We start from the raw sequence: 57297 nt of genomic DNA, 5'->3' as shown, positions 1-57297 counted from the left end.
CGCCGGTGACCAGCCTGTCGGGCGGTGAGAAGCGCCGCGTCGCGCTGACCCGGCTGCTGATCCAGAAGCCGTCGATCCTGCTGCTCGACGAACCGACCAACCATCTCGACGCCGAGAGCGTCAAATGGCTCGAGAACCATCTCAAGGAATATGCCGGCGCGGTGCTGATGATCACCCACGATCGCTATTTCCTGGATAACGTCGTCGAATGGATCCTGGAGATCGATCGCGGCAAGTATTTCCCCTACGAGGGCAATTACTCGACCTATCTGGAGAAGAAATCCAAGCGCCTCGAACAGGAGGAGCGCGAGGATTCGGGCCGCCAGACGGCGATCCGCAACGAGCTCGAATGGATCCGGCAGGGCGCCAAGGCGCGCCAGACCAAGTCCAAGGCGCGTATCGCCAATTTCGATCGCCTGGTCGAACAGCAGCAGAACCGCACGCCGGGCAAGGCGCAGATCGTCATCCAGGTGCCCGAGCGGCTGGGCGGCAAGGTGATCGAGGTCGAGAACGTCTCCAAGGCTTACGGCGACAAATTGCTGTTCGAAAATCTCAGCTTCACGCTGCCGGCGGGCGGCATCGTTGGCGTGATCGGCCCCAACGGCGCCGGCAAGTCGACCTTGTTCAAGCTGATCATCGGCGGCGAGACGCCGGACAGTGGCACGATCGACAAGGGCAGCACCGTGCGGCTCGGCTATGTCGACCAGAGCCGCGATCACCTCGATCCGAAGAAGAACGTCTGGGAGGAAATCTCCGAGGGCCATGATTACATGAAGATCAATGGCCACGACCAGTCGACCCGCGCCTATGTCGGCGCGTTCAACTTCAAGGGTTCGGACCAGCAGAAGAATGTCGGCAAGCTCTCGGGCGGCGAGCGCAACCGCGTCAACATCGCCAAGATGCTCAAGCGCGGCGGCAACGTGCTGCTGCTCGACGAACCGACCAACGATCTCGACGTCGAGACGCTGGGCGCGCTGGAGGAAGCGATCGAGAATTTCGCCGGTTGCGCGGTGGTGATCAGCCACGATCGCTTCTTCCTCGATCGCCTTGCCACGCACATCCTGGCGTTCGAGGGCAACAGCCATGTCGAATGGTTCGAGGGAAACTTCGAGGCGTATGAGGAAGACAAGCGCCGTCGCATGGGCGACGCGGCGGATCGGCCTACCGCGTTGGCATACAAGAAGCTGACGCGCTGATCTTCGGAACCGGCGGGCAAAGCGCCCGCCGGTTCCGCCTGATTACAAGCGCGACGTTTCCACGCTCAGGCCGGGGATCGTCGCGGCGGTGATCGGCTCGCCCAGGGCTATCTCGCGCACCTTGGCGTAGCCGTTGTCGGCCTTCTCCCAATACTGATGGATCACTGCGGCCTCGGGATCGACGACCCAATATTCTGGTATCCCGTGCCGCGCATAGAGATGCAATTTTCGCCCGAGGTCCATTTTCAGCGTCGAAACCGAAATCTCGATTGCCAGCACGACCTCGGTGCCAGCCATTCATTTGCCGTCGGCAGGCACGCCGACGACAATGTCCGGTTCAGGCAGGCTATCGTCCGCGAGTTCGGTGGAAGGGCTCGCGTACAACACCAGATCGAGGCCGGCCGCGCGCAGCGCGACGCTAACCGCTGCCGTCATCTCTGCCTGAACACGCGCATGCGTGCGGTGAATCGAATTCACGACCCAGATCTCCCCCTCGATCAATTCGCTGCGTGCGTAGCGATCGAACGAACCGGCTTCGGCAAGCGTGAGGAAATCCTTCACAGTCAGCTTGGCGAGATGCGATTGCGAGAGTTGCTCGTGAATCGTCATGAGCGAAAGTTACCACGTTTTGCGCGTGGCGCCAGCGTCCGCTAGGCCCCCAGCCGCTTGGTGAAGCCCTTCAACTTCGCGTCGTTGGCGGCATGCACTTCGACATGATCGACGCGGGCGGTCGCGGGACCCTCACGCATCGCCTCGATCATCTTTTCGACCGCGTCGTCGTCGCCCGACACCACGACTTCGACGGCCTTGCCACTGTTGCGGACATAGCCGGTGACGCCGAACACGCGGGCGCGGCCGACCGCCCAGTTACGATATCCGACGCCCTGGACCTTGCCGGTAACGATCATGCGGTGCGCTGACATACTCTTGAACTCTTCTTCTGACGGACCGGCGACCCCCGCACGATCCAACGTCCAGCTAGCACCGTGACACCGTGGACAGCAGAGTGAGATGCTGAACTCGTCGTAATCCGAAGGGCTTCCGGCGTGGCATGGTCTGAAAGCGCGACGAGCCGATAGGGCTATTCTCGCGCCGCGGCGGACCTGGCGCGTTCGGCGGCGAATTCGGAGGTCGCGCTCCAGGCGGGCCATGTCCCTGCCTTGGCCAGTTGCGTGCCCATCGCGTGGAACAGCGCGACATCCTGGGCGGCGCCGGTCAGATCCCAGCCCGCATCCCAGGCATCGCAGGTCTTGTGATAGCAGGCCATATAGGCATCGAGCCAGGCCTGCCCGGCGGCACGGCCGCCGACCTTCATGTCGGCAGCACCGCCCAGCGCCATCAGTTGCAGCGCGGGCACGCCGCGGCGCACGACCGAGAAATGATCGGCGCGGTAGAACAGGCCGCGCTCGCTGAACGTTTCGGGCGTGATCGTGCGGCCCTGCGCGGTCGCTGCCTGGGTCAGCAGCGTATCGAGCGTCGAATTGCCCGCGCCGACCAGGATCACGTCCTTCGCCGGGCCGGCGGTCTGCAGGATGTCGAGCGTCAGGTTGGCGGCGTTGGTCGCCAGCGGATAGATTGGGTGCGTGGCATAATATTCCGATCCGAGCAGCCCGCGCTCCTCGGCCGTCCAGGCGGCAAATACCAGGGTGCGATCGGTGCGCGGCGCGGCCTTGAACAGGCGCGCGAGTTCGAGCACGCCGGCCACGCCCAGGGCGTCGTCATTGGCACCGGGGCGGATCGTCTTGCCGCCGGCCTCGGCCGGTCCCTGGCCGTATGCGTCCCAGTGCGCCGCGAACATCACGCTCTCGTTCGGGCGTGTCTTGCCGGTGAGCTTGGCGATCACGTTGGCGCTCTCGATCCGATCGACCTTGACCGGCAGCGACGCGGCGAAGCGCAGCGGCAGCTCGACCGGGCGGAACGCGGCGGTGCGCGCCTTTTTGCGCAGCGCGTTCAAATCCTGACCGGCCGACGCGAACAGCCGGTCGGCGACGTCGTGCGCGATCCAGCCCTGCAGCGGAATACGCTTGTCGTCGGCGGCACGGACGATGTCGTAATTCTCGCCGGCATTGGCCGAGACGGTCGACCAGCCATAGCCGGCGCCCCCGGTGTCGTGCACGATCAAAGCCGCCACCGCGCCGCGCCGTGCCGCCTCGTCGAACTTGTAGGTCCAGCGGCCATAATAGGTCATGCGGCGATCGCCGAACCGGCCCTTGGCATCTTCGCCCGCGACCGCCTCGAAATCGGGATCGTTGACCAGGAACACGGCGACCTTGCCCTTGAGGTCGACGCCCTTGAAATCGTCCCACCCGGCCTCCGGCGCGGTCACGCCGTAGCCGACGAAGACCAGTGGCGCGCCGGCGATATCGATCCGCGGCGCAGCGCCGACGGTGGTGAGGTTGAGGTCGCCCGGCCGTATCAGCGCAGTCCGCTTGCCGTCGGCAGCGATCAGTTCGGTCGTGCCGTCGCCCAATTGCGTGTGGATCAACGGCACCTTCTGGATCCACGACCCTGCCGTGCCGCCCGGCTCCAGCCCCAGCGCCTTGAAGCGCGCGATCAGATAGGCGATCGTCTTGGTCTCGCCGGGTGTGCCGGGGCCGCGGCCTTCGAAATCGTCGGAGGCGAGCGTCTTGGTAATCCCGGACAGGCGCGCCGGATCGACCGTGGCGGGGGCCTTGGCCGCACCGATCAAGGTCAGCGCTGCCAGGGATAGGGCGAGGGTGCGTTTCATCTTGCTTCGTTCCATTTGCGATCGGCGTTCTCCTGCGAAAGCAGGAGTCCAGGGTTACAGGCGTTGCGCCATGGGCCCTGGGCCCCTGCTTTCGCAGGGGAACTGCCCGTTTCGAGACTGATTCAGCGGACCCGCTTCACATAGGTTCTGCCCTCGCGCACTTCGGCGCGGAACTCGGGCAAGGTGGCGATCAGGTCGGCGAGCTTGGAAAAGCCGTAGCTGCGGACGTCGAAGCTCGACCGGTTGCCGGCGATGCGGCCGACTTCGGACACGCTGGCAAAGCCGTCCGCATCGCGCTTCGCTGCCTTCCAGGCGTCCCCCAGCAGCTTGACCAGTTCCTCGCCGACTGGCGCCGCGGTAACCATGATCGGCGGCGGCAGCGTCAGCCCGGGCGCCGCGGCGGTGCCGGCCGGTTTGACCGGCTTGGGCGCGACCGGCCGGGGCGGCGGCAATTCCTCCTGCACGGCAAGGCCCGTCACATCGATGAACCGGGTACAGGCCTGGCGGAACCCCTCGGGCGTGCGCGACGAGCCGAAGCCGTAGACCGGCAGCCCTTCCTGCCGGATGCGCATCACCAGCGGCATGAAATCGCTGTCCGACGACATGATCCCGAAGCCGGTGACGCGGCCGCGATACAGCAGGTCCATCGCGTCGACCGTCATCTTCATGTCGGTGGCGTTCTTGCCCTTGGTGATGTCGAACTGCTGCTGCGGTTCGATGCCGTGCTTGAGCGTGAGCGCCGCCCAGGTCTTCAGCCCCGGCTTGCTCCAGTTGCCGTACGCGCGGCGCACGTTGACCGCGCCGAGATCGGCCAGCACGGTCAGTACCGGATCGAGCGACGAGGGCTGGGCATTGTCGGCGTCGATCAGCAGCGCGACGTTTCGGGTGGGATCGTCGCTCATGCCGGTCTCCGTTGATTGCGTGATGCGGGCCTAACAGCCGGGGCAGGGGAGTGTCACCCCCGAATGGCAGGCGGATAGCTGATCGCCATGACCTCATATTCGCGCTCGCCGCCAGGCAGCTCGACGCGTCGTACATCGCCGATCCCGGCGCCGCGCAGCGCACGGGCGAGCGGCGCGTTCCAGCCGATCCGGCCGGCGCCGGCCTCGGTTTCGTCGTCGCCGACGATAGTCAGCGTGCGCTGCACGTCGTCCTCGTCCGCGATCGTCACGGTCGCACCGAAATAGACGTGGGTGCGATCGGGCTGCTGCGCGGGATCGACCACCTTGGCCGCTTTCATCCGCCGCGCGAGAAAGCCGGCACGGCGATCGATCTCGCGCAGTCGCTTGCGGCCGTAGATATAGTCGCCATTCTCAGAACGATCGCCATTGCCCGCCGCCCAGGAGATGACATCGACCAGCTTGGGGCGCTCTTCGCCCAGCAGCTGGCGGTATTCCGCGCTGAGCGCCGCATAGCCGGCGGGGGTGATATAATTGGGGCGGTCCATGCCGATGTTCATGCCTGCGCAGCGGCGCCGAGCGCAAGCCCGGCGCCAGCATTGTTAATCTGTAACAATAACACGGTGCAGGGCGCGTTAACTAACGCTATGCTGCGCGTCTGTGGATTATTGGAGTACAAGAATGCGGCATCCGGGTTTCTGTCTGGCGGCGATGGCGGCGCTGGCACTGACCGCCGCCGCGGAGCCCGTGCCCGTCGCGCGCGATTTCGGGCCCAATCTCGAGCGGTTCGATTATCCCTGGCCGGTCCAGTCGATGACCGTCGATATCGTTGGTGCGCCGGCGCGGATGGCGTTCATGGACATTGCCGCCGAGCGCCCCAACGGTCGCACCGTGGTGCTGCTGCACGGCAAGAACTTCTGCGGCGCCACCTGGGAAAGCAGCGCGCGCGCGCTGGCCGCGGCCGGCTTTCGCGTGATCATCCCGGACCAGCTCGGTTTCTGCAAATCGTCCAAGCCCAAGGCCGCGCAATACAGCCTGGAACTGATGGCGGCGCTGACCAACAAGCTGCTGATCACGCGCGGCGTGCAGCGCGCCTCGGTCGTCGGGCATTCGATGGGCGGCATGCTGGCGATGCGCTATGCGATCATGTTTCCCGCCGCCGTCGACCGGCTCGTGCTGGTCAATCCGATCGGGCTGAAGGATCGCAGCGAAGAGGGCGTCGGCTATACCGATGTCGATACGCTGTGGGCGGGCGAGAAGCGCACGAGCTACGCCTCGATCAAGGCCTATCAACAGGCCAATTACTATCACGACAGCTGGAAGCCGGCCTATGACCGCTGGGTGTGGATGCTGGCCGGCATGTATTACGGCAGCGGGCGCGATGCGGTGGCGCTGGCCCAGGCGAAGACCAGCGAGATGATCCGCACCCAGCCGGTGGCGCACGAACTGGAACGGATCACGCCGCCCGCAACGATGATCATCGGTACGCTCGATCGCACCGCGTTCGGCCGCCAGCAGGCGCCGCCGTCGCTGCAGAAATTCCTCACCGCCATACCGTTCAACGCGCCGGGCGCAGTGCGGCGGATGAAAAATGCCGTGCTCGTCAGGCTCGACGGGCTGGGCCATGCGCCGCAGATCGAGGCGCCGGCGCGGTTCGAGGCGGCGCTGCTCGACGCGCTCAGGCCGCAGCGCCGCTAGCCTCGACCGCAGAGATCAGCCGTATCGGTTCCTCGGCCGCAGCCGATGGCGCCGCGGCAGACGCATGGCGCAGGCGCCCGTCGATAGAGGCGCCGTTCTCGATCGCGATCGTCTCGTATTCGACATCGCCGCGGATCCTGGCCGCGCGCTCGACGCTGAGCTGCCGCACCGTCACATTGCCCTCGATCTGCCCGCCGAGGCGCGCGCTCTGCGCGGCGACCGTGCCGATGATATGGCTGCCGGCGCCCTGCACCAGCGCGCCGCAGGTCACGTCGCCCTCGATGCGGCCGTCGATATGCAGATCGGCGGTGGCAGTGACCGTGCCGCTGATCGTGACGTCAGGCCCGATCACCGAGAACATGCCCCGCTTGCCGCCGGGGCCGGGCGTATCGGCGCGCGTGTTCGGCTTGCCGGTACTGCGATCACGATTGAACATGGCGCGAAATCCTGTGCGGTCGGGCGACGAGCCACGAGCATAGCCAGCATAAGTTGCAGATTTATCGCGGCCAATCAGGCGCTGCGCGCGATGACCGGATTGTCGTTGGCGGCCGGCCTGAGCAATGGGCCGGCGAGCAGCGCCGTTGCCGCGATCGTCATGCCGCCGCCCAGTATGGTCAGCGCATCGATACCGCTGGCGTGGCCAAGCAGGGCGAGCGTCGATCCGGCCTGGACCAGCAGCGCGATCCGCCAGTGCGCCCGATCGCGTCGAACCAGCGCCAGCGCGAGGCTGAGAATGTCGGCGAGGAAGAAGGCGCGTTCGTGCATCAACGGAAGCAAGCCGGCGGCGAGCATCGTGCACAATAAGGCGGCGGCGATCATGTCATGGTCGCCGATCGGTCGCGCGGCGAAATGCGCGATGACCGTCGCGATCGTGCCGATCGCGATGGCGATGGCCAGGCCGAGCAGGGGATAGCCGAGCGGCAGCGTCTGCACGATGGTCCAGATATTGGGCGCATCGATCGCCAGCAGATGGCCCGTGATCGCCTCGTGCAGCAGCGGCCGGAGCCCGATTGTCCAGCCGACACTGCCCGTGCCGAGCAGCGCCGCCGCCGCGGCAAGCGGCGCGATCGGCCAGCGCAGCAGCGGGACGCGGCGGTTGATCAGCAGCGCGACGAACAAGGGCGCGGTCAGGCCGGCCTGCGGGTTCAGCCCGATCGCCAGCCCGGCCCAGCCGAGCATCGCATCGTGGCGGCGATCGAGCGCGGCGACCAGCGCGAGCAGCAGGATCGCTGCCCATAGCGTATCATGCGCGCCGATCACCCCGTTCAGCGCGACGCTGGGCAACAGCAGGATCAGGGCGGCGGCGCGATCGGGATCGGGCACGCCGAGGCGGCGCAGCATCTGCCAGAGCGCCAGCGCGAGCGCGGCGACGCCGGCCAAAGCGGCGGTCGCCGTCGCCGCGCCGGGCGCGGTGGGCAGCCAGGCACACAGCATCACCGGTGCCGCCGCGGCGATCGTCACGGCGGGATGCGGCAGACATGCGCGGGGCGGAAGGCGGAACATCGACATGCCGCGCGACGTTGCGCCGGGCCGGGTTTAAACGCGGTTAAGCACGTCCGTCACCCGGCCCCGCGCAATCGAGGATGGACGTTTGGCCAGCGATGTGGTCGATTTCCGCACCAGACCGCAAAACGGCAGAGCAGGAGCAGGACGATGGGCGACACGCGCAGCACGACCGACAAGATGAAGGACACGATCAACGAGACGATCGTCGATCCGGCAAAGAAGGCCGGCGATGCGCTGCGCCGATCGAGCGCCAGGGCGGCCGAGGGCGGATCCACCGTCAGCATGAAGCTGATCGACCAGGCCGAGCGCAACGCGTGCGAAGCCTTCGCCGCGCTACGCGCCGCTGCGGGGGCGAAGGATCTGGCCGAGGTGATGAAGGTGCAGGGCGATTATCTGCGCGAGCAAAGCGATCGCAACATCGCACAGGTCAAGGAGATCGCCGAACTGATCGTCCAGGTCGGCAAGGATTCGGTGGCGCCGCTGACGGGTAAGGAGTGAGGCGGGCAGGGGGCGGGCGCTGAACCGCCACCTTTGTTACCGCACACCTGATTGCGGGTGCGCCATCGGTGCTGGCGCGCGCAACGATGTCAGGCGTGGCCGGCGAAGGGGTAGATCATCGCCTTCAGCCCGCTGCGCTCGAACGGGTGCCAGTCGCCGTCCGCCTGTGCCAGCCGGTCGGCGATCGCGTACAGCACCGTGGGATTGACGCCGAGCCCGCAATGACTGCCATGCACCTCGATATTGTCGGTCTCGGGCCCGGCCGGTTCGAGGCAGTTCCGCCACGCGACGAGGCCGTCCTGCCGGCTGAAGATCGAGGTCGAGGGGACCGGCGGCGGTGCGGCGCTTTCGCGCAACTGCGCCTGTACCGCATCGCTCTCGATCCGGTCGCCGGTCAGCGCCTGATAGGCACGCCAGACATTGGTCGCGCGCGGCGAGCCGGAGAAGGGCGCGCCGAGCGTGATCACCTGCCGCACCAGGCCCGGCGCGCGGCGCGACACCTGCCGCGCCATAATGCCGCCGAGGCTCCAGCCGACGATGCTGACGCGCTGGCCGGTCTGGTCGTGCACCGCCTGCAGCCGCGCGAGCAGCTTCTCGCCTTCGTCGCCGATCGCCTTCGGGCCCAGGTTGCGGCCCAGTTCCCACGCATGGGCGGCGTAGCCCAGCCGGTTGAGATACTGGCGCAGGATGGCCATCGCCAGATCCGTGGTGCCCAGGCCGGGCAGCACGAGCACCGGATGGCCATCGCCGCGCGGCGCCTTCGCCAGCATCGGCGCGACCAGGCCGAGCGCGGAAAGCTCGGCGAGCGCGCGCGGCAATTCGGTCAGCGCCAGGAACACCGAGGGCGGCCGGGCGGTCGTATCGGTATCCGATCGGAATGGCAGGGAAGGCTGTTTCATCGTCCGGTCTGAATGCGCGGCAGACCCAGATGGTTCATTCCGGCGCCGGCGCGGCGGCCCGGTGGATGTCGTGCGCGAGGATCGCGACGTCGTGCGTGCGACCGGCGCGATCGCGCACCTGATCCTTGAGCAGGCCTTCGGCGCGGAAGCCCAGGCTTTCGAACAGCATCACCGATCCGATCTGATCCGGCGTCATCTGCGCGGTGAGCTTCTCGACGCCGCGCTCCGCCGCCACCGCGAAGATCGCCTCGAGCAGATCGCGGCCGAGCCCGACATTGCGCCGGGCGGGGGACACGAGCAGGCGAACCTCGCCGACATGCGCGCTCCAGCTCAACGGATCGCGCACCAGCGCGGCCGACCCCAGCACCGTATCGCCGTCCTCGGCGATCAGGCTGTCGATCCAGCCTTCCTCGATCGCCGCCTGCCATGCATCGACGACGCGCGGGTGTCTCAAATCGCGGCCGAGAAACAGCAGATCGTGTTCGGGCAGGGTTTCGGCGAAGGCCAGCATCTTGTCGCGGTCGGCGAGCGCGAAGCGGCGGATGCGGTAGCTCATGTCGATCGGTCCCCGGGCGCATTGCCGCTGGCGGAGAAGCTGGCATGCGCGCGGACGATTGTCACCTGTTGGTTGGTAACGGCGCATCTCTGGCGACAATTGCGCGGGGATGTTGCCGGGGAAGGCGCGGTGGTTACGGCCTGGGTGCGGTCACGGGCACTGGTCCGGCTGGGGTCGCCACCAGCAGCGCGTCGCCGCCCAGTACGCGGTACAGCGTCGCCAGATTGGTCGCGGCGGTAAGCTGCGTCGCAACCAGCGAGCGCCGCGCGGAATAGAGCGAGCGCTGCGCGTCCAGGCTTTGCAGGAACGTGTCGATTCCGCCGCGATAGCGCGCGTCGGACAGGCGGTAATTGTCGGTCGCCGCCGCCGCCAGCGCCAGCGCGGCACGGTTCTGATCGGCGATCGTGCCGCGGCGCGCGAGCGCATCGGAGACTTCCTGGAACGCGGTCTGGATCGCCCGCTCGTAGGTCGCGAGCGCGGCATCTCGCTGCGCCTCGGTGAGGCGGACATTGGCGCGGCCGGCGCCGGCATTGAAGATCGGATAGCTGACCGACGGGCCGGCGGAATAGTTGAAGGCGCCGCCGGAGAACAGCCCGCCCAGCGCGTTGCTGGCGAGGCCGAGCACCGCCGTCAGCGAGATGCGCGGGAACAGGGCGGCACGCGCGGCGCCGATCTCGGCGTTGGTGGCGCGAAGCTCGTATTCCGCCTGCAGCACATCGGGGCGGCGCAGCAGGATCGCGGAATCGAGCCCGGCGGGCAGCTCCGCTAGCGTCTTGCCGGCCTCCTCGATGGTCTGCGGCAGCAAGGTCGTATCGACCGGCGCACCGACCAGCAGTTGCAGCGCGTTGACGTCCTGCGCGAGCGCGGTGCGTTGTTCGGCGAGATCGGATTGTGCCTGGGCCAGCACGAGCTTGGACTGCGCGACATCGGTGCGTGGGGCGACGCCGCCGGCGCGGCGCAGATCCGTCAAGGTGACGCTGCGTTCCGCGCTGGCCGCCGTATCCTGAGCGATCTTGAGCAGGCTGCGATCGGCGGCATAGTTGAGCCAGGCGGTGGCGATGTCGCCGACCAGCGTCAGCCGCGTCGCGCGGGCGGCGGCTTCGGTCGCGAAATAGCGGTTCTGCGCCGCCGTGCTGAGCGAGCGGACACGCCCGAACAGATCGATCTCGAACGCGGTGAAGCCGAGATCGGTGCTGAAGCTGTTGCGCGCGCCGCCGGCGTTGGACTGACCGCTGGCATTGGTGCTGCCGGTCCCCGAATCCGAGCGCGTGGCATTGCCCGAGGCATCGATCTGCGGGAACAGATCGGCCCGCTGGATGCGATATTGCGCGCGTGCAGCCGCGATATTGGCGGCGGCGATGCGCAGGTCACGGTTGTTGACCAGGGCCTGCTGGATGATCCGCTGCAGCCGCGGATCGCGGAAGATGTCGCTATAGGACACGCTGGGGAGCGCGGCCTCGCTCTGGCGCAGATAGGCGTCGCCGACCGGCCAGGACGCGGGAACGGGCAGCGCCGGCTCGACATATTTCGGCGCCAGGCTGCACGCGCCGAGCGCGACGCTGGCGAGCAGCGGGAAAGCGATCTTGATCATGCGGCACCCGCCGGTTTCGGTTGGTCGGTGGTCGGCGTGTCGTCAGGATGGTCGTGATGCAGTTTCTTGAGCACGTCACGCGTGCCGCGCCGAACGAGCACGAAGAACAACGGGATGTAGAACACCGCGAGCACGGTGGCGGTCAGCATGCCGCCGATCACCGCGGTGCCGATCGCGACGCGGCTATTGGCACCCGCGCCGGTCGAGATCGCCAGCGGCAGCACGCCGAAGATGAAGGCGAGGCTGGTCATCAGGATCGGGCGCAGGCGCAGCCGGGCGGCCTCGAGCGCCGCCTCGATGATGCGCGCGCCTTTCTTTTCGGCCTGTTCGGCGAATTCCACGATCAGGATCGCATTCTTGGCCGCCAGGCCCATCGTGGTGAGCAGGCCGATCTGCAGATAGACGTCGTTTTCCAGGCCCCGCAAGGTCACCGCGAACACCGCGCCGACCAGGCCGAGCGGGATGACGAGCAGCACGGCGACCGGGATCGACCAGCTTTCGTAGAGCGCGGCGAGGCACAGGAACACGACGAGGATCGAAATGCCGTAGAGCAGCGGCGCCTGGCCCGAGGACAGTCGTTCCTGGAAGGACAGGCCGGCCCAGGCGACCGACGTGCCGGGAATCTCGGCAGCCAGCTCGGTCATCCTGTTCATCGCCTCGCCCGAGCTCTGCCCCTCTGCCGGCTGGCCGCTGATTTCATAGGATTGCACACCCTGGAAGCGGGCCAGGCTCGGCGGCGCAGTCGACCAGGAGATGGTCGAGAAGGACGAGAAGGGCGCCATCTGCCCGTCGGCGGCGCGGACATACCATTGTTGAAGATCGTCCGGGCTCGAGCGGGACGCGGCATCGCCCTGCACATAGACGCGCTTCACGCGACCGCGATCGTTGAAATCGTTGACGTAGCGCCCGCCCCAGGCGGTCGACAGCGTGGCGTTGACGTCGGCCTGGGCCAGACCGAGCGCGGAGAGCTTGGCCTGATCGATATCGATCTTGAGCGTCGGCTGATCCTCGAGATCGGTCAGGCGGATCGCCTGCAATTCGGGATCGGCGCGTGCCGCCGCAACGAGCTTGTCGCGCGCCGCCTTGAACTCTTCGCGACTAAGCCCCCCGGAATTGAGCAATTCCATCGTAAACCCCGCCGACTGCCCCAGCCCGCGCACCGCCGGCGGCACGGTGACGTAGATTTCGGCATCGCGCAGCCCGCCCAGCGCCTTGGAAGCGCGGCGCGTGATCGCGTCGGCGACGTTTTCCTTGCCCTTGCGCTCGGACCAGTCGGTCAGCGCGAGGAAGCCACGCCCGGTATTCTGGCCCGAGGCGCCACCGCCGCCGCCGCCGGCATTGGTGAACAAGACGCCGACATTGGCCTTCTCGGTGGTCAGGAAATAGCGCTCGATTTCCTTCTGCACGGCCACGGTGCGCGCCTGGGTCGCGCCGGGCGGCAGGTTGAACTGGATCTGCGCGCCGCCCTGATCCTCGGACGGCAGGAAACCGGTTGGCAGGCGGACAAACAGGATGACGAGCAGCGCGACGACGCCGGCATAGATGAGCAGGAACAGCCATTTGCGGTCCACCACCTTGCCGACCGCGCCGACATAGCGTTCGGTGGTGCGCTCGAAGCCATGGTTGAACCAGTCCTTCGCGCCCTGCGACTTGCGCGTGAACCAATTGTCGCGCTGCTTCTCGTCGCTGCGCTTCTTGAGCAGGGTGGCGGTCAGCGCCGGGGTCAGGACGAGCGCGACGACCACCGAGAGGATCATCGCCGAGACGATCGTCACCGAGAACTGGCGATAGATCACGCCGGTCGAGCCGCCGAAAAACGCCATCGGCAGGAACACCGCGGACAGGACCAGCGCGATCGCGATCAGCGCGACGGTGATCTCGTCCATCGATTTGATCGTCGCGTCGCGCGGTGACAGATCGGGATCCTCGTCCATCAGCCGCTCGACATTCTCGACCACGACGATCGCGTCATCGACGAGCAGCCCGATCGCCAGCACGAGCCCGAACAGGGTGAGCGTGTTGATCGAGAAGCCGGCCAGCTGGAACACCGCGATCGTGCCGAGCAGCACGACCGGCACTGCGATGGTCGGGATCAGCGTCGCGCGCCAGCTTTGCAGGAACACGAACATCACGATCACGACGAGGATCACCGCCTCGACCAGCGTCTTGAGCACTTCCTCCACCGACAATTTGATGAACTCGGTGGAGTCGCGCGGGAAAGCGTATTTGAAGCCGGCGGGGAAGGATTTGGACGACCGCTCGATCTCGGCCTTGACCAGTTCGGATGTCTTCAGCGCGTCCGCGCCGGGCGCCAGCGAGATGGCGATGCCGGCACCGGGATGTCCGTTGATCCGCGTGACCGCGCCGTAGCTTTCCGCGCCGAGCTCGACGCGCGCCACATCGGACAGGCGCACCACCGAGCCATCGCGCGCGGTCTTCACGACGATATTGGCGAACTGCTCGGGCGTCTGCAGGCGCGACTGTGCGGTGACGGTGGCGTTCAGCATCTGCGTATCGGGCATCGGCTGGCCGCCGATCTCACCCGCGGCGATTTCGGTATTCTGCGCCGTGATCGCGTTGATCACGTCGGAGGGGATCAGCGAGAAGCTCGCCAACTGCTCGGGCCGGAGCCAGATGCGCATGGCATATTGCGAGCCGAACACATTGGTGTCGCCGACGCCTTCGATACGGCCGAGCTTGTCCTGATAATTGGCGATCAGATAATCGGACACGTCCTGATTGCTGAGCTTGTCGGATTCGTCATAGATCGCGACGAGCAGCAGGAAATCGGGATTGGATTTGGTGACGGTCAGGCCCTGTTGCTGGACCTGCGCGGGCAGGCGGCTGAGCGCCTGCTGCACCTTGTTCTGCACCTGGACCTGCGCGATGTCCGGATCGACGCCCTTTTCGAACGTCGCGGTGATCGTCACCGAACCGCGCGAGGAGCTGCTCGAGCTGAAATAGAGCAGGCCGTCGATCCCGGTCAGCTGCTGCTCGAGCACCTGCGTGACGCTGTTCTCCAGCGTTTCGGCCGAGGCGCCGGGATAGGTCGCGCGGATATTGACGTTGGGCGGCGCGACATCGGGGAACTGCTCGGTCGGCAGCGTATAGATCGCGCCGAGCCCGGCCAGCATGATGATGATGGCGACGACCCAGGCGAAGATCGGCCGGTCGATGAAGATGCGCGAGATCATGGCAGCGTCAGTTCTTGGTTGGCGCGGACTTGTCCCCGCTCTTGGCAGGCTGCGTATTGAACTTTTGCGCGGCGCCCGCCGGGACCGGCTTGACCGGCTGGCCGGCCTTCGCACGCGCCGTGCCTTCGGTGATCACCTTGTCGCCGGCCTTGAGGCCGGCGGTGACCACCCAGTTGGGCCCGACGACGCGCGTCGCGGTGACCTTGCGCTCGACGGCCTTGTTGTCGGCGCTCACCACCAGCACCGTCGTGCTCCCCTTGGGATCGCGTTTCACGCCAGCCTGGGGGACCAGGAAGGCGTTGTTGTCGACCGACTGCGCGAAGGTCGCGCGGACGAACATCCCGGGCAGCAGCATGCCCTGCGGATTGGGGAAGCGCGCGCGCAGCGTGACCGTGCCGGTGCTTTCGTTGACCATCACCTCGGCGAACTGGACGGTGCCGGTCTGGCCGTAATCGCTGCCGTCCTCGAGCTTGAGGCGGACCGCGGCGCTGGACGGCGCGACGCCGCCCGAGGCGAGCGCGCGGCGCAGCTTGAGCAGATCGGCGCTGGATTGCTGGATATCGACGAACATCGGATCGAGCCGCGAAATGGTGGTCAGCGGATCGGTCTGGCTGGCCGTGACCAAGGCGCCCTCGGTGAACAACGATCGCCCGATGCGGCCGGTGATCGGCGCGGGCACCTTGGTGAAGCGCAGATTGATGCGTGCGGTTTCAAGTTGCGCGCGGCTCTGGGCGACCGCAGCGGCCGCCTGGCGCGCCTGTGCCGCAGCGTCGGTATAATCCTGTTTGGCGACGGCTTCCATTTCTGCCAGTGGCCGGTAGCGGTCCGCCTTGACGCGCGTCGCGTCGGCATTGGCGGCCGCGCTATTGAGCGCGGCGCGCGCCTCGTTGGCCGAGGCTTGATAGAGCCTGGGATCGATCTCGTAGAGCGTCTGGCCCTTCTGGACGATCGAGCCTTCGGTGAACAGGCGACGGCGGATCAGGCCGGACACTTGCGGGCGAACCTCGGACGTCTGGAACGCCGCAGTGCGCCCGCCAAGTTCGGTGGTCAGCGGGACGCTGGTCGGTTGTACGACGACATAGCCGACTTCGGGGGTGCCGGTCTGGCCGCGGCCCTTTTCGGACGCCTTGTCGCTACCGCCGCAGGCGGCGAGCGCGAGACATCCAACAAGTATCGACAATCGATTCGGCGCGGCTTGGCGCAAAAGCATTCTGGTTCCACCGCTTTATAAAGGCTGACACCGCGATGGCAGTCCGCTTCCGCAACGTCAAACCCGTGCGGGGCTAAGTCGTTCCAACGGCGACGGTTACATCGGTATACCGTTGCGAAACTCACCGTTTATAAACGGCGTAACCGAACGATCGCGGCATCGAGAGCGGACAGGAAGCGCGAGCGATCCGCCTTGCCGAACGGCGCAGGGCCGCCGATCGCGTCGCCGCCAGCGCGCAGATCTGCCATGATCGCGCGCGTTGCGATGGCGCCGCCGATCGAGGCATTGGTGAAGGGCCGGCCAGTGGGGCCAAGCACCGTGGCGCCGGCCTTGAGGCAGCGGTCCGCAAGAAGGATATCGGCAGTGACGACGATCGATTTGGGCGTCGACCGGTCGGCGATCCAGTCGTCCGCCGCATCGAAGCCGTCGCTGACCACGACACGGTCGATCAGCGGATGCGCGGGAATGCGGAAATGGCTGTTGGCGACGATCGTGACGGGAATTTCGGTGCGATAGGCGACGCGGTAGATCTCGTCCTTCACCGGGCAGGCGTCGCCGTCGACGAGGATGCGGAGAGGATTGGTCACGTCGTCCATTCAATACCTCGCTGTTTTCCTGCGAAAGCAGGAGCCCAGGGTCACAAGCGATATCGTTCATGATCCTGGGCTCCCGCTTTCGCGGGAGAACACCAAAAGTGCTGCGTTTTATCGCTGTCGGTCGTTGGTCCGGCGATAGCCCTGCTTCGGCGCATGCCGGGTCGGTGCCGGGCCGCTCGGGCGCGCGCTGGGCGTCAGGCGCGGACGGTGCGCCGCGGCATGCGGCTCGCCATCGACCTGTTCGATGCGGATCGCATTTTCGTCCTGGCCCTCGAAATTGGCCGTCCGCGCCACCGAGGCGATGAACTTGCCGACGATCGCGCGCGGCACCTGGAACATGGTTTCGGTCGCCGCGATGCGGATCGCGCCGATCTCGTTCTTGGTGATGTGCCCACGGCGGCAGATCAGCGGCAGCAGCCAGCGCGGATCGGCATTCTGACGACGGCCGATATCCATGCGGAACCAGACGATGTCCTCGAAGCCTTCGCGGTGACCATCGTTGCGCGGGGCCGATCCGGGGGCTTCCTTGCCCGAGCCGATCAGCTCCTCGGCCACTGGCATGCGCGCGCGGTGTGCGCGGACCAGCAAGGCCGCGATATCCTCGGGGCTCTTGGTTTCGAGCAATTTCGCGCCGAGCACGCGATCGCCCTCGTCGATCTCGACCTCTTCCATCAGCACGGTCAACAGGCGCTCGCGATCCTTCTCGCGAATATCCTCCAGCGTCGGCGGGTTGATCCAGTCGGCGTTGATCCGCGCACCCTTAAGCATTGATTCGACGCGGCGACGGCGCGGATAGGGAACGATCAGGATCGCCGTGCCCTTGCGGCCGGCGCGGCCGGTGCGGCCCGAGCGATGCTGCAACGTCTCGGCATCGCGCGGCAGCTCGACATGAACGACGAGGCTGAGCGTCGGCAAATCGATGCCGCGCGCGGCGACGTCGGTAGCGACGCAGATGCGCGCACGCTGATCGCGCAGTGCCTGCAAGGCCGCGTTACGCTCGTTCTGGCTATGCTCGCCCGACAAGGCGACGGCGCTGAACCCGCGCTCGATCAGCCCGGCATGGAGATGGCGGACATTGTCGCGCGTGGCGCAGAATAGCATCGCCGTTTCCGCCTCGTGGAAGCGGAGCAGGTTGACCACGACATTCTCGATATCGGCCGGCGCACAGGTGACGGCCTGATAGGAGATGTCGCCATGACCGCGATCCTCGCCGACGGTCGAGATGCGCACCGCATCGCGCTGGTAGCGCTTGGCGAGCGCGGCGATCGTCTTGGGGATCGTGGCCGAGAACATCATCGTGCGGCGCTCGGTCGGCGTGCCATCGAGGATCTGCTCGAGATCTTCGCGGAAGCCCATGTCGAGCATCTCGTCGGCCTCGTCGAGCACAGCGACGCGCAGGCTGGACAGGTCGAGCGCGCCACGCTCGAGGTGATCGCGCAGGCGGCCCGGCGTGCCGACGACGATATGCGCGCCGTGCGCCAGCGCGCGGCGCTCCTTGGACGCATCCATGCCGCCGACGCAGGTGACGATGCGCCCGCCGGTCTTGGCATAGAGCCACATCAGCTCACGGCTGACCTGCAGCGCGAGTTCGCGGGTCGGGGCGATGACCAGCGCCAGCGGGCCCTTTTGTGGCAGACGACCATCTTCCTCGAGCAGCTGCGCGGCCATGGCGAGGCCGAAGGCAACGGTCTTGCCAGAGCCGGTCTGCGCGGAGACGAGCAGATCGCGGCCGATCGCCTCGGGCTCGAGGACGCCGGCCTGGACCGGGGTGGGGGCGGCATAGCCGCGTTCGGTGAGCGCTTCGGTAAGAAGCGGGGGAAGTGCTGAAAAAGGCATGGTTCTCTCAAATTTAGTGGATGCGCTTGCCACCACGGCAATCGCGCATCGGCGTTGTCAGGCTGTCAGATGGACTGGCCCGCGGCCCATCCGCTCGCCCATGCCCATTGAAAGTTGTAGCCGCCCAGCCACCCTGTGACATCGACCGCTTCGCCGATCGCATACAGGTTTTCTACGCGTTTGGCTTGCATTGTTTGCGATGACAGCTCGGCGGTGCTGATTCCGCCGACCGTTACCTCGGCTTTCGCATAGCCTTCGGTGCCGTTGGGGGAGAAGCGCCAATCGGCCAGGCGACGCTCGGCGTCGTTCAGGACGCTATCCTTGATGTTGTGCAGTTCGCCCGACAATTCAAGGCGTTGGGCGAGGGTTTCGGCCAGCCGGCCGGGCAATTGCGCGGCCAGCGCGGCGCCGATCTGGCCACGCGGTTTGGCGCGTTTGGCGGCGGTGAGCCAGCCGGATCGCTGTGCAGGAAGAAAATCGATGCCGATCGTCTCGGCGCCGCGCCAATAGCTCGAAATCTGCAGGATCGCCGGGCCGGACAGGCCGCGATGCGTGAACAGCGCCGCTTCGCGAAACCCGGTCTTGCCGCATTTGGCGACCACTTCGGTGGCGACGCCGGACAATTCGCGGAACAGGATCTCGTCGCCGCCGAGCGTCAGCGGCACGAGCGCGGGGCGTGGCTCGACGACCTTGAGGCCGAACTGCCGCGCGACCTCATAGGCGAAGCCGGTCGCGCCCATCTTGGGGATCGAGGGGCCGCCGGTGGCGAGGACCAGCGAGGTGGCGGATACTTCCCGGCCCCCCAGAGTCACGCGGAACAGTCCGTCGGAATGGTCGATCGCGGTGATGCTCTGGCCCAGCACATGCTCGACATTCCCCGCATCGCATTCGTCGAGCAGCATGGCGACGATCTGCTTGGCCGAGCCATCACAGAATAGCTGGCCGAGCGTCTTTTCGTGCCAGGCGATGCCGTGTTTCTCGACCAAAGCGAGGAAATCCTGCGCGGTGTAGCGGCCGAGCGCCGACTTGGCGAAATGCGGGTTGGCGGAAATGTAGCGGTCGGGCGCGGTGTGCAGGTTGGTGAAATTGCATCGGCCGCCGCCGGAGATGAGGATCTTTTTGCCTGGCGCGTCGGCGTGATCGACGAGCAGCACGCGCTTTCCCCGCTGGCCGGCGGTGGCGGCGCACATCAGCCCGGCGGCGCCAGCGCCGAGGATGATCGCGTCATAGGGGAGGGGGTGGGGCACGCTTTATCCTACGCTGAACACTACCCCGGCGGACGCCGGGGCCCAGTCGGGAGGCAGGGGTTGGCGGGTGTTGCGCGCCGTTACAACTACCTTCGCGCCTGGGCCCCGGCGTCCGCCGGGATGGTAAGGTGGGAAGCGCGGTTCAATTTCACTATTCTCCCTCGGCGGGGAGAGGGGGGGCAGGACCAACTTCTCGCTCCCCTCCCTGCAAGGGAGGGGCTGGGGGTGGGTCGGGTCCGGGTGTCCGGCAACGGCGCGCTGTGGCCTAACCGTAGCGCATCCGTCTACCCACCCCCAACCCCTCCCTTGCAGGGAGGGGAGTCAGGTCAGCGCAATTTCGCGATGTTGAGGCTATCCGCCTTGGCCTTGTCCTTGACCGATTCCTCGGTGCGGGTCAGCGCTTTGGCGATCGATTTGAGCCCCATGCCTTTCTTGGCCAAGGTATGCAGTTTCTGGATCTCGTCCTGCGTCCAGGGCTGGCGATGTCGTTCGAATTTCTCAGCCACGTCAGTCTCCTTGATGCTCGATGGCGAGGATCTCTATCGCGTCCGCCACGCCGTTGAATTCCACCCGCTCGCCCACTTCCGCGCCGATCAGCGCCTGCGGCAGCGGCGCCTGGAAGCCGACCAGCCCCGAAGCGGGGGCGGCCTCGTCGCCACCGACGATATGGATCACGCGCTCGGCCCGATTCATCCGCACCGTGACGCTCGAACCAATCCCGACAACGCCCGGCGCCGGCGCCGGCGCCAGCTCGGCGGTGGTCTGGCGGGTATGCCAGTAGCGCAGCGTGCGCTTCAGCTCGTCGCGCGCGCCGTCCTCCGTCGCCGCGGCCACCGCCGCCTGGATCTCGATCACCTTTTCGTTCAGCAACCGCAGGCCCCGCGCGGTGACCAGATTCGGCCCCGGCGCGATCGGCATCTCGAACTTGGGCTCGAGCACCTCTTCGTCACTGTCCCGCCGAAACGCGACGCTCATGATGGTTTCCTCATCCTGCCCATGTGATGCGCTCGGCCTCTTGGGGCAAGCGCTACCCTGTGCTAGGGGGCCGCCCATGCTGAATATCAATGGTATCACGGTGCGCCTGGGCGGGCGCATGATCCTCGACCGCGCCAGCGCGACGCTGCCGCCGAAAAGCCGTGTCGGGCTGATCGGGCGCAACGGCGCGGGCAAATCGACGCTGATGAAGGTCATGATCGGCCAGCTTGAGCCCGACGATGGCGAGATCGAGATGCCGAAGAAGACGCGCATCGGCTATCTCCAGCAGGAAGCGCCGCACGGCCAGACCACGCCGATCGAGACGGTGCTGGAGGCCGACAAGGAGCGCGCCACGCTGCTCGCCGAGAGCGAGACATGCGAGGATCCCGATCGGCTCGGCGAAGTCTACGAACGGCTGATGGCGATCGACGCCTATACCGCGCCGGCGCGCGCCGCGAGCATCCTGGTGGGCCTGGGCTTCGACGAGGAAATGCAGAACCGCCCGCTCGACAGCTATTCGGGCGGCTGGAAGATGCGCGTCGCGCTGGCGGCGCTGCTGTTCTCCGAGCCCGATCTGCTGCTGCTCGACGAGCCGTCGAACCATCTCGATCTCGAAGCGACGCTGTGGCTGGAAAATTTCCTCAAAGCCTATCCCAACATGATCGTGATCATCAGCCACGAACGCGATCTGCTCAACAACGTGGTCGACAACATCCTGCATCTCGAAGGCGGCAAGGTGTTCCTCTATTCGGGCGGCTACGATTCGTTCGAGCGCCAGCGCGCCGAGCGTGCGGCGCAGCTCGCCGCAGCCAAGGCCAGCCAGGACGCGCAGCGCAGCAAGCTGCAGGAATATATCGCCAAGAATTCCGCCCGCGCCTCGACCGCCAAGCAGGCACAGTCACGCCAGAAGATGCTCGCCAAGATGCAGCCGATCGCCGCGATGGCAGACGATCCGACGCTGTCGTTCGACTTTCCCAATCCCGAGGAACTGCGCCCGCCGCTTGTCACGCTCGATATGGCGAGCGTCGGCTATACCGAGGGCAAGCCGATCCTGCAGCGGCTGAACCTCCGGCTCGATCCCGACGATCGCGTCGCCTTGCTCGGCCGCAACGGCAACGGCAAGACGACGCTCGCGCGGCTGCTCGCCGCGCAGCTGACGCCGATGGATGGCGAGATCGCCGTCTCGGGCAAGATGCGCGTCGGATACTTCACCCAGTATCAGGTCGAGGAACTCGATACCGAGGACACGCCAGTCGAGCATATGGCGCATCTGATGAAGGGCAAGACGCCCGCCGCGGTGCGCGGGCAGCTCGGGCGGTTCGGCTTTTCCGGCGAGAAGGCGACGACCAAGGTCGGCAAGCTTTCGGGCGGCGAGCGTGCGCGGCTGGCGCTGGCGCTGATCACGCGCGACGCGCCGCACATGCTGATCCTCGACGAACCGACCAACCATCTCGACGTCGATGCGCGCGAGGCGCTGGTGCAGGCGCTCAACGCCTATACCGGCGCGGTGGTCATCGTCAGCCATGATCGCCACATGATCGAGCTGACCGCCGATCGGCTGGTGCTGGTCGATGCCGGGCAGGCCAACGAATATGGCGGCAGCCTGGAGGATTATACCGACTTCATCCTGGGCAAGAACCAGCCCAAGAATGACGGCCAGAAATACGGCAAGAAGGACAAGAAGGCCGCCGCGCAGGCGCGCGAGAAGGTCGGCGACCTGAAGAAGTCGGCGCAGGAAGCCGAAGCGAAGACGGTCAAGCTGACCGCCGAACTGCGCGCGCTCGATCTGGCGATGTTCGATCCGGCCAAGGCGGAAAGCTATCTCAAGAAGCTGTCGATGGGCGAGCTTTCCAAACGCCGCGGCGAGGTTGCCGCCAAGCTGGAGGCAGCGGAAGCGGCGTGGCTCGAGGCCAGCGAGGCGGTCGAACAGGCGGCGTAAGGAACATCGGAGACTGACATAGGTTAGGCCGGCTTATGTCAGTCTCCGGGAATTGGACTTGAACGAACGCGCCATCACGATCCTGGGCTGGATCGCCACCGTCACGGCGATCGTGATGTATCTGTCCTATATCGATCAGATCCGGCTCAATCTCGCCGGCCATCCGGGATCGATGCTCCAGCCGATCGCGACGATCGTCAATTGCGGGCTGTGGACCGCCTACGGCCTGCTCAAGACCAAGCGCGACTGGCCGATCGCGGTGGCCAATTTCCCGGGCGTTGTGCTCGGCGCGATCACGCTGGCGACGGCGCTCTAGCGCGACGATCGCGGGAGGGTGTGGCAGCAACGGAGCTGGCGCGCGCCTCTTAACGCGCGGCGCGGCTCTCCCCATATCGCCGGTTTCGCGCTGCCTCAGGCGGCGCCAACCGGAGACCATTCATGAAGATCGACCTCAGCGGCAAGACCGCGCTCGTTACCGGTTCGACCGAAGGCATCGGCTTGGCCATCGCCAAGGGGCTGGCGGAGGCGGGCGCGACCGTGATCGTCAACGGCCGCACCGCGGCCAAGGTCGATGCCGCGGTCGCCGCGCTCGGCGGCGATGCGCGCGGCGTGGCGGCCGATCTCGGCAGCGCCGAGGGCCATGCGGCACTGATCGCGGCCGAACCCCGGGCGGATATCGTGGTGAGCAATCTCGGCATCTTCCAGCCATCCGATTTCTTCGCCACCGACGATGCCACCTGGGATCGACACTGGCAGATCAACGTGATGGCGGGCGTGCGGCTGGCGCGGCATTACCTGCCGGGGATGGAGCAAGCGGGCTGGGGGCGCTTCGTGCTGCTCGGCTCCGAATCGGGCTTCAGCATCCCGGTCGAGATGATCCATTACGGCGTCAGCAAGACGGCCGATGCGGCGCTGGCGCGCGGACTGGCCAAGCGTATGGCCGGCACCGGCGTGACGGTCAATTCGGTGCTGCCCGGGCCGACATTGTCGGAGGGCGTGCAGGCGATGCTGGAGGAGGAGCGCGCGCGGACCGGCCGGCCGATCGAGCAGGTCGCGGCCGATTTCGTCGTCGAGCATCGCTCGGGCTCGCTGATCCGCCGCGCCGCGACGGTCGAGGAAGTCGCCAACATGGTCGTCTATGTCGCTTCGCCGCAGGCGGCGGCGACGACGGGCGCGGCGCTGCGCGTCGATGGCGGGATCATCGACACGCTGATGTGATCGGGATTGGCGGGCGCCCGGCGGGCGTCCGTCCGGTCGCGGTCAGGCTTCGCGTTCGGCCTTGGCCGCCTGGTTGACCAGCGCGCGGCCGATCGTGGCCTCGGCGCTGATCGCCATGGTTTCCCAGGTCAGCGCCGAACGCTCGTGCATCTCACGACGGTTCGGGAGGTTGGTCTTTTCGGCTGCTTCGCGCTGGGCGGCAGCATTGGCGCGGTAGGTCTCGATCACGGTCATGCCCCCCCGTACCAGAGCTTTGCCGTTCGAAACAATCGTTCTTGACACGGGCAAAGCGCGCGGCCGAACTTGACCGGCGATAAGCGTTTGATCAATGCGCCTCCCAGGGGCGCGCATCGTGCCAGCGACCAAGCAAGGAATCTCAAGTGGCTGCAGACAAAATGGACATCGACCTGTCGACCGTGCTCGACAATGTGGACGAATCGCTGGTCGAGTTCACCGCCGAAGTGGACGGCGACGATTACGAGTTCGCGGTGCAATATGCCGTGCTCGAAGCGCTGAGCGGCGACGCGCCGGAGGACGATGCGGTCGAGCAGTTCCATCGTTTCAGCGACACGGTCGCCGAGGCGGGGCTCGTCGCACTGGCGCGCAACAGCGACCAGGCGGTGATCGTGATCAGCGAGAACGATCTCGAATAAGCGCCGCGCCGGGCATCCGGCGATCGGTAGGGAACGAAACGCCCGGTCGGCCCCGCGCCGACCGGGCGTTTTCGTGTGTGCGCCGCGGACGCTCAATTCCGCTGCGGCTTTCGGACAATTATGCTGCAGGTGCTGCGATTGACGATAAGATTAGTTATGCGCACAATCTAACCTCGGCAGCGCAAGACTGCCGCGGCCGCAGGGCCACAGGGAGAGGAAACGCCATGACGAGGACGTATCTGCTTTGCGCCGCCAGCCTGACCGCGCTCGCCGCGACAGGCGCTCATGCTCAATCGATCGGGCCGGCCCCGGGCACGGCAAGCCAGCCGACGGGCGATGCGCGGCCTGGCGACTCGGCAATCGAGGACATCATCGTCGTCGCGCAGCGCCAGTCGGAGCGGTTGCAGGACGTGCCGATCTCGGTCTCGGCCTTCTCGGCCGAGACGCTGAAGACGCAGCAGATCAACAATGCCAGCGACCTGCAATTGTCGCTGCCCAACGTAACCTTCACCAAGGGCCAGTTCACCTCGGCCAGCTTCACCATCCGCGGCGTGGGCGACCTGTGCGTCGGATCGAGCTGCGACAGCGCGACGGCGATCCATGTCAACGATATCCCGCTGCTCAGCACGCGCCTGTTCGAGACGGAATATTTCGATCTCGAGCGCGTCGAGGTGCTGCGTGGGCCGCAGGGCACGCTCTATGGCCGCAACGCGACCTCGGGCGTGGCGAACTTCATCACCGCCAAGCCGGATCTGACCGGGATCCATGGCTCGGGCGAGTTCGAATATGGCAATTACAATTCGGTCAAGGCGCAGGGCATGTTCAACCTGCCGCTCGGCGAAACGCTCGGGCTGCGGGTCGCCGGTTATTATCTCAACCGCAACGGCTATACCAAGAACCTGTTCGACAATAGCCGGATCGACGGGCGCGATCTCTATGCGATCCGCGGGTCGCTGCGCTGGCAGCCGACCAGCGACACGACGATCGACCTGATGGGCTATTATTTCCACGAGAAGGACAATCGCTCGCGGATCCAGAAGCAATTGTGCCATCGCGATCCGACCGCAGTGCTCGGCTGCTCGCCCGACCGGCTGGGCTTCGAGACCACCAATGCCAACGGCACACTGGCCGCCGCACTCTCCTCGCGGCAATTGTTCGCGCTGGCCTCGCTGGCACAAGGCGGCGCGCTGGGCAATCTTGGCATCAACAACGTGTTGAACGGCACCGACGCGTTCGCCGGTGTGGTCAATCCGACCGACCTGCGCACCGTCAGCGTCGATTACAATCCGACCTATTTCGCCGACGAAGTGCAGTTGTTCGGCCGGCTGGAACAGACGCTGGGGCGGTTCAACGTCACGCTGACCGGCGGCTATGCGCGCAACTCGGTCGACGCGCGGAGCGATTACACGCTGTCGGTGGCCAATCCCTATTCGGCGGAAGCGCTGGCGCGTGCCTCCGCGGCGGCGGCGACCTTCCCGCTGTCGCTCGCGCCGGTCTTCCGTGGCGGCCAGTTCTGCGCGTCGGAGCCCAATGCCAGCCTGACCGGGGTATTCGGCGGCAATACCGCCGCGTGCTCCATCCGGCAGATCGATTTCGATCGGTCGAGCGGGCGTTCGACGCAATGGTCGGCGGAGGCGCAGGTCGCGTCCCAGTTCGACGGCGCGTTCAACTTCCGGCTCGGCGGCATCTATGTGAAGCAGGTGCAGCGCGACGCCAATTACTATGTCGTCTCGACCGGGATCGATTACGGTGCTGCGGTGCTGGGCGGCGCGCAGGCCGGCAACGGCCGGTTCCTGGGGCCGCCTTTCTTCGCCAACCAATCGTCGCGCTATGCGCTGAAATCCTACGGCATCTTCGGCGAAGCCTATGTCAACTTCAATGACCGGTTGAAGCTGACGCTGGGCGGGCGCTATTCGAACGACGACAAGTCGATCGCCTCGCGCAGCCCGATCGCCACGATCCCCGCGCCCGTCGGCAGCACCGACCTGTACGGCTCGTCGCTGGCCGGCGCGCCGAACGGCACGGGCGGCTTTTTCGGCGATGCCGATCTGACGCGCGCGGGCTATCAGCCGTTTCGCGCGACAAGCGTGAAGTTTGACGACGTCACCGGGCGCGCCGTGCTCGATTTCAAGATCAGCCCCAACAACCTGCTCTATGCGAGCTATTCGCGCGGCTACAAATCGGGCGGCATCAACCCGCCGGTCGATCCCACCTTCGTCGCGCCGCTGAGCTTCGCGCCGGAGAATATCGACGCCTATGAGATCGGCTCGAAGAACAGCTTCCTGAACGGGCAGGTGCGGCTCAACGCCTCGGCCTTCTACTACAAATACAAGAACATGCAGATCAGCCGCATCCTCAACCGCACTTCGTTCAACGACAATACCGATGCGACGATCTACGGCGCCGAGCTGGAAGCGATCGTCGCGCCGACGCCGCGCTTCGTGGTCAACATGTCCGCCAGCTATTTGCACACCAAGATCAAGGACCTGTCACTGGTCGATCCGCGCGACCCCTCCGCCGGGCGCAGCGACGTGACGATCATCAAGGACGTGCAGAATTCGTCCAACTGCGTGCTGATCCCGACCGCCGGGGCGAACGGATCGGCGCTGGTCGGCGCGGTCAACGCGTTCATCAACGGGGCGACCGGTGCGGCCAATGGCGGCGCGCTGTTTCAGTCGGGCACCGTGCCGGTGCCCGGAACCAACGCGCGCGGCGCGCTATCGTCCTGCGCGCTGCTCGCGGCGGCGGTGGCGGGCGCGCCTTACGCACCCGGATCGACGCTGGCGGCACTCGGCCCCGTGCTGCAGGCGTTCGGCTTCGCGCGCGGGCCGCTCGGCTTCTCGCTCGATTCGGGCTATGCCGTGCCGACCCTGCCGCTCGGCGTATCGCAAAGCCTGAACGGCAACCAATTGCCCGGCTCGCCCAACTACAAGGTGGCGATCGGCGCTCAGTACACGTTCGATCTGAGGGGCGGCGCGAGCATCGTGCTGCGCGGCGATTACAATTATACCGGCGAATTCTATGCACGGCCGCAGAACAGCAATATCGATCGCATCCCCAATTTCGAACAGATCAACGCGCAGATCCGTTTCAACGGGCCGAACGACCGCTATTTCGCGCGGATCTTCGTGCAGAACCTGCAGAACAATGACAGCATCACCGGGCAGTTCCTCACTGACCCGGCGGCAGGGCTCTACACCAACATCTTCACGCTGGAGCCGCGGCGCTATGGCGCGTCGATCGGGTTCAAGTTCTGACGGCACAGGGGCGGCGCGATCGCCGCCCCGTCACCCCGGCAGCGGCGGGAGAATGAGTTTCCGGCCCTCGGCCATCGCCGCGTAGAGCGCGAGAATGCGTGCCTCGGTCGCGTCGTCGCCACGCTGTTCGACCGCTTCGTGCAGCGCGATCAGGGCACGGCGCAGCGCGGCATTATGCGCATCGATCGCCGCCGGCGAAGGAGCGTCCCTCGGTTCGGGCACGACCACCGCATAGGCCGGTGCACTGCCGAGCAGGTCGCTGATCATCCGGTTCTCGCGCACTGCGCCCGCGGTGCCGCGTTCGGCCTCCTGAGCGCCGAGCAGGTTGAGCAAAGCGATCACGCTGACCCGCGCGGTCATGAACTGGCCGGCCATGTCGGGCGTGGCGGGGATGGCGAGACTCATGAAGTTGCCGCGCAGGATTTCCGGCAGCGTCGGGGTCATGCCGCGTCTCCGAAGCGCTGCAACTGATCGGCCAAAATCTCGTCGTGGCGCCGCGCGGTATACCAGGCGGAGATGCCGAGGATCGGATCGATGCAGCCCTGGCCGCGATATTCGCGCGCCGCGCCGGTCCAGATCGCCTGGCCCTTGACCGCGTTGAACAATTGCCACCAGCGCAGCGCCGCCGGATCGACGCGCAAGCCGCTCGCCGCTTCCCACAGCGCGATCGCCTGCGCCTGCGGGATCATCCCGCACACCGTGCCGGGATCGAAGTGATTCCACAGCGGATCGAACGCCCAGCCAAGATCCTCCAGCGGATCGCCGAGATGCGCCAGTTCCCAATCGAGGATCGCCAGGATCTGCCCGGCGCCGTCGTGCATCAGATTGCCCGAGCGGTAATCGCCGTGCAGGATGCGCACCGCCTGGGCGGGCGGCGGCGGGTGGCGGTACAGCCGGCGGATCGCGGCGCGAACGATGGGTTGCGGATGCGCCTCGTCGCGCAGGATTGCAGCGGCCCAATGATCCAGCGCGACGCGCCAGCATTGATCGGGCGCAGGGGCGGGGAGCAGAGAGCCGAGCGGCGTGCCGGCGGGATTGAGCGCAGCCAGCGTGCCCAGTGCGTGGAAAAAGGCGATGCCGATCGCCGGGGCGTGCGCGCCGAACGGCTGCGCCGCGAAGGGCGAGGTGACGATGCCGCCGTCGATCCGCTGCATCAGGAAGAAAGGGCGGTCGAGCTCGGCGCCGTCGATCTCCAGCGCGATCGGTTCGGGGACGGGCAGGCGACCATGAGCGGTGCGATAGGCCTCGAACTCGGTGCGGCGATCGGTGTCGATCAGGCTGCCAGCCGGATCGCGCCGCAAGATCAGCGGACGGCGCGTGTCGCCCACTAGCGCGTCGAAGCGATAGGTTTCGCGGCTCGCGCCGCCGGGGATGCGCGACAGGCCCTCGATCTCGACCGGCGCCTGCCAGCGGCGCGTGAGATAGGCGGCGAGTTGCGCGTCGAGACTCATGCCACGTCCATCAGCCCGGTGAAGCCGGACGGCGCGTGCGGGCCGATCGCGAGTTGTTCGAGCACGCCGCGCCCGATCCGCGTGCGGCCGTCGGCATGGCGCCAGGTGACGCGCGACAGTGCCTGGACGTGGAAGTGGTGCGGCAGCGTGGGATCGAGCGCGGTGAATTCCTCGCGCTCGACGATCTGCTCGCCCAGGTTCGTGCCATGCGCCCAGCGCGGATGGCCGTAGCCAAGGCCGAGCATGTGGAAATCGCGCGACGGCTCGAACGTCAGCGTGCCGCCATCTAGCGCGACCGTCGCGCCGCGCGCGTTGCGGCTGCCGGGCCGCCAGTCGATCGTCGCTGCGACGTGGCCGAAATGCTGCTCCTGTCCCGCCTGGGTATCGAGCGGGGCCCAGACCGCACGCCGGTTCCAGGCGCGGCCGTCGGCATCGTCGTTGGTGTGGAAGAACAGGTCGCCATCGTCGAACACGCAGGGGCTCCACAACCAGAAGAATTGCGGCAGTATCGCGGGGGCGGGGGCTTGCGGATCACGCGCGCCGATCGGCCGTACGCCCCAGGACCGATCGCGCGTGCCGACGAACCCGGCCACATCGATCCGCGTGCCATCGACCTCGACCCAGCCTTCGTAGCGCCCGTTCTGCGTCAGGCGTGTGTAGTCGAGGAAGGTGCGGGGGCCGAGCCGGCGGGTGAAGCGTGGTTCCTCGATCGGAAAGGAACGGCCGGTGAAGACGATGTCGGCGGCGATGCGGTGTTCGGGCGACTCGACCAGCACGCGCAGACGCTGCAGCGGCTGCTCCACGATGATGCGCACCGGCCCGACCTCGAGCGCCATCCGCTCCATATTCAGCCAGCGGCTGGCATGCAGGTTGATCTGCCGCCCGCCTGCCAGCCAGCAGAACGATGCATCGGCGATGTTGAGCTGCGGATAGATGCCGAACGCCAGCGCGAACATGCGATCGTCCGTCGGATCGGCCGGATAGCCGTTGAAGAAATAGCGATCGTAGAAATTGCGATCGGTGCCGGCATAGGCGATCGGCCCGGCCGTCTGGTGCAGCGGATAATCGTCGCCGCGCGTCAGCATGGCGCGCCTGTGGGAACGGCATCGTCGGCAACAGCCACGGTCGGCACGACACTCATGCTCCCACCGGCAGATCCTTGAACGCCTGATCCTTGTCGACGCGGATCTCGCCTGGCAGGCCGAGCACGCGCTCGGCAATGATGTTCCTGAGGATCTCGTCGGTGCCGCCGGCGATGCGCAGGCCCGGCGCGGACATCGTCGCCATGTGGAACGCGGCGTTCAGCGGTGCGAGCGCGGGATCGGCGATGATGCCGTATTGGTCGGCCGCCTCGACCGCGCTGTTGCCGATCTCCTGCAACTGGTTAGCGGCGACGATCTTGCCGATCGAGCTTTCCGGCCCCGGCGCCTGGCCCTTGGACAAAGCGGTGATCGTGCGCATCCGCGTGTTGCGCAGGCCTTCGGACTGGACCCACCAGTCGGCGAGCTTCTGGCGGAACGCGCTGTCCTTGAGCAACGGCCCGTCCGGCCCATCGGCCTGGCCCGCGAACTTGAGGATATCCTTCGGCCCCACGCCGCCGCCCGCGCCGACCGCGAGCCGCTCGTTCATCAGCGTGAACAAGGCGACCTTCCAGCCGCCATCGACTGGTCCCAGCCGCTGCGCATCGGGAATGCGCACGTCGCTGAACCACACTTCGTTGAAGTTCGAGCCGCCCGACATCTGGTGGATCGGGCGGATCTCGATCCCGGGCGATTTGAGATCGAGCCAGAACATCGTCAGGCCCTGATGCTTGGGCACGTCCGGATTGGTGCGCACCAGCACGATGCCGAAATCGCTGTAATGCGCGCCCGAGGTCCAGACCTTCTGGCCGTTGACCACCCAATCCTCGCCATCACGCACCGCGCGGGTGCGGATCGCCGCGACGTCGGAACCGCCGGCGGGTTCGGAGAAGAGCTGCGACCAGATCTCGTCGCCGCGCACGGCGGGGCCGACGAACCGGTGCTTGGTCGCGTCATCGGCAAAGCCCATCACGGTCGGCACGCACATGCCGAGACCGATCGTGAAATAGCCGCCGTCGACGGCATATTGCGCCTCTTCCTGACCGAAGATCACGCTTTCGATCGGCGTGCCGCCGCCGCCGCCCCATTCCCTAGGCCAGGTGATGCAGGCATAGCCGCCGGCCGTTTTCCGCGCCTGCCATGCCTTGCCGCGGGCGATGTCGCTGTCGTGCTGCGTGGCCTGATGCTCGGCGTAATTGGCTGCCAGCCAGTCGCGGGCGGTGGCGCGGTAGGCGGCTTCGGCGTCGCTGTCCGTGAAGTCCATGGTTCGTCCTTTCAGGCGGCCCGTTCAGGCGGCGTTGCGCATTTCGAGCTGGCCGACGAGCCGTTCGCGCCACGCGGCCGGCGCGCCGGCGACCAGGGCGAGCTGGCGCGAGCGGCGGTAATAGAGGTGGCAATCGGATTCCCAGGTGAAGCCCATCCCGCCATGCGTCTGGATATTCTCCTTGGAGGCGAACCAGAAGGCGTCCGACGCGGCGACGCGCGCGGTGGCGGCGGCGAGCGGCAGTTCGGCAGCGCCGGCATTGAGCGCCCAGGCGCCGTAATAGGCGTTGGAGCGCGCCAGCTCGTTCTTGACGTACATGTCGGCGAGCTTGTGCTTGATCGCCTGATAGCCGCCGATCTGCCGCCCGAAGGCATAGCGATCGAGCGCATAGCGCTTGGCCATATCCAGGCAGCGATCCGCGCCGCCGAGTTGCTCGAACGCCAGCAGCACCGCGGCGCGATCGAACACCGCCTGCATCGCGGCGATGCCGTCATCGCTGCCGAGCTTTTCGCACGGGGCATCGGTAAAGGTCAGCCGCGCGGCGCTGCGGGTGGGATCGAGCGTGGCGAGCGTCTCGGCGGCGACGCCGGCGCCCTTCTCGACCAGATAGAGACCGTCCCGGGCGAGCACGACGATCAGGTCGGCGACGTCGCCATCGGTGACCGGGATCTTCTCGCCGGTGAGCGTGCCGCCCGCGACGCTGGCGCCGAGCGACCGGGCGGTGACCGGGCCGCTGCCCTCCGACGTGGCGAACGCGCCGATCACCGTGCCGGCGGCGATCCTGGGCAGCCATTTGGCCTTCTGCGCGTCGCTGCCGAACAGCATCAGCGCCTCGGCAACGAAATAGACCGTCGAGGCGAACGGGATCGGCGCGCAGGCGCGGCCCAGTTCCTCGGCGATCGCGCACAGCTCGATATGGCCAAGCCCGAGCCCGCCATGTTCTTCCGGGATCGCTGCGCCGAGCCAGCCCTGGTCGGCGACGGCTTGCCACAGGCTGGCGTCATAGGCCGTATCGGCATGGTCGAGCACGGCGCGCACCCGATCGCTGCCGCAGTGCGCGGCGAGAAACTTGCGCGCCTCGTCCTTGAGGAATTTCTGCTCGTCGGAATAATCGAAGTTCATGTGCTTCCTCTCAGCGCGGCGCCATGCGGATCGCGCCGTCGAGCCGCACATCCTCGCCATTGAAATAGCCGTTGGTGATCATCTCGAGCGCGAGCCGGGCATATTCCTCGGCGTGCCCCATCCGCTTGGGGAAGGGGACGGAGGCGGCGAGCGCCTCCTTCACCTGTGGGCGCGCGCGGTTCATCAGCGGCGTATCGAAGATGCCGGGCAGGATCGTGTTGACGCGGATGCCTTCGCCCATCAGATCGCGCGCGATCGGCAGCGTCATGCCGACGATCCCCGCCTTGGCCGCGGCATAGGCGACCTGGCCCATCTGCCCGTCCTCCGCCGCCGCCGACGCGGTATTGACGATCGCGCCGCGCTCGCCGTCGAGTGGGGCGAGCGTGAGCATCCCTGCGGTGGACAGCGCGATGCAGCGGAACGTGCCGATCAGGTTCAGCTGGACGGTCAGTTCGAACCGATCCACGGGGTAGGCGGCAATCTCGCGCGTCTGCTTGTCGCGTCCCGCGGTCTTGAACGCGCCGAACCCGCCGCCCGCGCAATTGACCAGGATGCGCTCCTGCCCATTGGCCGCGCGCGCGGTCGCGAAGCCGGCCTCGACGCTGGCGTGATCCATCACGTCGACGGCGCAGAAGGTCGCGCCGATCGCGGCGGCGCCCTCGAGGCCGAGTTCGGCATTCTTGTCGAACAGCGCGACTTTGACGCCGGCGTCGCGGAGCGCGGTGGCGGTGGCGTAGCCGAGGCCGGAGGCGCCGCCGGTGACGATCGCGGCGATATCGGGGCCGAGCTTCATTGCCGGCCGCTCTCTGCTATCGCCACCCCGGCGGACGCCGGGGCCCAGTCGTGAAGGTCAATGTAATCGTGCGCAGCGTCCGCCAGCGCACGTTCCGAAACTGGGCCCCGGCGTTCGCCGGGGTGGTTTCTGGGGCGTGGCAGGGTATCCCTCATGCCGGCACCTTCGCCTTCGCCCAATATTCGTCGCGCAGCAGCCTTTTGTAGAGCTTCCCCGTCTCGTGCCGCGGCAGTTCCTCGCGGAAGTCGATGCGGCGCGGCGCCTTCACATGGCTGAGATGGGCGCGGGCGAAGGCGTTGAGCTCCGCGGCAAGCTGCTCGCGATCCTCGGACGGATCGGCCGGGCAGACGATCGCGATCACTTCCTCGCCCATTTCCTCGTGCGGACCGCCGATCACCGCTACGTCGGCGACCTTGGGATGCGTGACGAGTAAATTCTCGATCTCGGCGGGATAGATGTTGACCCCGCCCGAGATGATCATGAAGCTCTTGCGATCGGTTAGGTAGAGATAGCCCTCCTCATCGAGCCAGCCGACATCGCCGAGCGTGGTCCAGCCGTGGGCGTTGGCCGCTTCGGCGGTCTTGCCGGGATCGTTATGATATTCGAACACGCCGCCGCCGGCGAAATAGACCGTGCCTTCCTGCCGCGGGGGCAGTTCGTTGCCGTCGTCGTCGCAGATCTTGGTCTGCGCGGTGAGGTTGCGGCCGACCGAGCCCTGGTGCGTCAGCCATTCGGTGCTGGAGATGGCGCAGAAGCCGTTGCCTTCGGTGCCGGCATAATATTCGCCGATGATCGGGCCCCACCAGTCGATCATCGCCTGCTTGACCGGGATCGGGCAGGGCGCGGCGGCATGCCAGACGGCTTTTAGCGACGACACGTCATAGCGCGCGCGGACCTCTGGCGGCAGCTTGAGCAGGCGGATGAAGTGCGTCGGCACCCATTGCGCATGGGTGACGCGATATTGCTGGATATAGCGCAGCGCCGCCTCGGGATCGAAGCGCTCCATCACCACCACGGTGCCGCCGGTCTGCTGCACCGCCATCGACCAGCGCAGCGGCGCGGCGTGATAAAGCGGTGCGGGGGAGAGATAGACCATCTCCGGCGTGAAGCCGTACAGCCCCTTGCCGAGCATCACGAGCGGCGAGACGTTGGTGCCGAACGGCTCGTCGGACAGCGCGTGCTTGACGCCCTTGGGCTTGCCGGTGGTGCCCGAGGAATAGAGCAGGATGCCGCCCGGCACGGGATCGGCGATCGGCGTGGCGGGCATCGCATCGCGCGCCGCTTCGTAGGACTCATAGCCCGCGATCGTGCCGTCGACCATGTAGCGCGTCACATCGCCGATCGCCGGCAGCAGCGCATTGGCGACGCTCGCGCAGCCCTTGCTGGCGATCAGCACGCGGCAATTGCCGTCGCGCAGGATATAGTCCGCCTCGCTGGCATTGAGCTTGGACGACAGGCAGGTGCAATAGACGCCGGTGCGCTCCGCCGCCCACATCAATTCGAGATAGCGCGCCGAATTGTCCATCAGCACGGCAATGCCGTCACCACGCTTGAGCCCCAGCGCGCGCAGCAGCTGCGCGCCCTGGTTGGCGCGCGCGTCGAGCTGGCCGTAGGTTACCGTCTCGCCGGTGCCGGCCATGATATAGGCCGGCTTGTCGGGCGTTGCCTGGGCGTGATGGACCGGATGCATCAGACGCGCTCGATGATGATCGCCGGGGCCATGCCCCCTGCCGCGCACATCGTGACCAGCCCGCGCTTGAGATCGCGGCGTTCGAGTTCGTCGAGGATCGTGCCGATCAGCATCGCGCCGGTCGCGCCGATCGGATGGCCGAGCGCGATCGCCCCCCCATTGACGTTGACCTTGTCGCGATCGAGCCCGAGATCGCGGATGAACTTCTCCGCCACCACCGCGAACGCCTCGTTAATCTCCCACAGGTCGATATCGTCGACCGTGAGCCCGGCTTTGGCCAGCACCTTCCGCGCGGCCGGCACGGGGGCGTTGAGCATCAGCGTGGGATCGTCGCCCATATTCGCCATCGCCACGATCCGCGCGCGCGGCTTCAGGCCATGTTCCGCGGCATAGGCCTCGCTCGCCAGCAGCACCGCCGCCGCGCCATCGACGACGCCGGAGGAATTTCCGGCATGATGGACATGCTCGATCTTGAGATCGGGATAGCGCTGGTTGATCTGGCTGCGGAACGTGGTGCCCTGTTTGTCGAGCGGGATATCGGCCATCGCGGCGAACGCCGGCTGCAGTGCCGCAAGCCCCTCGGCCGTGGTCTGCGGGCGGGGATATTCGTCCTTCTCGAGCACGACCGCGCCGCTTTCGTCGGTCACCGGCACCAGGCTCTTGTCGAACCGCCCCTCGGCGATCGCGACGGCCGCGCGGCGCTGGCTCTCCAGCCCGAGCGCGTCGAGCGCCTCGCGGGAAATCCCTTCCATGCTGGCGATCGCGTCGCCGCAGATGCCCTGGTGCGACTGGGGATGGCTCTGCGCGAGCCGGGCATTGCCCGATCCCATGCCCATCGGGCGCTTCCCCGCCGCCATCTCGTCCTGCATCATCTGCGCGGTCATCGACATCATCTCGGTGCCGCCGGCGACGACCAGATCCTCCATCCCGCTCATGATCTGCGCCGCGGCGAAATTGACCGCGGTGATCCCGCCGCCGCAGAAGCGATCGAGCGTCGTGCCGCTGGCCTTAATATCGTAGCCGGCATCGAGCGCCGCCATCCGCCCGAGATCGCCACCCTGCGTGCCGCGCTGCGTCGAGGTCGACCAGATGATGTCGTCGACATCGGCGGTGTCGAGATGGTTGCGCTCCGCGATCGCCTTGAGCACCGTCGCGGCTAGATGCTGCGGATGCATATGCGCCAGCGCGCCCTTGCCGGTCCTGCCGATGCCCCGCGGCGTCCGGACGGCATCGATGATCAAAGCGTCGCCCACATCACTCTCCATGTTTGGCGGCGCCCGCGCTAAAGTGCGCGGCGCTGCTTGTGCCCGATTGCCACGGGCTTCGTTGTGGCGTAACATTCGTTATGGAGATAGACTTTGTCAAGCGGCGTGTCGATGCCTGATCCCGGATTTGCGGCGGCGCCGGCCGCGCGCAGCGATCTCGCACCGCGGGACTGGCTGCAGATCGGCCAGACCTTGCTGAAAAGCGGTGGGCTGCGCGCGCTGAAGCTGCGCAGCCTGGCCGATGCGCTGGGCGCCTCGACCGGCAGCTTTTACCATCATTTCAAGGATTTCGATGGCTATCAGGCGGCGCTGGCGGACTATTTCGCCGGCGCGCAGATCGATCCCTTGCTGGCCCGCATCGCGGCATCGTCGCTGCCCCCGATCGAGCGCATCCGCGCCTTTGCCGATCATGTGCGCAAACATGATCTGGCGCAGCTCGCACTCGCGATGCGCGCTTGGGCGAAAAGCGATCGGCGCGCGGCCGATGCGGTGCGCGATCATGACGACAAGATCATGGCGTTCCTCGCCGCGCAATTGCAAGCGCATGGCTTCACGCCGACCGAGGCGGGGATCCGCGCCTTCGCGTTGCTCGCGGCGGGGCTGGGCGAGGTGCATCCGCCCGAGGGCATGGATCGCGCCGCGCTGCGCGACGGGCTTTTCGCGCTGCTGTGCGATCGATAGGATCTTTTCGAGGCAACGATTCCGCACAAGCGGGACGGACAGGAGACGGGGATGCAAAGCTACGATTATGTGATCGTCGGGGCGGGATCGGCCGGCTGCGTGCTGGCCGCGCGGCTGACCGAGGATCCCGACGTCACGGTGCTGCTGCTCGAGGCGGGCGGTAGGAATGACGGCGTGCTGGTGCGCATGCCGGCCGGCGTCGGCACGTTGCTCAAGGACAAGAATGCCAGCAATTGGGGCTTCTACACCGAGCCCGAGCCGCATCTCGACAATCGTCGTTTGTGGTGGCCGCGCGGCAAGGGGCTGGGCGGCAGTTCGTCGATCAACGGCATGGTCTATACGCGCGGTCATCCGCAGGATTACGACGAATGGCGGCAGATGGGGCTGCCCGGCTGGTCGTTCGACGATGTGTTGCCCTATTTCCGCCGGCTCGAAGGCCATCATCGCGGCGACAGCGAGCTGCATGGCGGATCGGGGCCGCTGACCATTTCGGCGGGCGAATCCGACAGCCCGTTCCACGATGCGCTGATCAAGGCGGGGGAACAGGCCGGCTATCCGGTGACCGACGATTTCAACGGCGCGCAGCAGGAAGGGTTCGGCCGCTACGACCTGACGATCGCCGACGGCAAGCGCTGGAGCACGGCGGCCGCCTATCTCCGGCCCGTCCTGTCGCGGCGCAACCTGACCTGCCTTACCGGCGCGCGCACGACGCGCATCCGCATCGAGCAGGGCCGCGCGACCGGCGTCGACTATGTGCTCGACAAGGGCCAGCGCGCGGAAACCGCGATCGCCGCGCGCGAGGTGCTGCTCTGCGCCGGCGCGGTACAATCACCGCATATCCTGCAACTCTCCGGCATCGGCGATCCCGATCGGCTGACCGCGGCGGGGGTGGGCGTGGTGCACGCGCTGCCCGGTGTCGGCGAAAATCTGCAGGATCATCTCGATGTGGTGATGAACTGGCGCTCGCGCGGCCTGCGCACCGCGCACGCGCTGACCAAGGGACTCGGCATGATCGGCGTCGGGCTCAATTATGCGCTGCGCGGCAAGGGGCCGGGCCGGGGGCAGTTCCTCGAAGCGGGGGCGTTCATCTCGTCGCGCGAGGGGCTGTCGCGGCCCGACGTGCAGATCCACGGTGTGCTGGCGATCATGCAGGATCATGGCCGCACCAACGCCAAGGCCGATGGCTTCACGCTGCATTTGTGCCAGCTGCGCCCGGAGAGCCGCGGGCGGATCGGGCTGCGCTCGGCCGATCCGTTCGCCGATCCGACGATCTTCGCCAACTATCTCGCTACGCCGGAGGATCGCCGCGTGATGCGTGATTGCGTCAAGATCGGGCGCGACGTGGCGAAACAGGCGGCGCTCGAGCCGTATCGCGCGGAGGAATTGTCGCCGGGCGACGCGGTGCAGAGCGACGACGAGATCGACGCCTGGGTGCGGCGCAAGGCGGAGACGATCTATCACCCGGTCGGCACCTGCCGGATGGGGGCGGAGGGCGACGCGCTGGCGGTGGTCGACGCGACGCTGGCGGTGCGCGGGCTGAAGGGACTGCGCGTGATCGATGCCTCGGTGATGCCGACCTTGATCGGATCGAACACCAACGCGCCGACGATCATGATCGCCGAGCATGCCGCGGATATGCTGCGCGGGACAAGGCTGGCGCGGGCGGGGTAGGTATCGCAGCCGCGTGGCCGGCGGTCCGAAAGCACTGCTGTTCCCCCGCAAAAGCGGGGGGCCAGGGTCACAAGGGCTGCGCTTTGTTGCTCTGGGCTCCTGCGGGCGCAGGAGCACGGTGCGCTTTGGTCGGCGCGATGAGCTCAATCTCGCTCCGGCGCCTTCGCCAGCCCGTGCAGCAGCAGCGTCACGGTCTGCTCGGCATGGACCCGGCGGAGTGCGTCGACCGGCCCGTCATAATCGAACAAGGCCGTCAGCGTCGCGCGCCCGCCGAAGATGCCGTCGCAGGCGCTGATCGAAGCGAAGTAGAACAGCAAGGGATCGATCGGCCGGAAGTCGCCCGAGGCGATGCCCTGCTCGATGATGCGGCGCTGCGCGTCGATCACCGGGCGAACCAGCCGCGCCACGTTCGCCGCCGAGCCGGCATCGCCGGATTTGAGCAGCAACACGGCCAGCCGATTGAGATACGGCACCTTGGCATAGGTGCGGATCAGGCCCTGCAGATGATGGCGCATCTTGGTCACCGGCGGCAGGTCGGCGGTGACGAGCTGTTCGAGCTGGTCGAGCGCGGCGCCGGCATCGCGCTCGAGCAGCGCGCGCAGCAGCCCGGTCTTGCTGCCGAAATGGTAGCCGACCAGCGCGCCGTTCAGCCCCGAGGTGCGCGCGATCTGATCGAGCGAGACATCGAGCGTGTCATTGTCGCGCATGAAGACGCTGGCCGCTTCCAGCAGCCGCGCGCGTGTCTCCGCCGTCGCCTTTTCCCTAGCCATGCCGCGCCTGTTCACCGAAATGCGCCGCAGGGCAAGATCGTGTAAGGTTCGACGGGACGGTACCCCCCGGTACTACCGTCCCGTCAGGTGCTCGGCGCGAGCTTGCGCTCAGCGCGGCGCCATTCTGATCGCACCGTCGAGGCGCACGTCCTCGCCGTTGAAATAGCCGCACTCGATCATCGTGAGGGCAAGCTGTGCGAATTCTTCCGGCCGGCCAAGCCGCTTGGGGAACGGCACCGAGGCGGCCAGCGCATCCCGCACCGGCTGCGGGGCGGCGGCGAGCAACGGCGTGTCGAAGATGCCGGGCAGGATCGTGTTGACGCGAATGCCTTCGCCCATCAGGTCGCGCGCGATCGGCAGCGTCATGCCGACGACGCCCGCCTTGGAAGCGGAATAGGCCGCCTGGCCGATCTGACCGTCCTCTGCCGCGGCGCTGGCGGTGTTGACGATCGCGCCGCGCTCGCCGTCTGCGCCGGGCTCCAGCGTCAGCATGCCGGCGGCCGATTTGGCGATGCAGCGGAACGTGCCGACCAGATTGATCTGGATGAGCCAGTTGAACGCTTCCAGCGGGAAGTGCTTGATCGATCCGTCCTGTTTCGAGCGGCTGGCGGTCTTCACCGCATTGCCGGTACCGGCGCAATTGACCAGGATCCGCTCCTGGCCGTGCGCTGCGCGTGCCTTGGCGAAGCCGGCATCGACGCTGTCGTCCGAGGTCACGTCGACCTTGCAGAAGATTCCGCCGATCTCGGCGGCAAGCGCTTCGCCCTTTTCTTCCTGCAGATCGAACAGTGCGACCTTGGCGCCCTTGGATGCCAGCAGGCGCGCGGTGGCGGCGCCAAGGCCCGATGCGCCGCCGGTGACGACTGCGGCGCTGTTCCCGATATCCATTGTCTCTCCGTCCAGTTGCTGTGATCATACGATCACGGTTGCAAAACATTAGTTATGGCAATAATCCCGCCTTGCCAAGCTGCGATGCAAAATCCTCGGCGGGTCGTATGGGAGTAGGTGCGCAGATGGCGATCGATCGATGGCGCCTTGCCGCGTTTACTGCGCCGGCCTTCCCGATCGCCGCGGCCGGGCTGCCGCTGACGGTACATCTGCCGCCTTATTATGCCGGCACGCTGGGGCTCAACCTGGCGCTGGTCGGGCTGATCTTCGTGGCCGTGCGGATCATCGATCTGCCGTTCGATCTGCTGTTCGGACAGATGCTGGATCGCGCACGATGGCGCTGGGGACGGTTCCGGCCCTGGTTCGTGATCGGCGCGGTGCTGATGACGGCCTTCACCGCCTTCGTGTTCATGGCCCGCCCGGGCATTTCGCCGCTTGGCGCGTTCGGCGGGTTGCTCGGCCTGTATATCGGCATGTCGCTGTTCCTGCTGACGCATCTCGCCTGGGCGGCAACCTTGACCGACGTCTATCATGATCGGTCGCGTATTTTCGGCTGGATTCAGGCGGCGACGGTGCTCGGGCTGCTCGTCGTGCTCGCGCTGCCGCCGCTGACCGCACGGCTGCTGCACACCACGGCGCCTGCCGCGGGAATCCACGCGATGGGCGTGTTCCTGATCCTGACCAGTGCGCTCAGCACGATATTGGTGCTCGCGACGACCCCCGAGCGGGCGATGCCCCCGCCGCCGTCTGCGCCGGTGCACAGCGACTTCGCGCGCGTGCTGGTCAATGCGCTGATGCGGCGCCTGCTGCTCGCCGATCTGCTTGCCGGGCTGGCGACCGGCGTGCTTGCGGCGATGTTCATCTTCGTGTTCGAGCATCGCCTGCGCTTCGACGCGGCCACCGCCAGCGCGCTGCTCTTGCCCTATTTCCTCGCCGGGCTGGTCGCCGCACCCTTGTGGATGAAGCTCGCCTATCGCATCGGCAAGCATCGCACGGCGGGGGTCGCCGGCGTCCTGTTCTGTATCACCGCCACGGTGATTGCGTTCCTGCCGCCGGGCAATGTGATGGTCGCGATTCCGGTGCTCGCGCTGGCAGGGATGCCGTTCACCGCCTTCCCGTTCCTGATGCGCGCAATGCTCGCCGATGTGCTCGACGTCGAACGGCGCGACAGCGGGCGCGACTGCACCGGACTGTTCAGCGCGACGCTAGTGATGACCACCAAGATCGCGCATGCACTGCCGGTCGGGCTGGTCTATCCCTTGCTCGCCCTGATCGGGTTCCAGGCTGCGCCGGGCGCGATCAACAGCGATGCCGCGATTGCCGGGCTGGTCGCCCTGTTCGTCGCGCTCCCGCTGCTGCTGATGGCTGCGGCGGTGTGGGTCGTGTGGCGCTGGCCACTCGATCAGGCCGCGCATGCCGCGGTGGTGGCCGAACTCGCCCTTTCCGTCGACCCCGTCAGGAGCTGATCCATGGCCTATGCCCATACGTTTGAGGCGAACCCGCATTGGCTGCCGCGTGCGCCGCGCGATGCGATCGATCATATTCCCGGTGACAATGGCCCGCCGCTGGTCGGCAACACGTTCCGAATCCTGGCCGATCCGGTCGGCTTTACCGAGCGGATGGCGGCGCGCTTCGGGCATGTCTATCGCAGCCGCGGGATGGGCGGCAGCGGGCTGACCCTGCTCGGGCCCGAGGCGAACGAGCTGATCCTGTTCGATCGCGATCGCATCTTCTCGTCGGAGCAGGGCTGGGGCCCGATCCTCAACCTGTTGTTCCCGCGCGGGCTGATGCTGATGGATTTCGACAAGCATCGCAGCGATCGCAAGGCGCTGTCGGTGGCGTTCAAGCCGGAGCCCATGCGGCATTACGCCGCGCAGCTCGATGCCGGGATCGCCGCGCGGGTCGCCGACTGGGGCGGGCGCGAGTTCACATTCTACGATGCGATCAAGAAGCTGACGCTCGATCTCGCCGCGACCAGCTTTTTCGGCGTCGAACTGGGCGCGGAGGCGGACCGCATCAACCAAGCCTTCGTCGACGAGGTGCAGGCCAGCGTCACGCCGATCCGCAAGCCGTGGCCGGGCACGCAGATGCGCAAGGGGGTCAAGGCGCGCGCCTATCTGATCGACTATTTCGAGCGCGAGATCCCCGCGCGCCGCGCCGGCGACGGCCAGGATTTCTTCTCGCAATTCTGTCGCGCCACCGACGATGACGGCCAGCCGCTGTCGGCGCTGGCGATCGCCGATCACATGAATTTCCTGATGATGGCGGCGCACGACACGATCACCTCCTCGGCAACCAGCATGATCATGCTGCTCGCCCGCAATCCGGAATGGCAGGACAGGCTGCGCGCCGAGATCGCCACGCTCGATCCGGACGTGCCGGTGACCGAGCAGCTCGATCGGCTCGTGCTGACCGACTATGCGTTCAAGGAGGCGCTGCGCATGATGCCCCCGGTGCCGTCGATCCCGCGCCGCGCGCTCAAGGCGTTCAGCTTCGGCGGCTACGACATTCCGGCCGGTGCCAATGTCGGCGTGAGCATCACCTATACGCATCGCATGGCCGAGCATTGGCCCGATCCCGACCGCTTCGATCCGCTGCGCTTTACGCCCGAAGCATCAAAGGGGCGGCATCGCTTCGCCTGGGTGCCGTTCGGCGGCGGCGCGCATATGTGCCTGGGGCTGCACTTTGCGACGATGCAGATGCGGCTGCTGATCGTGCACCTGCTCTCGCGCTACCGGATCGCGGCGCCGGCCGGCAGCGGCGATGCCTGGCAGGTGTTCCCGATCCCGCGCCCGAAGGACGGCCTGCCGGTGCGGTTCGTGCCGGTGTGATGCGGCCTGCCGCACCGCGTCAGGCAGGATCGTCCGCGGCGGGCAGGTCAAAAACCGGTATGGCCGGCCGGGCCTGCCATGCCGCGCGGCGGCTGAGCGCCTTTCTCAATTCGCTCTAGTCGCGCTTGAGCGCTGCCGCCACGTCGTCCCAGGCGACGAGCTTGAAGTTCTGCGCGTCGGGCGCGTTGTCGCCGTCCTGCACGACCATCAGCCCGCCCGGGAACGCTGGCCCGAAATCGCCGCGCGCGATCTCGATCCCGTCCGTCTCGCTGGTGCCGTCGATCGTGCCCGCGGCGATGCGGAACCGGCCGACATAGGAGTCGTCATCCAGCCGGTAGACCGCATAGGCATTGTCGCCCTGGCTCGACACGACGACATACTCGCCCGCCAGCGCCACGCCCTCGGCATCGGCGACGATCTGCTGCCCGTCGGCCTTGGCGATCGGCACCGGCGTGGCCGATCCGGTCAGCGCCGCATCGAAGCGCCACAGGCCGACATCCTCTTCCGCCACATATAGCCGCCCGGTGCGATCGTCGGCGACGCAGCCTTCGGATTGCGTTCCGAGCTTCATTCGCCGCACGACCTTGCCGGTCGGCGTCGCGCCGCTCAGATCGAGCGCCATCTGCGCGATCGTGCCGTCCTTCATCACGAGGAACGCGAACACCGCATCGCCCGAGCGATACAGGCACATGCCATAGGCTTCACCGGCGCCGGCCGGCAGCTTGGCCAGCGGCACCAGTTTAGCGGTGGCGGTATCGAGCCGGAACAAGGCGACCATCGCCTGCGCCTTGTCGCTGCGGTCCGACGCCGCGACCAGCACGCCCGGCGTACCGGCGATGCGCACGTCGCTGCGCAGATCGACATTGTTGACCCGGCCCGCATCGAGGAACGAGCGCGCCTTGCCGTCGAGGCCATAGACGTACAGCCCGGCCTTCTTGTCGGTGCCGACGATCAGGCTGGCCGCCGGATCGGCGGCGTTGCGCCAGATCGCGGGATCGTCCGCCGCATCGGCATTGGCGGTGCCGACCGCGTCGGTTTCGCCGCGCGCCGTGACCGATGCGGTGGCGAGCGTCGAGGCGGGGGGCGTTTCCGTGGCACCGGCACAGCCGGCGAGCAGGATCAGGGGGAGAAGCGCGCGGATCACAGCGTGACCTTTACGCCGAACTTGCCGGTCCAGCCATATTGTTCGTGCTGCGCGACGCGGCCGTCGGCGCCGTAATAGCGATCGAACGGCTCATTGCCGATATTGATGAAGTCCGCGGTCAGCTGCACGCGCGGGTCGACGCGCAGCTTGGCGCCGACATCGAACAGCAGGCGATGATCGACGATCACGCCGGCCGTGCCATTGCCGTCGTCGTCGACCGCCACTTCGTCGATGTACTTGTCGCGGTACGAGGCCGAGGCGCGCAGCTGGATCGGGCCCTTTTCATAGCCGATCGTGGCATTGTAGATGCTCTTCGACGTGCCCGGCAGCGCGAGCCGGTTGGCGCCGATATCCGCCTTGCTGTCGACATAGGTATAATTGCCCGAGACCAGCAGCCCATCGAGCGGCGAGGGCAGGAAATCCAGCTTGGCCTGCAGGTTGAGCTCGACGCCGGTGACCGAGGCGGTATCGCCGTTGACCGAGATCAGCGCGGTATCGACGTTGATCCCGCGCACGGTGACGTCCTCCAGGCGCTGCTGGAAGATGAAATCCTTGATCCGCTTGTGGAACAGGCCGACCTGCAGCACCGCGTTGCCGGCGAAATAATATTCCGCCGAGCCGTCGAAATTCCACGCATCGTACGGCTTCAGATCGGGATTGCCGAACTCGCCGTCACGCCCGCCTTCGTCGTCCTCGCTGATCGAGAAGCGCGGCGCGAGATCCGAGATGTTCGGGCGCACCAGGCTCTTGGTTGCGGCGAGGCGGAACACCAGCTTGCTGTCCGGCGCGAAGCGTACGTTCACGCTCGGCAGCCAGTTGGTATATTGGCGCTTGAGCGACACCGGCGCGTTGACCAGCGTGTCCTCCGTCGCCTCCGTGCCGTCGGGTAGTGTGCCTTTTTCCGCGATCACCGTCACCGCGTTGCCGCGCATCTTGTTGCGCGTCTGCTCGACGCGCACACCGCCGAGCACGCGCAGCGTGCCATTGTCGTAGCGTGCCTGCGCATAGCCCGCATAGATGTCTTCATCGACGCGGTAGCTCGCCGCCAGGCTGTCGAGATCGCTGTCGAGCGGATTGCGCACCAGCCGATCGCGATTGGCGTTGAAATAGCCGCGCACCAGCAGCGGATCGACCGCCGGGTTCATGTCGATCAGCCCGCGATCGCCGATCGAGCGCGACAGGCCGGCAAGCGTCGGGAAGCTGCCGCTGGTCAGCGCGTCGAAGGAGTTGAAGTCGAGATCGTAATGCTTCTCGCGGATCCGCACCTTGCCGCCCGCCTTGAGCTCGAGCGACCCGTTGTCGAGCGCCATCTCGCGCGCCACGTCCAGCCGCCCCGAATATTCCTGATCCACGCTCTTGCCGTCGGTCGTCTCGATCTTCGACAGCGTATCGCTGCCGTTGGTGAACAGGGCCGGGTTGCTCACGCTATATTCCGGCGACTGCGTGTCGAGCCCGGTCAGCGTGAGATTGAGCTGGCTCGCACCGTTCTGGAAGCGGCGATCGAAGATCGTGTCCTGGCGGTTCGGCTCGATCTCGTCGGCATAGGAATAGCTGCCGGAATATTCGATCTTCCAATTGCCCGTGGCGGTCACGCCGCCGGCGGTGACGCTGTAGATATCCTGGGTTTCCGTACGATCCTTGAGCTCGCGGCGGACGCGGACGCGATTGGCCGAGCTGGCGCCCGAGGCGAAGGTCGCGCTGTCGCCGGTGCCGGTGACGGCGGTCGCGCCGGTGCCTTCGACCAGGGTGAAGCGCAGGCGGCTGCGCAACTCGTCGTCGCGGAACGAGCTGACGATGCCCTTGGCATAGAGCGTCGTCGTGTCGGACGGCCGCCAGTCGAGCGACAGCGAGCCGGCGATGCGCGTGCGCGTCACGTCATAGGCGCGGTAGTCGAGTTCGCCCGGGAAGGTCACGCCGCCCGCGCTGGTCGTCCAGTCGGCGGCTTCGACGCCGTCCGTGCCGAAGCGGCGCTTGTAATAAGAGAAGCCGCCGGAAATGCCGAAATTGTCGCTCAGCAGCTTGGAGAAATCGACCGAGCCCTTGGGCGACCATTTGTCGCGCAGGTCGTTGCGCGAGCCTTCGAGCGTGAAGGTCAGCAGATCCTTCTTGCGGTCGAACGCGGAGGTCGTCTTGATCGAGACCGAGCCGCCGATCGTGTCGCCGTCCATGTCCGGCGTCAGCGTCTTCTTCACCTCGATCGATTCGACCAGCTCGGACGGGATCGTGTCGAGCGCCAGTGCGCGATTGTCGGCCTCCGGCGAAGGGATGCGTACGCCGTTGATCGTGACGTTGTTGAGCTGCGGCGCGAGCCCGCGGATGACCACGAAGCGGCCTTCGCCCTGATCGTCCTGTACCGAGATGCCGGGCACGCGGCGCAGCGATTCGGCCACGTTCTGATCCGGATTTTGGCCGATCGCATCGCGCGACAGCACGCTTTCCACGCCATCGGCAGCTTTCTGGCGGGAGAGCGCACTGGCCTGGTTGGCGCCGATGCCGATAACCAGAATGTCGTCGATATCGCCCGAAGCGCTGCTCGTCGCACCCAGGCTGAAGTCGAGCCGTGCATCGGCATCGTCGACGATATCGACTTCCTGCGACACCGGCGTCGCGCCGACATAGCGCGCGGTCACGATATAGTGGCCGGCCTTCAGATCGCTGATCCGGAAGCTGCCATCGGCCTGCGCCTCGACCACCCGGCCGAGCGCTTCGATCGACACTTCCGCGCCCTGCAATGACCGCGTGCCGCTGGCATCGACGACGGTGCCCGACAGCGTGGAGGCGAATGCCGGTGCGGTCAGCGCGGTAGCGGCCAGCAAGCTGGCATAGCGGATCGCGCGCGGCAGCGCGGTGCGGACGGTCATGTCGATTTCCCCGGGATCGTTTGATTATGTCGCGCAGCTAGCCGTGCGGTGTGACGGGACGGCGTAGGTTCCGTTACTCGGGTGTGACACGGCGCGGTAAATACCACGGCCTGGGGGAGCCGAGTGGCGCGCCACCGGTTGCGATTTGCGCGCGGCACCTGGCACGAGCAAGGCTCACGCCGAGTCTTTCGTCGGGATGCGGAGCCCCCGCCGCACCATTCGTCGCAACCGGACGATCCAACCCGTCAACGGCGGGAGCCCACGGCGCCGGTCGGTAGTATCGTCAGTTTGCGGTGTTCTGCAGCCAAAGGCTGACCCGCGTGACTTCCATCTGATCTTCATCGATCGAGCGTTTCATCCGCTTTCGCAATACCCTGAAGGTCGCGAGGGGGATCAGCAAGACTGTCCGCCACGAGCCGACATCAATTGCAAACTCGCTTGCCACCACAAGGCGTAGATGCCGGAAAAAGCCGGTCTTGTGGCGCGCGGCGTTCGGTATCGACCGATAGTCGCTTCGTGCGCCCAACGTTAAATCCAGTGCGGAGCCCAGAACGGGGGAAGGCACGTCGACAGCGCCGGTCGACGACACGCCTTCCAGCGCTTCGACCATCGCCGTAGCGAGTCCTAGGGACCGCGCGCATCCCAGCTCAAGGGATCGTATGTGCACTGCCGGCCAGTCGATGCCGGGCTGCTGACGCATCAGCGCGATATCGGAAAGCGCCAGCGGGCCATTGCTAAACAGGTGATCATCCACGGCATGAACGACTAGGTGCAGCAGTTGGTCCTCGATATCGGGGAAGGTGATCACACGGCCTGCTATTTCGGCGGTGGAAGCGCGGTTCCAGAAGCCCGGCTGCAGCGAGAGTTCGATCGGCTGGGTCGGCTTGAACAGGCGTCTGTGAAGTTCCAAAATCGTCTTGTTGGGCAATAGTATCGGCGGCAGGTGCTTGCGATCGAGCAGCACCGCTGCGCTCGGGTCGCCCGGCGCATGGGGCAGGCGGGTCGCCCCCTTTGCAAGGAGGTGGTCAAACGCGCGCTTCACATCGTAATCGGGCACCAGCACATCGAGATCGCGCAGCGGACGCAGTTCGGGATGCGAATAGACCTGCCATGCCAAAAACGCGCCTTTCAACGCGCGATAGTCGATGTTCAACTCTGCAAGGCAATCATGCACCCAGCAAAGATCGGCCTGCGCCCTTAGCGAAGCCAGCAACGATCGGCGTCGACGCTCTGCCCAGGCGGACATCATGTCGTCCGGCGGTCTGATATCTGACTGCTGCAACCGGTGATGAAGAAGAGGGACAAGACGGTGCCGGCGGGCCAGCTGATCGATGATCGCCCAATTGGGCGTATCGACAGCGCAATTCATCCCGCGCTGCATTTTCGGAAACAATAATCCCAGCAACAGCCTTCGCTGTCCAATCTCCCCGTCATCCGGCACGCTTATCGGCTCCCACCCAGGCCCGCGATAAAGGGCTCGAACTTTGCTGCGTCCAGTATGCGCGCCCATTCCAGATGTGCCAGGCTGGGCTGCAAAATTGTCTCGGTGGGCAGTGAATCGGGAGTCGTCAGCGTATCGAGCCATGTGACGCTCGTGCCGGTCTCCCGCGCAAACCGCTCGATCCAGGGGTAGCGGTTCGCGACGACGCCCAAGCCGGCGGCAGCATATTCGAGGGTCTTGGTGCTGATCTGCACGTTGAAGGGATGAACATCGGGCGTGAAATTCAGTCCGAAACGGGCGCGTTGGAAGGCCTGGGGAAGGTCCGGCCGCGCGAGCGGGCCGGTCAGTTCGACACCCGGTATTTTTGTCGCACCCGACGGTACCGCGCCGACCGCCAGGACGCGAAAGCCGCGCTTCGCCAGTTCCTCGAGCGTTGGCATCACACCCGCTCGATGCAGGGTGCCGCAATATAGTAGATCATAGTCGGGCATCGTGGTGGAAACGGCGCAGCCGAATAGCGCAGCGTCGATCCCCATCGGACGGTATAGCGTTGGCACTTCTTCCCCGAACCCAAAGCGCAGGCGCATGGCCGTGTCGATGAATATCCTGCCCGCCGGCGGTGGTGCGAGCAGACGCTTGAGCCGATCTTTCGACGCCGCTGCAGAGCCGCCGGACAGACTATGATATTCGTGCACGACCCGCGCTCGTGCATGGCGGAGGTTCCATTGGTCCCGCCAGGAGAAAACGATGGCTATGTCGGCTGGGCTTGCATCACCCGCGGTAGGCACTGCCTGGGCGTCGTGGCCACATCGCCGGAGATATGAAGCATAGGCATGTGCCTCGGGAAGATAAGCATATGGAGTGGTTACTATAGCAATGGTTAGACTTCTGGCTGCGCGAACGGTCTCGGTCCGCGATGGCCCCTCCTGAGCCCCGTTCATTCGCCGACGACCAGCACCGCGCTTTTGTGCGACGCAAAAAGGGAACGGCAAGATATGTCAGCATCCAATGATGAAGGTGCTGCCGGGTGTTCCTGCTTTGAAAGTCCCGAATAGGCCGGTCGGTCACCACTATAACGGAGGAGTAAATCGGATTGATCGGCGCAGAGACGTGTTTGTGGTCGCCCGGATGACACGCTTCATCTCCATCCAACCTGTCGCACTATAGCCGCTTTAGCAATGAGATGCGGGGAATGGCAATCTATTCGCCACAGGTGGCCGCTTTGCGTCCAAGGTGACGTTCGCTCCATTTCCGAGCGGTGAGCACTTGGCTTCGGTGTGCGTGTGGCAGGGGCGGGGCGGGGGGCGCTTTTCGTCAGGGGTATGGTGCCGTCGGCCCGGCTACGCCGCGCGCGAGCATCTTGCAGGCCGCGTCACACCAGGTCCGCGCATCAGCGAGATCGGTGTTCGCGAAGGGCGCCGCGGCTCAGGTCGTTGGCGGCAAGATCGTCGGGCTCGTGGGAACCAAAAAGCCCCGCGTGGGGAACCGCGGCTGATGCGGCGCGAACTATCTAACGGAACCGGTGGTGACCCCTACGAGAATCGAACTCGTGCTTACGCCGTGAGAGGGCGTCGTCCTAACCGCTAGACGAAGGGGCCGCGCGGAAGGCGGGATCTAGGCCGGAGCGGCGCGGCCGTCAAGATGGAGATCGATTGACCGTGGCGAGGCGAGGCGTCCCTGTGACCCGGTGCTGCCAGCGATAGATCGTGGAGCCAGTAACGTGCGCGCGAGCTAGTGCAGCGCGTCGGCAGTGCAACCGTCCCGGCATCGTTGCCGGTGCCGCGCGGACGTAGCGGAACCCGCCTGCCACCGGTACGTTTCGTTACGAGGGCGTTTCGGCAATCGAACGCATGGTGCCGAATGATCGGCGATCGGAAGGAATATCGATGATCTGGACTATCGTCGTCATCTTGCTCGTGCTCTGGGCACTGGGGCTTGGCTTTCATATCGCCGGCGGGCTGATCCACGTGCTGCTCGTAATTGCCGTGGTGGTCGTGCTGTTCAATCTCATCACCGGCCGCAAGGCGGTCTAACGGCGATGCCGGGGCGGCGCAGGCCACCCCGGCAAACGCGAACTGCACAGTCGACCGGTACCGGTCTTCTCCCCTACAGTCTCGACTAGGCGGCTTTGCGCCGCTCGGTCATTTCCTCGTTGAGCATCTCAGCGAGCAGAAAGGCCAGTTCCAGCGACTGGCCGGCGTTGAGCCGCGGATCGCAATGCGTGTGGTAGCGATCGGCCAGGCTCTGCTCGGTCACGTCGACCGCGCCGCCGGTGCATTCGGTCACGTTCTGTCCGGTCATTTCGGCATGGATACCGCCGGCGATGCTGCCCTCGGCGCGGTGAACGGCGAAGAAGCCGCGCACTTCGGCGAGGATGCGGTCGAACGGCCGGGTCTTGTAGCCGGTCGCCGCTTTCACCGTATTGCCGTGCATCGGATCGCAGCTCCACACCACCGGATGGCCCTCGCGCAGCACCGCGCGGACGAGCTTGGGCAGGCCGGCCTCGATCTTGTCATGGCCGTACCGCGTGATCAGCGTCATGCGGCCCGGGATGCGGCCGGGATTGAGCGTGTCGAGCAGCCGCAGCAGCGCATCGGGCTCCAGCGAGGGGCCGCATTTCATGCCGATCGGATTGCCGATGCCGCGCAGATATTCGACATGCGCAGAGCCCTCGAACCGCGTGCGGTCGCCGATCCACAGCATGTGCGCCGAGGTGTCGTACCAGTCGCCGGTGAGCGAATCTTGGCGCGTGAGCGCCTGTTCGTAGCGTAGCAGCAAGGCTTCGTGGCTGGTGTAGAATTGCGTCTGGCTGAGCTGCGGCACCGTCTCGGGATTGATCCCGCACGCTTCCATGAAGTCCAGCGCTTCGCCGATGCGATCGGCGGTTTCGGTATATTTCTGTGCCCAGGGGCTCGAGCCCAGGAAATCGTGCGTCCAGCGATGCACCTGATGCAGATTGGCATAACCGCCCGAGGCGAACGCGCGCAGCAGGTTGAGCGTGGCGGCCGACTGGCTGTAGGCGCGGATCATGCGCTGCGGATCGGGAATGCGCGACTCCGCGGTGAAATCGATATCGTTGACGATATCGCCGCGATAGCTCGGCAGCTCGACGCTATCGATCATCTCCATGTCGGTCGAGCGCGGCTTGGCGAACTGGCCCGCCATGCGCCCGAGCTTCACCACCGGCAGCTTGGAGGCGAAGGTAAGGACGACCGCCATCTGCAGCAGCACGCGGAACGTATCGCGGATATTGTTCGCACTATGCTCGGCGAAGCTCTCGGCGCAATCGCCGCCCTGCAGCAGGAACGCCTCGCCGCGCGAGACCTTGGCCAGATCGGCAGTGAGATTGCGCGCCTCGCCGGCGAAGACGAGCGGGGGGAATTTGCCGAGCGTGTCGGTCGCGGCGTCGAGCGCGGCGGCGTCGGGATAGTTCGGCAGCTGACGCGCTTCGGCCTTCGTCCAGCTGTCGGGGGCCCAGGTCGTCATGTCATTCTCCGTGCGTATCGTGATGTACCAGTCGGCGTGGCTGGCGATGCCGTTGGCGGCGATCTGATTGACCACCGGCTGGCTGGCGCGCTTGCCGTCTTCTTCCCAGCCCTGCACCGTGCTGCCCGGCGCGTCGTACCAGGCGCCGAACGCGGCGCGGGACAGGCTGCGGGCTTCGCGGAAGCTCTTGATCTTGGTGCCGGCAAGGGTGGTCATGGGGCCGCTTTACCCGGATGGGGTAAGTGCGGCAAGCGCGATTTTCCCTGATGGGGTAATTGGCGTTGCTGCCAATGCCGTCATCCTGACGAAAGTCAGGATCCATTGTGCCTCGATGCAGATCGTCACCGAGGCGCGATGGATCCTGAATCAAGTTCAGGATGACCGTCTGAGCGGTAGTGCGTTAATACCCAGCCTCAAGATCGACCACGTTCTGCATCGGCGCGCCGGCCAGATAGGCGTCGAGGTTCGTCACGAAAAGTGCCGCGGCGCGCTGGAACATCTTGGTCTGGCTCCGCCCTGAAAGGTGCATCGAGTGGAGCACGTTCGGTGCGCCCCAGAGCGGATGATCCGCCGGCAGTGGCTCGGGGTCGACCGTATCGAGGAACGCGCCGGCGATGCGCCGCGCGGTGAGGGCCGCGATCAGCGCGTCCTGATCGACCATGTCGCCGCGCGCGATGTTGATCAGCCAGGCGCTGCGCTGCATCGCTGCCAGTTCGTCCGTGCCGATCATCGCCTTGGTCGCGTCGGTCGAGGGGGCGGCAAGGATCACCCAGTCGAACGCGCCGAGTTGCGCCTGCCACTGATCGGGGGTGAGCGTGCCGTCCCGCCCGGAGCGCGTGACGCCGGTTACCGACACGCCGAACGCGGAAAGGCGATCGGCGATCATCCGGCCGATCGTGCCCATGCCGACGATCAGCGCGCGCGTCTCGTAAAGCTCGACCTTGCCGGGCGCGTCGCTGGGCCATTCCTTCCTGTCAGCAATGCGCACCACCTCGTCATAGCGCTTGGCGGCAGCGAGGATGCCGAGGACGGTATACTCCGCCACGGCGATCGCGTTGATCCCGGTGCCGTTGGTCAGGATCGTGCCGCGCTGCCTGAGCTCGGCGAGCGGAAAGGAATCGATCCCGGCATAGATCGTGCTCAGCCATTTGAGCTTCACGCCCCTGCCAATCGTCTCCGCGGTCCATTCCGGCCGCATCTGATCGACCCAGGCGATGTCCGCATCCGCGACCATCGCATTGGCCTCGTCGTGGTTGGCGAACCAGGCGATGTCGAGCCCGGGCGGAAGGTGCGGTTCGAGCAGCGGGCGGGCGAGGGCGGGGAGGAGAAGCTTCATCCGCTTTTTTACCAAAATCGGCGTAGCGGTGGAAGGGCGCGCGCGACGCAGGCACTGTTCCTGTCGAGGACACCCGCCGCCATTTCCGGGTTTCCTTCGCGCAACTTCTGCGACAATAGGCGTGCGCAGGGCCTAAGCGGGCAGGCGGGCGGGGAACTTGATCATTTCAGCTATCGAAGAATCGGCGCGGCTTGCGGGTTCCCTTGGCGATGCGGTGCGCGCGGCCGGACCGCGAGCCGGCTGGCTGTGCGACCTGGACGGCACGGTCGTGGACAGCATGGCGCTGCATCATCGCGCCTATGCGATGCTGTTTGCCGAACTGGGCGGTACGCTGAGCCGGGCTGATTTCGACGCGCATGTTGGTCCGCCGGCGCGCGTGACCGTCCCGCTGTTTGCACAGGCGGCAGGATTGGATCCGGCCGCGCTTCCGGACTTTGCGCAGCTGCATGCGCGCAAGAAGCATTTTCTGCAGGACATCTTGGCATCGTCGAGGCCGACGGAACTCGCGACGGCAGGTCTTATCCGCCAGGCCCCGGCGGATATCGCGATCGCCATCGTTACGTCGGGCAATCGCGACGGCGCCGAGAACATTCTGCGTTCGATCAGCCTCAGGGAGCGGATCACGGCGTTGATCAGCGGCGACGACGTGACCCACGGCAAGCCGGATCCTGAGCCGTATGCGACCGCGTGCCATGCGATGGGGCTCGCGCCCTCGGCCTGCCTGGCGTTCGAGGATCACCCGGACGGTATCGCATCGGCAATCGCCGCAGGGGTCGATGTGATCGATGTGGTGGCCGGGCGATTGCTGCTGGCCGGGCAGGGCGCGCGTTGATCGACCATCCCGCCTTTGCCGATTGCCGCAGCATCCTGCCGCTATCAGGGTTCTCAGGGGCGCTGATCGCGCTGATCCGCGACGATGCCGGCCGCCAGTTCGTCCGCAAGGTGGCCGAGCAGCCTGGCAATAGCGAGCGGTTACGCCGTCAGGCGACGCGGCAGGGCGATCTCGAGCGCTGGCTCGACGGCGTTGCCCGGGTGCCGGCGATCGATCGCGATGGCGTGGCGGACGATTGCTACTGGTTCGATATGAGCTTCGCGCCGGGGCGTGATGGCGTGACGTTCCTGTTCGATGCCAGTCGCGCGCAGCAGCGCGCGTTCATCACCAAGGTGCACGGCGTGGTCGAGCGGCTGGCATCGCTCGGCGTGTCGGACGCCACCGTGGATGTGGCGGCGGCGGCGAAGCACAAGATCGACGAGATCAAGACCCGGCTGGGCACAGCCGATCACGCCACACTGGATCGCCTGGAACTTCACTTTCGCTCTGCACCGACGGCGTTGCCTGCCACCGTGGCTCATGGTGACCTGACGCTGGAGAACATCATTGTCGCGGGGGATGGCTCGATCACGCTGATCGATACGATCGATTCGCCGTTCGATCATTACTGGAACGATCTGGCCAAGCTTTTCCAGGATCTCGAAGGCCGCTGGTTTCAGCACCGCGGCAAGCGCCTGCCGATCGCGTTGAGCTGGGATCTGCGCCAGCAATTGTTCGCCGCGGCGCGGGCGATGGATCCGGGCTATGCGTCGCACCATTATCTGATGCTGGCGCTCGTCTTCGCGCGGATCCTGCCATATGCCAAATCGGCTGCGGACACCGCATTCGTCGAACACCGGCTGGCGACCTTTCTGGACCAGCATGAACGGTCAGTGGAGAGATAACCCATGAAAGTCATCGTCCCGTGCGGGGGGAGATCCAGCCGATATCCCAACATGGCGCCCAAATGGATGCTGCCCGATCATGACGGCGTGCCGATGGTGGTGCGCGCCGTGGAGGCGCTCGAAGTCGACGTCGCTGACGTGATCATCACCATCTTGAAGGAGCATGAGGACCGGTTCGATGCGCGCGCCGGCATCGAACGCGCCTTTGGCCGCCGCATCGAGACCGTGATCCTGCCGCAGCAAACGCAGAGCCAGTCCGAAACGGTGGCGGAAACGATCCGCATGACCGGCCTCAACGAATCCTTCCTGGTCAAGGATTCGGACAATTGCTTCACGCTGTCGCCGGTCGATGCGCCGTACAATTACGTCTCGGTCGCGTCGCTCAACGACTTCGACTATATCAACCCGCGCAACAAGAGCTACACGCAGGTCGACCATGACGATGTGGTCCTGTCGATCCGCGAGAAGAAAGTGATCTCCGACCTGTTCAGCGTCGGCGGGTACTTCTTTACCGATCCAAAGGCATTCATGGCGACGTTCGAGGAAATCTCGGCGATCCCGACAGTGCAGCCGAAGGAACTGTATATCTCCGAGATCATATCGTTCATGATCCAGGGTGAAACGCCGTTCAAGATCCGGCGCGTCAAAGGCTATCGCGACTGGGGCACAGTGCACGAATGGCGCCAGAAGCTGAACAGCCAGAAGCTGTATTTCGTCAGCATCGACGGGTTCCTGTTCGAGCGCGGTTCGCAGCATTTTGCGCCGGGCTTCGACCAGGTGAAGCCGCACGACCACGCCGCCAAGACGGTGCGGCATTTGGGCGAGGCGGGGCACGCGATGATCTACCTGTCGATCCGGCCGCCCGAACTGGAATCGATGACGCGCGATGCGATCGCCGGACTGGGCCTGCCGCCGGGCCCGTTGCTGATGGGATGCGGCGTAGCCCAGTGGAACCTTGTGACGTCACCCGACAGCTCGCTGCCGTTCGAGACGTCGCGCTCGTTCGAGGTGGATCCCGCCGATCCCAATCTGTTCGAGAAGATCGAGGGCAATTTCTGAACGGTTATCCCCGTCGCCGCGACGGGGATAATGGCTCAGCCGGGCTGTTGCCACCGCCGCATCGCGCGATCGAGCGCCTTCCGGGCGGCGAAGCCTCCGACCGGCCCCATTGCCAGCAGCCCCTGGAGCAGCCGCACCTTGCGGTTGCGCCGTGCCAGATGCGGATAGGCGGCATAGCCTAGCCACACGCCGCGCTGCGCCTCGTCGCGCCGGCCTTCGGCGAGCAGCTTCAATCCGCGAAGGGCGACATCCTGTTCGATGAAAGCGGCGGCCAGCGTGGCATTGTCCACCTTGGCGCGGGCGAGGATCTCAGGCGGAGTGTCGAAGGTACTGACATATTGGTCGGTCATGTGCCGCAGCGAACGCTGACTGGTCTGCACCGAAAACTGGTTCTGATTGTGCCAGCGGTAGCTGACCAGCGGCAGATCGACGTGGAATGCTTCGTCGGCGACGGCGAGCAGCTTCCAGTTGAGGAACTTGTCCGGTCCGCTCAGCCGAACCGCATGGAATCCCTCGACGCTATCGAACAGACCGCGCGAATAGCAGGTCGAGGCGAACTGGAACGGCGAGCGCAGCAGCAGCACGGAATTGCGCAGCAGTGTTGCGGCGTCGATCCGCCACACATCGCCGCCGACCGCCCGGCTGAGATCGGCATCGAGCCGCGCGCCGTGCCAGAGCTTGCGGTTCATCTCGACGCTGCCGGTGCGCACCCCGTCCCCGTCGATGACGTCTGCGGTGGCGTCGAACACGGCGCGATCCGCCTTGTCGCCGAGCGCGTCCGCCAGCCGCGCATAGGCGCCGAGCGCCCCGGGATTGAGCAGATCATCCGACGACAGCAGGACGATGCGATCACCGGTCGCACCCTGGCAGGCGAGATCGAGATTGCCGGCAAAGCCCACGTTCCAGCGATTGACGCGCACTTCCAGCCGTGGATCGGCGATCGCGCGAACGATCTCGACCGAGCGATCGGTGCTGGCGTTGTCGTTGAAAATGACCTGGCCGGTCTCGGGATGATCCAGTGCGCTTCGCACCGTCTGCTCGACATATTTTTCG

Annotated in this window: 50 protein-coding genes, 1 tRNA gene and 1 pseudogene (2 of these 52 only partly in view); 16 read left to right on the top strand and 36 right to left on the bottom strand. The window is 66.2% G+C overall.

All coding sequences use genetic code 11. The annotated features are described in order from the left end of the window. Positions 1-1196 carry the 3' portion of an energy-dependent translational throttle protein EttA gene (gene ettA / locus NV401_RS15865; RefSeq protein ID WP_261295418.1) on the top strand. The gene continues 484 nt to the left of window position 1, outside the view, so 1196 of the gene's 1680 nt are visible here — the last part of the coding sequence; its start codon lies beyond the left edge, outside the window; the stop codon is at positions 1194-1196. A 42-nt stretch (positions 1197-1238) separates the two neighbouring features. Here the strand turns inward: ettA and NV401_RS15860 are convergent. The 5 genes and pseudogenes from NV401_RS15860 to greB form a co-directional block, all read right to left on the bottom strand. Then, positions 1239-1805 (bottom strand): annotated as a pseudogene (locus NV401_RS15860) (Uma2 family endonuclease). A 41-nt stretch (positions 1806-1846) separates the two neighbouring features. Next, on the bottom strand, positions 1847-2119 hold the full coding sequence (locus NV401_RS15855) for an acylphosphatase (RefSeq protein ID WP_261295417.1): 273 nt from the start codon (positions 2117-2119) through the stop codon (positions 1847-1849). Between the two features lie 158 nt (positions 2120-2277). Beyond that, complete coding sequence (locus NV401_RS15850) at positions 2278-3924, bottom strand: M20/M25/M40 family metallo-hydrolase (RefSeq protein WP_261295416.1); 1647 nt, start codon at positions 3922-3924, stop codon at positions 2278-2280. Between the two features lie 122 nt (positions 3925-4046). Beyond that, positions 4047-4826: an NYN domain-containing protein gene (locus NV401_RS15845; RefSeq protein WP_261295415.1), complete on the bottom strand. Its 780-nt coding sequence runs from the start codon at positions 4824-4826 to the stop codon at positions 4047-4049. A gap of 53 nt (positions 4827-4879) precedes the next feature. Further along, positions 4880-5371, bottom strand: a complete 492-nt coding sequence (gene greB, locus NV401_RS15840) for a transcription elongation factor GreB (protein ID WP_261295414.1) — start codon at positions 5369-5371, stop codon at positions 4880-4882. Between the two features lie 133 nt (positions 5372-5504). On the opposite strand from greB, the gene NV401_RS15835 reads away from it, so the two are divergent. Then, positions 5505-6521 carry an alpha/beta fold hydrolase gene (locus tag NV401_RS15835; protein ID WP_261295413.1) on the top strand — a complete coding sequence of 339 codons (1017 nt, stop codon included), beginning with the start codon at positions 5505-5507 and terminating at the stop codon, positions 6519-6521. On the opposite strand, the gene NV401_RS15830 is transcribed toward NV401_RS15835, so the two are convergent. Then, on the bottom strand, positions 6502-6957 hold the full coding sequence (locus tag NV401_RS15830; protein WP_261295412.1) for a bactofilin family protein: 456 nt from the start codon (positions 6955-6957) through the stop codon (positions 6502-6504). The genes NV401_RS15835 and NV401_RS15830 overlap by 20 nt on opposite strands. A 74-nt stretch (positions 6958-7031) precedes the next feature. Continuing rightward, positions 7032-8030: a hypothetical protein gene (locus NV401_RS15825; RefSeq protein ID WP_261295411.1), complete on the bottom strand. Its 999-nt coding sequence runs from the start codon at positions 8028-8030 to the stop codon at positions 7032-7034. A gap of 144 nt (positions 8031-8174) precedes the next feature. On the opposite strand from NV401_RS15825, the gene NV401_RS15820 reads away from it, so the two are divergent. Further along, on the top strand, positions 8175-8525 hold the full coding sequence (locus tag NV401_RS15820; protein WP_261295410.1) for a phasin family protein: 351 nt from the start codon (positions 8175-8177) through the stop codon (positions 8523-8525). A gap of 89 nt (positions 8526-8614) precedes the next feature. Here NV401_RS15820 and NV401_RS15815 read toward each other — a convergent pair whose 3' ends face one another. From NV401_RS15815 to NV401_RS15770, 10 genes are all read right to left on the bottom strand, one after another. After that, a complete protein-coding gene (locus NV401_RS15815) occupies positions 8615-9424 on the bottom strand; it encodes an esterase/lipase family protein (protein WP_261295409.1) in 810 nt (269 codons plus the stop codon). A 34-nt stretch (positions 9425-9458) separates the two neighbouring features. Further along, entirely contained in the window at positions 9459-9980 is a 522-nt protein-coding gene (locus NV401_RS15810) for a GNAT family N-acetyltransferase (RefSeq protein WP_261295408.1), read from the bottom strand. Positions 9981-10113: 133 nt separating this feature from the next. After that, positions 10114-11571 carry an efflux transporter outer membrane subunit gene (locus NV401_RS15805; protein WP_261295407.1) on the bottom strand — a complete coding sequence of 486 codons (1458 nt, stop codon included), beginning with the start codon at positions 11569-11571 and terminating at the stop codon, positions 10114-10116. Continuing rightward, positions 11568-14765 carry an efflux RND transporter permease subunit gene (locus tag NV401_RS15800; RefSeq protein ID WP_261295406.1) on the bottom strand — a complete coding sequence of 1066 codons (3198 nt, stop codon included), beginning with the start codon at positions 14763-14765 and terminating at the stop codon, positions 11568-11570. The genes NV401_RS15805 and NV401_RS15800 overlap by 4 nt, the downstream gene beginning before the upstream one ends. A gap of 7 nt (positions 14766-14772) precedes the next feature. Beyond that, positions 14773-15975 carry an efflux RND transporter periplasmic adaptor subunit gene (locus NV401_RS15795; RefSeq protein WP_261295405.1) on the bottom strand — a complete coding sequence of 401 codons (1203 nt, stop codon included), beginning with the start codon at positions 15973-15975 and terminating at the stop codon, positions 14773-14775. A 128-nt stretch (positions 15976-16103) separates the two neighbouring features. Further along, entirely contained in the window at positions 16104-16571 is a 468-nt protein-coding gene (locus NV401_RS15790) for a YaiI/YqxD family protein (protein WP_261295404.1), read from the bottom strand. 108 nt (positions 16572-16679) lie between these two features. Then, positions 16680-18407 carry a DEAD/DEAH box helicase gene (locus NV401_RS15785; RefSeq protein ID WP_261295403.1) on the bottom strand — a complete coding sequence of 576 codons (1728 nt, stop codon included), beginning with the start codon at positions 18405-18407 and terminating at the stop codon, positions 16680-16682. Between the two features lie 65 nt (positions 18408-18472). After that, positions 18473-19654, bottom strand: coding sequence for a BaiN/RdsA family NAD(P)/FAD-dependent oxidoreductase (locus NV401_RS15780; RefSeq protein ID WP_261295402.1), 1182 nt, complete (start codon positions 19652-19654; stop codon positions 18473-18475). A gap of 326 nt (positions 19655-19980) precedes the next feature. Then, entirely contained in the window at positions 19981-20160 is a 180-nt protein-coding gene (locus NV401_RS15775; protein WP_261295401.1) for a hypothetical protein, read from the bottom strand. Between the two features lies 1 nt (position 20161). After that, the gene (locus NV401_RS15770; RefSeq protein ID WP_261295400.1) at positions 20162-20629 is read right to left on the bottom strand and encodes a GreA/GreB family elongation factor; all 468 of its coding nucleotides are present in this window, start codon (positions 20627-20629) and stop codon (positions 20162-20164) included. Positions 20630-20705: 76 nt separating this feature from the next. Here NV401_RS15770 and NV401_RS15765 point away from each other — a divergent pair, with 76 nt between their 5' ends. The 3 genes from NV401_RS15765 (at position 20706) to NV401_RS15755 (ending at position 23786) form a co-directional block, all read left to right on the top strand. After that, entirely contained in the window at positions 20706-22568 is a 1863-nt protein-coding gene (locus NV401_RS15765; RefSeq protein ID WP_261295399.1) for an ABC-F family ATP-binding cassette domain-containing protein, read from the top strand. Positions 22569-22626: 58 nt separating this feature from the next. Then, positions 22627-22884, top strand: a complete 258-nt coding sequence (locus NV401_RS15760; protein WP_261295398.1) for an SWEET family sugar transporter — start codon at positions 22627-22629, stop codon at positions 22882-22884. Between the two features lie 122 nt (positions 22885-23006). Next, positions 23007-23786, top strand: a complete 780-nt coding sequence (locus NV401_RS15755) for an SDR family NAD(P)-dependent oxidoreductase (protein ID WP_261295397.1) — start codon at positions 23007-23009, stop codon at positions 23784-23786. Between the two features lie 42 nt (positions 23787-23828). On the opposite strand, the gene NV401_RS15750 is transcribed toward NV401_RS15755, so the two are convergent. Next, positions 23829-24020, bottom strand: coding sequence for a hypothetical protein (locus tag NV401_RS15750; RefSeq protein ID WP_261295396.1), 192 nt, complete (start codon positions 24018-24020; stop codon positions 23829-23831). A gap of 146 nt (positions 24021-24166) precedes the next feature. Here NV401_RS15750 and NV401_RS15745 point away from each other — a divergent pair, with 146 nt between their 5' ends. Then, complete coding sequence (locus tag NV401_RS15745) at positions 24167-24439, top strand: DUF1488 family protein (RefSeq protein ID WP_261295395.1); 273 nt, start codon at positions 24167-24169, stop codon at positions 24437-24439. Between the two features lie 224 nt (positions 24440-24663). Beyond that, positions 24664-27696 carry a TonB-dependent receptor gene (locus tag NV401_RS15740; protein WP_261295394.1) on the top strand — a complete coding sequence of 1011 codons (3033 nt, stop codon included), beginning with the start codon at positions 24664-24666 and terminating at the stop codon, positions 27694-27696. Between the two features lie 30 nt (positions 27697-27726). On the opposite strand, the gene NV401_RS15735 is transcribed toward NV401_RS15740, so the two are convergent. From NV401_RS15735 to NV401_RS15700, 8 genes are all read right to left on the bottom strand, one after another. After that, on the bottom strand, positions 27727-28140 hold the full coding sequence (locus NV401_RS15735; protein ID WP_261295393.1) for a hypothetical protein: 414 nt from the start codon (positions 28138-28140) through the stop codon (positions 27727-27729). Continuing rightward, the gene (locus NV401_RS15730) at positions 28137-29147 is read right to left on the bottom strand and encodes a phosphotransferase family protein (RefSeq protein ID WP_261295392.1); all 1011 of its coding nucleotides are present in this window, start codon (positions 29145-29147) and stop codon (positions 28137-28139) included. The genes NV401_RS15735 and NV401_RS15730 overlap by 4 nt, the downstream gene beginning before the upstream one ends. Then, complete coding sequence (locus NV401_RS15725; RefSeq protein WP_261295391.1) at positions 29144-30232, bottom strand: hypothetical protein; 1089 nt, start codon at positions 30230-30232, stop codon at positions 29144-29146. Before NV401_RS15725 ends, NV401_RS15730 begins: the two co-directional genes overlap by 4 nt. Before the next feature lie 52 nt (positions 30233-30284). Continuing rightward, entirely contained in the window at positions 30285-31490 is a 1206-nt protein-coding gene (locus NV401_RS15720) for an acyl-CoA dehydrogenase family protein (RefSeq protein WP_261295390.1), read from the bottom strand. A 24-nt stretch (positions 31491-31514) separates the two neighbouring features. Beyond that, on the bottom strand, positions 31515-32612 hold the full coding sequence (locus NV401_RS15715; RefSeq protein ID WP_261295389.1) for an acyl-CoA dehydrogenase family protein: 1098 nt from the start codon (positions 32610-32612) through the stop codon (positions 31515-31517). A 10-nt stretch (positions 32613-32622) separates the two neighbouring features. Continuing rightward, positions 32623-33405, bottom strand: a complete 783-nt coding sequence (locus tag NV401_RS15710) for an SDR family NAD(P)-dependent oxidoreductase (RefSeq protein ID WP_261295388.1) — start codon at positions 33403-33405, stop codon at positions 32623-32625. 151 nt (positions 33406-33556) lie between these two features. After that, positions 33557-35095, bottom strand: a complete 1539-nt coding sequence (locus tag NV401_RS15705) for an acyl-CoA synthetase (RefSeq protein WP_261295387.1) — start codon at positions 35093-35095, stop codon at positions 33557-33559. Continuing rightward, the gene (locus NV401_RS15700) at positions 35095-36348 is read right to left on the bottom strand and encodes an acetyl-CoA C-acetyltransferase (RefSeq protein WP_261295386.1); all 1254 of its coding nucleotides are present in this window, start codon (positions 36346-36348) and stop codon (positions 35095-35097) included. The genes NV401_RS15705 and NV401_RS15700 overlap by 1 nt, the downstream gene beginning before the upstream one ends. A 123-nt stretch (positions 36349-36471) precedes the next feature. On the opposite strand from NV401_RS15700, the gene NV401_RS15695 reads away from it, so the two are divergent. Beyond that, positions 36472-37041 (top strand): TetR/AcrR family transcriptional regulator, encoded by a 570-nt coding sequence (locus NV401_RS15695; RefSeq protein WP_261295385.1) that lies wholly within the window; start codon positions 36472-36474, stop codon positions 37039-37041. Positions 37042-37092: 51 nt separating this feature from the next. Then, the gene (locus NV401_RS15690; RefSeq protein WP_261295384.1) at positions 37093-38712 is read left to right on the top strand and encodes a choline dehydrogenase; all 1620 of its coding nucleotides are present in this window, start codon (positions 37093-37095) and stop codon (positions 38710-38712) included. A 143-nt stretch (positions 38713-38855) separates the two neighbouring features. On the opposite strand, the gene NV401_RS15685 is transcribed toward NV401_RS15690, so the two are convergent. Both NV401_RS15685 and NV401_RS15680 read right to left on the bottom strand, forming a co-directional pair. Further along, positions 38856-39482 (bottom strand): TetR family transcriptional regulator, encoded by a 627-nt coding sequence (locus NV401_RS15685; RefSeq protein WP_261295383.1) that lies wholly within the window; start codon positions 39480-39482, stop codon positions 38856-38858. A gap of 108 nt (positions 39483-39590) precedes the next feature. Continuing rightward, a complete protein-coding gene (locus tag NV401_RS15680; RefSeq protein WP_261295382.1) occupies positions 39591-40370 on the bottom strand; it encodes an SDR family NAD(P)-dependent oxidoreductase in 780 nt (259 codons plus the stop codon). A 125-nt stretch (positions 40371-40495) separates the two neighbouring features. Between NV401_RS15680 and NV401_RS15675 the strand changes: the two genes are divergently transcribed. Continuing rightward, the gene (locus NV401_RS15675) at positions 40496-41836 is read left to right on the top strand and encodes an MFS transporter (protein ID WP_261295381.1); all 1341 of its coding nucleotides are present in this window, start codon (positions 40496-40498) and stop codon (positions 41834-41836) included. A 3-nt stretch (positions 41837-41839) separates the two neighbouring features. Beyond that, positions 41840-43201 carry a cytochrome P450 gene (locus NV401_RS15670; protein ID WP_261295380.1) on the top strand — a complete coding sequence of 454 codons (1362 nt, stop codon included), beginning with the start codon at positions 41840-41842 and terminating at the stop codon, positions 43199-43201. A gap of 115 nt (positions 43202-43316) precedes the next feature. Here NV401_RS15670 and NV401_RS15665 read toward each other — a convergent pair whose 3' ends face one another. The 5 genes from NV401_RS15665 to NV401_RS15645 all read right to left on the bottom strand — a co-directional run bounded on the left by NV401_RS15665 (position 43317) and on the right by NV401_RS15645 (position 50245). After that, on the bottom strand, positions 43317-44342 hold the full coding sequence (locus tag NV401_RS15665) for a phytase (RefSeq protein ID WP_380816564.1): 1026 nt from the start codon (positions 44340-44342) through the stop codon (positions 43317-43319). After that, a complete protein-coding gene (locus NV401_RS15660; RefSeq protein WP_261295379.1) occupies positions 44342-47206 on the bottom strand; it encodes a TonB-dependent receptor in 2865 nt (954 codons plus the stop codon). The genes NV401_RS15665 and NV401_RS15660 overlap by 1 nt, the downstream gene beginning before the upstream one ends. 283 nt (positions 47207-47489) lie before the next feature. After that, positions 47490-48647: a nucleotidyltransferase domain-containing protein gene (locus tag NV401_RS15655; RefSeq protein WP_261295378.1), complete on the bottom strand. Its 1158-nt coding sequence runs from the start codon at positions 48645-48647 to the stop codon at positions 47490-47492. 2 nt (positions 48648-48649) lie between these two features. After that, on the bottom strand, positions 48650-49342 hold the full coding sequence (locus NV401_RS15650) for a glycosyltransferase family protein (protein ID WP_261295377.1): 693 nt from the start codon (positions 49340-49342) through the stop codon (positions 48650-48652). An 828-nt stretch (positions 49343-50170) separates the two neighbouring features. Next, positions 50171-50245: transfer RNA gene (locus NV401_RS15645), tRNA-Glu, on the bottom strand. A gap of 288 nt (positions 50246-50533) precedes the next feature. Between NV401_RS15645 and NV401_RS15640 the strand changes: the two genes are divergently transcribed. Next, entirely contained in the window at positions 50534-50680 is a 147-nt protein-coding gene (locus NV401_RS15640) for a lmo0937 family membrane protein (protein WP_261295376.1), read from the top strand. Positions 50681-50765: 85 nt separating this feature from the next. On the opposite strand, the gene NV401_RS15635 is transcribed toward NV401_RS15640, so the two are convergent. Then, positions 50766-52133, bottom strand: a complete 1368-nt coding sequence (locus NV401_RS15635) for a class II 3-deoxy-7-phosphoheptulonate synthase (protein WP_261295450.1) — start codon at positions 52131-52133, stop codon at positions 50766-50768. A 400-nt stretch (positions 52134-52533) separates the two neighbouring features. Next, entirely contained in the window at positions 52534-53469 is a 936-nt protein-coding gene (locus tag NV401_RS15630) for a D-2-hydroxyacid dehydrogenase (protein WP_261295375.1), read from the bottom strand. Positions 53470-53626: 157 nt separating this feature from the next. Here NV401_RS15630 and NV401_RS15625 point away from each other — a divergent pair, with 157 nt between their 5' ends. Genes NV401_RS15625 through NV401_RS15615 form a run of 3 tightly spaced genes read left to right on the top strand, consistent with a single transcriptional unit; the run spans position 53627 to position 56244 of the window. Beyond that, positions 53627-54301, top strand: coding sequence for an HAD family hydrolase (locus tag NV401_RS15625; protein WP_261295374.1), 675 nt, complete (start codon positions 53627-53629; stop codon positions 54299-54301). Continuing rightward, a complete protein-coding gene (locus tag NV401_RS15620) occupies positions 54298-55185 on the top strand; it encodes an aminoglycoside phosphotransferase family protein (RefSeq protein ID WP_261295373.1) in 888 nt (295 codons plus the stop codon). The genes NV401_RS15625 and NV401_RS15620 overlap by 4 nt, the downstream gene beginning before the upstream one ends. A gap of 51 nt (positions 55186-55236) precedes the next feature. Continuing rightward, the gene (locus tag NV401_RS15615) at positions 55237-56244 is read left to right on the top strand and encodes a glycosyltransferase family protein (RefSeq protein ID WP_261295372.1); all 1008 of its coding nucleotides are present in this window, start codon (positions 55237-55239) and stop codon (positions 56242-56244) included. Between the two features lie 35 nt (positions 56245-56279). Here the strand turns inward: NV401_RS15615 and NV401_RS15610 are convergent, their stop codons facing one another. Beyond that, on the bottom strand, positions 56280-57297 hold the 3' portion of the coding sequence (locus NV401_RS15610) for a glycosyltransferase family 2 protein (RefSeq protein ID WP_261295371.1). 38 nt of this gene lie beyond the right edge of the window; 1018 of the gene's 1056 nt are visible here — the last part of the coding sequence; its start codon lies beyond the right edge, outside the window; it ends in the stop codon at positions 56280-56282.

This window comes from Sphingomonas hylomeconis, assembly GCF_025370105.1.
Classification (GTDB): Bacteria; Pseudomonadota; Alphaproteobacteria; order Sphingomonadales; family Sphingomonadaceae; genus Sphingomonas; species Sphingomonas hylomeconis.
Note: the sequence above shows the minus strand (reverse complement) of the source record. Positions and strands in the feature narration are given on the sequence as shown.

What these genes read in the sequence shown, in the direction of transcription:
- NV401_RS15855 (WP_261295417.1), bottom strand. Translation starts at nt 2,119, where the DNA reads ATGTCAGCGCACCGCATGATCGTTACCGGCAAGGTCCAGGGCGTCGGA.
- NV401_RS15850 (WP_261295416.1), bottom strand. Translation starts at nt 3,924, where the DNA reads ATGAAACGCACCCTCGCCCTATCCCTGGCAGCGCTGACCTTGATCGGT.
- NV401_RS15845 (WP_261295415.1), bottom strand. Translation starts at nt 4,826, where the DNA reads ATGAGCGACGATCCCACCCGAAACGTCGCGCTGCTGATCGACGCCGAC.
- greB (WP_261295414.1), bottom strand. Translation starts at nt 5,371, where the DNA reads ATGGACCGCCCCAATTATATCACCCCCGCCGGCTATGCGGCGCTCAGC.
- NV401_RS15835 (WP_261295413.1), top strand. Translation starts at nt 5,505, where the DNA reads ATGCGGCATCCGGGTTTCTGTCTGGCGGCGATGGCGGCGCTGGCACTG.
- NV401_RS15830 (WP_261295412.1), bottom strand. Translation starts at nt 6,957, where the DNA reads ATGTTCAATCGTGATCGCAGTACCGGCAAGCCGAACACGCGCGCCGAT.
- NV401_RS15825 (WP_261295411.1), bottom strand. Translation starts at nt 8,030, where the DNA reads ATGTCGATGTTCCGCCTTCCGCCCCGCGCATGTCTGCCGCATCCCGCC.
- NV401_RS15820 (WP_261295410.1), top strand. Translation starts at nt 8,175, where the DNA reads ATGGGCGACACGCGCAGCACGACCGACAAGATGAAGGACACGATCAAC.
- NV401_RS15815 (WP_261295409.1), bottom strand. Translation starts at nt 9,424, where the DNA reads ATGAAACAGCCTTCCCTGCCATTCCGATCGGATACCGATACGACCGCC.
- NV401_RS15810 (WP_261295408.1), bottom strand. Translation starts at nt 9,980, where the DNA reads ATGAGCTACCGCATCCGCCGCTTCGCGCTCGCCGACCGCGACAAGATG.
- NV401_RS15805 (WP_261295407.1), bottom strand. Translation starts at nt 11,571, where the DNA reads ATGATCAAGATCGCTTTCCCGCTGCTCGCCAGCGTCGCGCTCGGCGCG.
- NV401_RS15800 (WP_261295406.1), bottom strand. Translation starts at nt 14,765, where the DNA reads ATGATCTCGCGCATCTTCATCGACCGGCCGATCTTCGCCTGGGTCGTC.
- NV401_RS15795 (WP_261295405.1), bottom strand. Translation starts at nt 15,975, where the DNA reads ATGCTTTTGCGCCAAGCCGCGCCGAATCGATTGTCGATACTTGTTGGA.
- NV401_RS15790 (WP_261295404.1), bottom strand. Translation starts at nt 16,571, where the DNA reads ATGGACGACGTGACCAATCCTCTCCGCATCCTCGTCGACGGCGACGCC.
- NV401_RS15785 (WP_261295403.1), bottom strand. Translation starts at nt 18,407, where the DNA reads ATGCCTTTTTCAGCACTTCCCCCGCTTCTTACCGAAGCGCTCACCGAA.
- NV401_RS15770 (WP_261295400.1), bottom strand. Translation starts at nt 20,629, where the DNA reads ATGAGCGTCGCGTTTCGGCGGGACAGTGACGAAGAGGTGCTCGAGCCC.
- NV401_RS15765 (WP_261295399.1), top strand. Translation starts at nt 20,706, where the DNA reads ATGCTGAATATCAATGGTATCACGGTGCGCCTGGGCGGGCGCATGATC.
- NV401_RS15755 (WP_261295397.1), top strand. Translation starts at nt 23,007, where the DNA reads ATGAAGATCGACCTCAGCGGCAAGACCGCGCTCGTTACCGGTTCGACC.
- NV401_RS15750 (WP_261295396.1), bottom strand. Translation starts at nt 24,020, where the DNA reads ATGACCGTGATCGAGACCTACCGCGCCAATGCTGCCGCCCAGCGCGAA.
- NV401_RS15740 (WP_261295394.1), top strand. Translation starts at nt 24,664, where the DNA reads ATGACGAGGACGTATCTGCTTTGCGCCGCCAGCCTGACCGCGCTCGCC.
- NV401_RS15735 (WP_261295393.1), bottom strand. Translation starts at nt 28,140, where the DNA reads ATGACCCCGACGCTGCCGGAAATCCTGCGCGGCAACTTCATGAGTCTC.
- NV401_RS15730 (WP_261295392.1), bottom strand. Translation starts at nt 29,147, where the DNA reads ATGAGTCTCGACGCGCAACTCGCCGCCTATCTCACGCGCCGCTGGCAG.
- NV401_RS15725 (WP_261295391.1), bottom strand. Translation starts at nt 30,232, where the DNA reads ATGCTGACGCGCGGCGACGATTATCCGCTGCACCAGACGGCCGGGCCG.
- NV401_RS15720 (WP_261295390.1), bottom strand. Translation starts at nt 31,490, where the DNA reads ATGGACTTCACGGACAGCGACGCCGAAGCCGCCTACCGCGCCACCGCC.
- NV401_RS15715 (WP_261295389.1), bottom strand. Translation starts at nt 32,612, where the DNA reads ATGAACTTCGATTATTCCGACGAGCAGAAATTCCTCAAGGACGAGGCG.
- NV401_RS15710 (WP_261295388.1), bottom strand. Translation starts at nt 33,405, where the DNA reads ATGAAGCTCGGCCCCGATATCGCCGCGATCGTCACCGGCGGCGCCTCC.
- NV401_RS15705 (WP_261295387.1), bottom strand. Translation starts at nt 35,095, where the DNA reads ATGCATCCGGTCCATCACGCCCAGGCAACGCCCGACAAGCCGGCCTAT.
- NV401_RS15695 (WP_261295385.1), top strand. Translation starts at nt 36,472, where the DNA reads ATGCCTGATCCCGGATTTGCGGCGGCGCCGGCCGCGCGCAGCGATCTC.
- NV401_RS15690 (WP_261295384.1), top strand. Translation starts at nt 37,093, where the DNA reads ATGCAAAGCTACGATTATGTGATCGTCGGGGCGGGATCGGCCGGCTGC.
- NV401_RS15685 (WP_261295383.1), bottom strand. Translation starts at nt 39,482, where the DNA reads ATGGCTAGGGAAAAGGCGACGGCGGAGACACGCGCGCGGCTGCTGGAA.
- NV401_RS15680 (WP_261295382.1), bottom strand. Translation starts at nt 40,370, where the DNA reads ATGGATATCGGGAACAGCGCCGCAGTCGTCACCGGCGGCGCATCGGGC.
- NV401_RS15675 (WP_261295381.1), top strand. Translation starts at nt 40,496, where the DNA reads ATGGCGATCGATCGATGGCGCCTTGCCGCGTTTACTGCGCCGGCCTTC.
- NV401_RS15670 (WP_261295380.1), top strand. Translation starts at nt 41,840, where the DNA reads ATGGCCTATGCCCATACGTTTGAGGCGAACCCGCATTGGCTGCCGCGT.
- NV401_RS15660 (WP_261295379.1), bottom strand. Translation starts at nt 47,206, where the DNA reads ATGACCGTCCGCACCGCGCTGCCGCGCGCGATCCGCTATGCCAGCTTG.
- NV401_RS15640 (WP_261295376.1), top strand. Translation starts at nt 50,534, where the DNA reads ATGATCTGGACTATCGTCGTCATCTTGCTCGTGCTCTGGGCACTGGGG.
- NV401_RS15635 (WP_261295450.1), bottom strand. Translation starts at nt 52,133, where the DNA reads ATGACGACCTGGGCCCCCGACAGCTGGACGAAGGCCGAAGCGCGTCAG.
- NV401_RS15630 (WP_261295375.1), bottom strand. Translation starts at nt 53,469, where the DNA reads ATGAAGCTTCTCCTCCCCGCCCTCGCCCGCCCGCTGCTCGAACCGCAC.
- NV401_RS15615 (WP_261295372.1), top strand. Translation starts at nt 55,237, where the DNA reads ATGGCGCCCAAATGGATGCTGCCCGATCATGACGGCGTGCCGATGGTG.